General features: G+C 63.3%; 44 protein-coding genes, 1 tRNA gene and 1 rRNA gene. 18 read left to right on the forward strand and 28 right to left on the reverse strand.

The window, feature by feature from the left end; all coding sequences use genetic code 11:
* Nucleotides 1-490: 490 nt before the first annotated feature.
* Nucleotides 491-787 carry a DUF493 family protein gene (locus tag GCN75_RS25055; protein ID WP_152284804.1) on the forward strand — a complete coding sequence of 99 codons (297 nt, stop codon included), beginning with the start codon at nt 491-493 and terminating at the stop codon, nt 785-787.
* Here the strand turns inward: GCN75_RS25055 and GCN75_RS25060 are convergent.
* Complete coding sequence (locus GCN75_RS25060) at nt 780-1,979, reverse strand: multidrug effflux MFS transporter (protein ID WP_152284805.1); 1,200 nt, start codon at nt 1,977-1,979, stop codon at nt 780-782. The two genes, GCN75_RS25055 and GCN75_RS25060, sit on opposite strands and share 8 nt — an antisense overlap.
* A gap of 128 nt (nt 1,980-2,107) precedes the next feature.
* Between GCN75_RS25060 and pdxR the strand changes: the two genes are divergently transcribed.
* The 4 genes from pdxR (at nt 2,108) to ung (ending at nt 6,217) form a co-directional block, all read left to right on the forward strand.
* Complete coding sequence (gene pdxR, locus GCN75_RS25065; protein WP_152284806.1) at nt 2,108-3,577, forward strand: MocR-like pyridoxine biosynthesis transcription factor PdxR; 1,470 nt, start codon at nt 2,108-2,110, stop codon at nt 3,575-3,577.
* Nucleotides 3,578-3,652: 75 nt separating this feature from the next.
* Nucleotides 3,653-4,357 (forward strand): lipoyl(octanoyl) transferase LipB, encoded by a 705-nt coding sequence (lipB, locus tag GCN75_RS25070; protein ID WP_152284807.1) that lies wholly within the window; start codon nt 3,653-3,655, stop codon nt 4,355-4,357.
* 39 nt (nt 4,358-4,396) lie between these two features.
* Entirely contained in the window at nt 4,397-5,404 is a 1,008-nt protein-coding gene (lipA, locus tag GCN75_RS25075; RefSeq protein WP_152284808.1) for a lipoyl synthase, read from the forward strand.
* Nucleotides 5,405-5,548: 144 nt separating this feature from the next.
* Nucleotides 5,549-6,217 (forward strand): uracil-DNA glycosylase, encoded by a 669-nt coding sequence (gene ung / locus GCN75_RS25080; protein WP_152284809.1) that lies wholly within the window; start codon nt 5,549-5,551, stop codon nt 6,215-6,217.
* A gap of 64 nt (nt 6,218-6,281) precedes the next feature.
* Here the strand turns inward: ung and GCN75_RS25085 are convergent, their stop codons facing one another.
* Both GCN75_RS25085 and GCN75_RS25090 read right to left on the reverse strand, forming a co-directional pair.
* On the reverse strand, nt 6,282-8,453 hold the full coding sequence (locus GCN75_RS25085) for a TonB-dependent receptor (RefSeq protein ID WP_152284810.1): 2,172 nt from the start codon (nt 8,451-8,453) through the stop codon (nt 6,282-6,284).
* Between the two features lie 96 nt (nt 8,454-8,549).
* A complete protein-coding gene (locus tag GCN75_RS25090) occupies nt 8,550-8,894 on the reverse strand; it encodes a hypothetical protein (protein WP_152284811.1) in 345 nt (114 codons plus the stop codon).
* 155 nt (nt 8,895-9,049) lie between these two features.
* On the opposite strand from GCN75_RS25090, the gene GCN75_RS25095 reads away from it, so the two are divergent.
* A complete protein-coding gene (locus GCN75_RS25095; RefSeq protein WP_152284812.1) occupies nt 9,050-10,207 on the forward strand; it encodes a PepSY-associated TM helix domain-containing protein in 1,158 nt (385 codons plus the stop codon).
* Between the two features lie 100 nt (nt 10,208-10,307).
* Entirely contained in the window at nt 10,308-10,730 is a 423-nt protein-coding gene (locus tag GCN75_RS25100) for a PaaI family thioesterase (protein WP_034752471.1), read from the forward strand.
* A gap of 65 nt (nt 10,731-10,795) precedes the next feature.
* Here GCN75_RS25100 and GCN75_RS25105 read toward each other — a convergent pair whose 3' ends face one another.
* The 7 genes from GCN75_RS25105 to GCN75_RS25135 all read right to left on the reverse strand — a co-directional run bounded on the left by GCN75_RS25105 (nt 10,796) and on the right by GCN75_RS25135 (nt 15,732).
* On the reverse strand, nt 10,796-11,491 hold the full coding sequence (locus GCN75_RS25105; RefSeq protein WP_152284813.1) for an anti-sigma factor: 696 nt from the start codon (nt 11,489-11,491) through the stop codon (nt 10,796-10,798).
* On the reverse strand, nt 11,488-12,078 hold the full coding sequence (locus GCN75_RS25110) for a sigma-70 family RNA polymerase sigma factor (protein WP_152258938.1): 591 nt from the start codon (nt 12,076-12,078) through the stop codon (nt 11,488-11,490). Before GCN75_RS25110 ends, GCN75_RS25105 begins: the two co-directional genes overlap by 4 nt.
* Nucleotides 12,079-12,188: 110 nt before the next feature.
* A complete protein-coding gene (locus GCN75_RS25115) occupies nt 12,189-12,710 on the reverse strand; it encodes a peroxiredoxin family protein (protein WP_152258939.1) in 522 nt (173 codons plus the stop codon).
* 105 nt (nt 12,711-12,815) lie between these two features.
* Entirely contained in the window at nt 12,816-13,502 is a 687-nt protein-coding gene (locus tag GCN75_RS25120; protein ID WP_152284814.1) for a BON domain-containing protein, read from the reverse strand.
* Nucleotides 13,495-14,091, reverse strand: coding sequence for a phosphoheptose isomerase (locus tag GCN75_RS25125; protein ID WP_034752465.1), 597 nt, complete (start codon nt 14,089-14,091; stop codon nt 13,495-13,497). Before GCN75_RS25125 ends, GCN75_RS25120 begins: the two co-directional genes overlap by 8 nt.
* A 57-nt stretch (nt 14,092-14,148) precedes the next feature.
* Entirely contained in the window at nt 14,149-14,508 is a 360-nt protein-coding gene (locus tag GCN75_RS25130) for a YraN family protein (protein WP_152258941.1), read from the reverse strand.
* Between the two features lie 9 nt (nt 14,509-14,517).
* Complete coding sequence (locus GCN75_RS25135; RefSeq protein WP_152284815.1) at nt 14,518-15,732, reverse strand: penicillin-binding protein activator; 1,215 nt, start codon at nt 15,730-15,732, stop codon at nt 14,518-14,520.
* A 165-nt stretch (nt 15,733-15,897) separates the two neighbouring features.
* Between GCN75_RS25135 and rsmI the strand changes: the two genes are divergently transcribed.
* Nucleotides 15,898-16,806 carry a 16S rRNA (cytidine(1402)-2'-O)-methyltransferase gene (gene rsmI / locus GCN75_RS25140; RefSeq protein ID WP_152284816.1) on the forward strand — a complete coding sequence of 303 codons (909 nt, stop codon included), beginning with the start codon at nt 15,898-15,900 and terminating at the stop codon, nt 16,804-16,806.
* Between the two features lie 5 nt (nt 16,807-16,811).
* On the opposite strand, the gene GCN75_RS25145 is transcribed toward rsmI, so the two are convergent.
* From GCN75_RS25145 to GCN75_RS25155, 3 genes are all read right to left on the reverse strand, one after another.
* Entirely contained in the window at nt 16,812-17,249 is a 438-nt protein-coding gene (locus GCN75_RS25145) for a hypothetical protein (protein ID WP_152284817.1), read from the reverse strand.
* Nucleotides 17,188-17,799: a nucleotidyltransferase domain-containing protein gene (locus GCN75_RS25150; RefSeq protein ID WP_226941561.1), complete on the reverse strand. Its 612-nt coding sequence runs from the start codon at nt 17,797-17,799 to the stop codon at nt 17,188-17,190. The genes GCN75_RS25145 and GCN75_RS25150 overlap by 62 nt, the downstream gene beginning before the upstream one ends.
* 65 nt (nt 17,800-17,864) lie before the next feature.
* Nucleotides 17,865-18,515: a hypothetical protein gene (locus tag GCN75_RS25155; RefSeq protein ID WP_152284818.1), complete on the reverse strand. Its 651-nt coding sequence runs from the start codon at nt 18,513-18,515 to the stop codon at nt 17,865-17,867.
* Between the two features lie 166 nt (nt 18,516-18,681).
* On the opposite strand from GCN75_RS25155, the gene GCN75_RS25160 reads away from it, so the two are divergent.
* Nucleotides 18,682-18,758 (forward strand) — tRNA-Pro (locus GCN75_RS25160).
* A gap of 104 nt (nt 18,759-18,862) precedes the next feature.
* Here the strand turns inward: GCN75_RS25160 and GCN75_RS25165 are convergent.
* The 12 genes from GCN75_RS25165 to GCN75_RS25220 form a co-directional block, all read right to left on the reverse strand.
* Nucleotides 18,863-19,783: a hydroxymethylglutaryl-CoA lyase gene (locus GCN75_RS25165; RefSeq protein WP_152284819.1), complete on the reverse strand. Its 921-nt coding sequence runs from the start codon at nt 19,781-19,783 to the stop codon at nt 18,863-18,865.
* A gap of 1 nt (nt 19,784) precedes the next feature.
* A complete protein-coding gene (locus GCN75_RS25170; RefSeq protein ID WP_152284820.1) occupies nt 19,785-20,717 on the reverse strand; it encodes a 2-hydroxyacid dehydrogenase in 933 nt (310 codons plus the stop codon).
* Between the two features lie 21 nt (nt 20,718-20,738).
* A complete protein-coding gene (locus GCN75_RS30005; RefSeq protein WP_152284821.1) occupies nt 20,739-22,766 on the reverse strand; it encodes an acetyl/propionyl/methylcrotonyl-CoA carboxylase subunit alpha in 2,028 nt (675 codons plus the stop codon).
* 150 nt (nt 22,767-22,916) lie between these two features.
* Nucleotides 22,917-23,963, reverse strand: coding sequence for a biotin synthase BioB (gene bioB / locus GCN75_RS25180; RefSeq protein ID WP_152258947.1), 1,047 nt, complete (start codon nt 23,961-23,963; stop codon nt 22,917-22,919).
* 32 nt (nt 23,964-23,995) lie between these two features.
* Nucleotides 23,996-24,787, reverse strand: a complete 792-nt coding sequence (gene bioD, locus GCN75_RS25185) for a dethiobiotin synthase (RefSeq protein WP_152284822.1) — start codon at nt 24,785-24,787, stop codon at nt 23,996-23,998.
* Nucleotides 24,777-25,973 (reverse strand): 8-amino-7-oxononanoate synthase, encoded by a 1,197-nt coding sequence (bioF, locus tag GCN75_RS25190; RefSeq protein ID WP_152284823.1) that lies wholly within the window; start codon nt 25,971-25,973, stop codon nt 24,777-24,779. The genes bioD and bioF overlap by 11 nt, the downstream gene beginning before the upstream one ends.
* A gap of 1 nt (nt 25,974) precedes the next feature.
* Nucleotides 25,975-27,303, reverse strand: a complete 1,329-nt coding sequence (gene bioA, locus GCN75_RS25195) for an adenosylmethionine--8-amino-7-oxononanoate transaminase (RefSeq protein ID WP_152284824.1) — start codon at nt 27,301-27,303, stop codon at nt 25,975-25,977.
* Nucleotides 27,304-27,349: 46 nt separating this feature from the next.
* Nucleotides 27,350-28,138, reverse strand: a complete 789-nt coding sequence (locus GCN75_RS25200; protein WP_152284825.1) for an enoyl-CoA hydratase/isomerase family protein — start codon at nt 28,136-28,138, stop codon at nt 27,350-27,352.
* Between the two features lie 22 nt (nt 28,139-28,160).
* Nucleotides 28,161-29,783: a carboxyl transferase domain-containing protein gene (locus GCN75_RS25205; RefSeq protein WP_099403917.1), complete on the reverse strand. Its 1,623-nt coding sequence runs from the start codon at nt 29,781-29,783 to the stop codon at nt 28,161-28,163.
* 40 nt (nt 29,784-29,823) lie between these two features.
* Nucleotides 29,824-30,276, reverse strand: a complete 453-nt coding sequence (locus GCN75_RS25210) for a YchJ family protein (RefSeq protein ID WP_152284826.1) — start codon at nt 30,274-30,276, stop codon at nt 29,824-29,826.
* A 92-nt stretch (nt 30,277-30,368) separates the two neighbouring features.
* Nucleotides 30,369-31,655: a D-amino acid dehydrogenase gene (locus GCN75_RS25215; RefSeq protein WP_152284827.1), complete on the reverse strand. Its 1,287-nt coding sequence runs from the start codon at nt 31,653-31,655 to the stop codon at nt 30,369-30,371.
* 81 nt (nt 31,656-31,736) lie between these two features.
* Nucleotides 31,737-33,092: a serine hydrolase domain-containing protein gene (locus GCN75_RS25220; RefSeq protein WP_226941562.1), complete on the reverse strand. Its 1,356-nt coding sequence runs from the start codon at nt 33,090-33,092 to the stop codon at nt 31,737-31,739.
* A gap of 227 nt (nt 33,093-33,319) precedes the next feature.
* Here GCN75_RS25220 and GCN75_RS25225 point away from each other — a divergent pair, with 227 nt between their 5' ends.
* Nucleotides 33,320-34,060 carry a GntR family transcriptional regulator gene (locus GCN75_RS25225; RefSeq protein ID WP_152258956.1) on the forward strand — a complete coding sequence of 247 codons (741 nt, stop codon included), beginning with the start codon at nt 33,320-33,322 and terminating at the stop codon, nt 34,058-34,060.
* Between the two features lie 2 nt (nt 34,061-34,062).
* Here GCN75_RS25225 and GCN75_RS25230 read toward each other — a convergent pair whose 3' ends face one another.
* Both GCN75_RS25230 and GCN75_RS25235 read right to left on the reverse strand, forming a co-directional pair.
* Entirely contained in the window at nt 34,063-35,196 is a 1,134-nt protein-coding gene (locus tag GCN75_RS25230; RefSeq protein WP_152284828.1) for a nuclear transport factor 2 family protein, read from the reverse strand.
* A gap of 143 nt (nt 35,197-35,339) precedes the next feature.
* Complete coding sequence (locus tag GCN75_RS25235; protein ID WP_152284829.1) at nt 35,340-36,527, reverse strand: helix-turn-helix transcriptional regulator; 1,188 nt, start codon at nt 36,525-36,527, stop codon at nt 35,340-35,342.
* A gap of 57 nt (nt 36,528-36,584) precedes the next feature.
* Here GCN75_RS25235 and GCN75_RS25240 point away from each other — a divergent pair, with 57 nt between their 5' ends.
* From GCN75_RS25240 to GCN75_RS25270, 7 genes are all read left to right on the forward strand, one after another.
* Complete coding sequence (locus tag GCN75_RS25240; RefSeq protein WP_152284830.1) at nt 36,585-37,466, forward strand: N-acetylmuramic acid 6-phosphate etherase; 882 nt, start codon at nt 36,585-36,587, stop codon at nt 37,464-37,466.
* 45 nt (nt 37,467-37,511) lie between these two features.
* Complete coding sequence (locus GCN75_RS25245; protein WP_152284831.1) at nt 37,512-38,822, forward strand: MFS transporter; 1,311 nt, start codon at nt 37,512-37,514, stop codon at nt 38,820-38,822.
* Nucleotides 38,823-38,912: 90 nt separating this feature from the next.
* Nucleotides 38,913-40,574, forward strand: coding sequence for a glycoside hydrolase family 10 protein (locus GCN75_RS25250; protein ID WP_152284832.1), 1,662 nt, complete (start codon nt 38,913-38,915; stop codon nt 40,572-40,574).
* A gap of 93 nt (nt 40,575-40,667) precedes the next feature.
* Nucleotides 40,668-41,615 carry a BadF/BadG/BcrA/BcrD ATPase family protein gene (locus tag GCN75_RS25255; RefSeq protein WP_226941563.1) on the forward strand — a complete coding sequence of 316 codons (948 nt, stop codon included), beginning with the start codon at nt 40,668-40,670 and terminating at the stop codon, nt 41,613-41,615.
* Between the two features lie 30 nt (nt 41,616-41,645).
* Nucleotides 41,646-42,446 carry an N-acetylmuramoyl-L-alanine amidase gene (locus GCN75_RS25260; protein ID WP_152284834.1) on the forward strand — a complete coding sequence of 267 codons (801 nt, stop codon included), beginning with the start codon at nt 41,646-41,648 and terminating at the stop codon, nt 42,444-42,446.
* Nucleotides 42,447-42,529: 83 nt separating this feature from the next.
* The gene (locus GCN75_RS25265; RefSeq protein WP_034782805.1) at nt 42,530-43,432 is read left to right on the forward strand and encodes a LysR family transcriptional regulator; all 903 of its coding nucleotides are present in this window, start codon (nt 42,530-42,532) and stop codon (nt 43,430-43,432) included.
* A complete protein-coding gene (locus GCN75_RS25270) occupies nt 43,432-44,046 on the forward strand; it encodes a M15 family metallopeptidase (RefSeq protein WP_152284835.1) in 615 nt (204 codons plus the stop codon). Before GCN75_RS25265 ends, GCN75_RS25270 begins: the two co-directional genes overlap by 1 nt.
* Here GCN75_RS25270 and GCN75_RS25275 read toward each other — a convergent pair whose 3' ends face one another.
* A complete protein-coding gene (locus GCN75_RS25275; protein WP_152284836.1) occupies nt 44,047-45,426 on the reverse strand; it encodes a sodium-dependent transporter in 1,380 nt (459 codons plus the stop codon).
* Between the two features lie 486 nt (nt 45,427-45,912).
* On the opposite strand from GCN75_RS25275, the gene GCN75_RS25280 reads away from it, so the two are divergent.
* A 16S ribosomal RNA gene (locus GCN75_RS25280) occupies nt 45,913-46,021 on the forward strand; the annotation flags it as partial.

Below are 46,021 nucleotides of genomic sequence, written 5' to 3' on the forward strand. Positions count from 1 at the left end.
GCCCGCGCCGCCGCCGATGCCGGCGCCAGCGGCGCGTCCGGCACAGGAAGCGCGCGGGGGCGAACGCAGCGGGCCGCCACGCGAACGGAGCAATGACCGGAGCAATGACCGGGGCAATGAGCGCGGCGGCCCCGGCCGCAATGGCCGGATGCAGGAAGCGGAGCGCTGACGGCCGTGCCGTCTGTCGCGCCGTATCGACGTTCACGCCGCAAAATGCGCAGTTCGTCACATACGGGAGGTAAAGCTGCCGTGGTTTGTCTACAGTACGACCACTGCTTATCCTCCAAGTGACAGCATCGACTTTTCCGGCTATTTTGTCTCAACGAAATAGTTTTTCGCCAGCTTACCCAGCTGGCTTTTTTTTTCCGCCACGCCGGCGCCATGGCAACGGGCGCATCCGCCCCCAAAGTTGGCTACAATACGCTTTTATGCAGCCGCCGCGCGCCATACGCCGCGCCGCCTGTCCTGACCGGCACTGATTGGAATTCCCATGCAAACCATCCCACCCAGCGAACACATTATTCCTCCCAGCGAATCGCTGATCGAATACCCGAGCGATTTTCCCATCAAGATCATGGGTCCCACGCATGTGGACTTCGCGCCGACCATGCTGGAACTGGTGATCAGCCACGATCCGACCTTCCACGCGGGCCGCATGGAAGAGCGTCCATCGGGCAAGGGCAATTACACGGGCCTGACCGTCACCGTGCGCGCCATCAGCCGCGAGCAGCTCGACGCCCTGTACACGGCGCTGTCGGGCCACCCGATGGTCAAGATCGTCATGTAAGACATGCCGCCGCCCTGGCGGGCTGGCGTTTCGTCAGCCGCCACACCAGGGAAAACGCCGCGCTGGCCGCCGCCGTCACCCACAGCAGCGGCTGTGCGCTGCCATCGGTGATGGCGGCGATCACGGCGCCGCAGGCGGCCGTGATGAGCATCTGGATGAAGAAGAACAGGCCCGAGGCGCTGCCCGCCTGGGCGCCGTACGGCTGCAGCACGGCCAGCTGGCAGGCCGGAATGGCCATGCCCACCGACACCATCACCAGCAGCATGGGCGCCACCAGCGACGCCACGTGCTGCGGCGCCCAAGTCCCCGCCAGCAACAGGCTGGCCGCGCCCGCCACATTGATCAGCACTGCCACGCCCAGCATGTAGTCGGCGCCCAGGCGCGGTCCCAGGGCGCGAAACAGGCTCGATCCCGCCACATAGCCGCTGACCGTCAGCGCGAACACGAGCGCATACGCGTGCGGCGACAGATGCATGCCCCTCTGCAACAGCACGGACGATTCCGCGATGAATGGAAAATACGTGCAATATACACAAGCGATGGCCAACGCATAGCGCAGGAAATACGCGTCGCCCAGCAGGCGGCGGTACAGCGCCAGGGTATTTCCCTGGGGCACGACGTCGGCCGGCCTGGTTTCCGGCACCCAGGCGGCGATCAGCCACAGCGACAGCGCGCCCAGCAGGCACAGCACGCCAAACACGGCGCGCCAGCCGAAGGCCGCATCGAGCACGCTGCCGGCCAGCGGCGCCACGATGGGCGACAGGCCCATCGCCATCGATATTTTCCCCAGCATGCGCGCCTGCGTGGCCGGATCGAAGCGGTCGCGCACCATGACGCGGCCGATGATGGTGCCGCTGCAGCCGCCGAACGCTTGCAGCACGCGCGCGGCGATCAGCACGTGCACATCGGAAGTCACGGTGCAGACGATGCTGGCGAGCACAAAAATGCCCGTGCCCGCCAGCAGCACGGGACGGCGTCCGTAGCGGTCGGCCAGCGGCCCGCAAGCGAGCATCGAGGCGGCCGAGCCGGCCATGAACAGGCTCAGGGTCAGTTGCAACTGGGCATCGCTCGCATGCAGGGCGTCGGCCATGGCCGGCAGCGAAGGCAGGTAGATGTCGATGCTGATGCGCGACAGGCAGACCAGCAGCAGCACGATGCCGCCCCAGGCCCATAAAGCGAGTTGTTTCTGCATTGTTTTACACGGTCCATGCAAGCGTGCGCCCCACTGGCGCACGGGAACGGTGAGAGTAGAATGGTTGTGGTGTAATGCGAAGTGCCAGTCATCAGAAAACTCATTGGACCACTTGGACGATCATCATCATGCCGCGAGGAAAATCACCGCACGCCCTGGACTTGCCTCGTCCCACCAGCTGGCTCGACAAGGCGGGCGTCAACAAGCAGGATGGCGCGTATGAAGCGCTGCGCTCGGCCATCCTGACGAAGATGCTGCCGGCGGGCAGCCGTCTGCCGTCCAGCCGCACCCTGGCCGAGCGGTGGGAGTTGTCGCGCGGCACTATCGAAACCGTGTTCGACCGCCTGCACGCGGAAGCCTACGTGACGCGCGTGCCCGGTTCCGGCACGCGCGTGTGCGCCGTCGTGCCGGAACGCTTCCTGATGGCCGGCTTTGGCGATGCCGCCCCGGCGGCACCGGCGGCCATGCCTGCGCCCGCGTCGGACACGGGCGTGCGCGACGGCTTGCCCTTCGTGGCGCGGCGCGCCGACGCCAGCCTGTTTCCCATGGCCGCCTGGTCCCGGTGCGCCACGCGGGCGCTGGCGGCCGCCACGCCGGAACAGCTGTGCAGCGCCGATCCGGCCGGCCTGCCCCAGCTGCGCCAGCAGATCGCCGATTTCCTCGGCAAGTACCGCGGCATCCGCTGCGACCCGCACGATATCATCGTCACCACGGGCATCCGCCACGCGATCGACTTGCTGGCGCGCAGCATCGTGCGCGACGGCGACAAGGTCTGCCTGGAAGAGCCGGGCTACCCGGCCGCGCGCGCCCTGTTCGCCCTCGCCGGCGCCGTGCCCGTGGACATAGCCGTCGACGCCGAGGGCATCGATTGCGCCGCCCTGGCCGCGCATGCGGACGCCTGCCTCGCGTATGTGACGCCGGCGCACCAGTCGCCGCTGGGCGTGACCATGTCCGTCACGCGCCGCCTGGCCTTGCTGGAATGGGCAAACGACCACGGCGCCTGGGTGGTGGAAGACGATTACGACAGCGAATTCAATTACCAGAGCGCTCCGCTGGCGGCCCTGAAGGCGCTGGACCAGTACCAGCGCGTGATTTACTGTGGCAGTTTCAACAAGACCCTGTTTGCGGGCCTGCGCGTGGGCTTCATGGTGCTGCCGCCGGGCCTGCGTCCGCAGCTGCTGCGCATGGTGCAGTTGACGGGCCGTTCCGTAGGCGTGACGGAACAGCTGGCGCTGGCTGCCTGGATGGAGGAAGGCGCTTTCGTGCGCCATTTGCGCCAGGCGCGGCTGGCCTACAAGGAGCGGCGCGACCTGCTGCTCGCCTGCCTCGAGCAGACGGCGCCGGGCCGCTACGCGGTCACGGGCCAGCAGGCGGGCTTTCATTGCGTGCTGTGGCTGCCGCCGGACAGCGACGAGCGGGCGTTTTGCGCGCGCGCCGCGCAAGAGGGGCTGGCGCTGCAGCCGCTCGGTGATTTTTGCCACGGCGCCAGGTTGGCGCCGGCCGTGCTGCTGGGCTACACGGCCCTGAGCGCCGCGCAGATACGCCATGCTGCACAAAAATTGGGCAGGCTGCTGTTGCCAGCGCCCACGGCTGAATGAAACGGCCGCCTGGCTTATAATCACGGCTTCGCCGCAGCGTCCGCAGGGCGCCGGCAGCTGACCACAGACTTTGTCATGACCACCACCCGAACCGAAACGGCACTGATCCGCGAGCTGGGCCGCGTCGATTACGAGCCGACCTTTGCCGCCATGCGCGCGTTTACGGACGCGCGCACGACGGATACGCGCGACGAACTGTGGATCGTCGAGCATCCGCCCGTGTTCACCCTGGGCCTGGCGGCCGACCGCGGCCATCTGCTGGCCGGCGCGGAGAATGTGCCCGTGGTGCAGACGGACCGGGGCGGCGAAGTCACGTTCCACGGCCCCGGCCAGGTGGTGATTTACCTGCTGATGGACTTGCGCCGCAACAAGCCGGGCGGCAAGCTGTATGCGCGCCAGTTCGTGCATAAAATCGAGCAAGCCATCATCAACGTGCTGGCGGCGTATAATCTCGCTGGCGAGCGCATCGATGGCGCGCCCGGCATTTATATTGCCGGCGGGCCAGACAAGGGTGCGAAGATCGCCGCGCTGGGATTGAAAGTGCGCGGCAACGGCTGCACTTACCATGGCGTATCGCTCAATGTGGCGATGGACCTGGCGCCGTTTTCCTGGATTAACCCCTGCGGCTATTCCGGCCTGAAGACGGTGGACATGCGCAGCATGGGCGTCGTGGCGCCGCTGGCCGAGGTGCAGCGGGCCCTGGCCCATGAATTGACCGTATTACTCGATGTAAGCGAAGCAAACAGCGCCGCAGGCGCGCCTCAGGCAGCGGATGCTTGAGCAAACAAACCAAACTTTGCCCCTCAAGGGCTTGCAGCCATGACTTCTGAGACCATTTCCAGCACCGCCCCCGCCGCTCCCGCCTACAACCCGAGCGAAAAGCAAAAAGGCGCCAGCAAGACTTCGCGCATCCCGATCAAGATCATTCCGATCGAGCAAGTCGAGCGCCTGAAAAAGCCGGACTGGATCCGCGTCAAGGCCGCGTCGGCATCGACCCGTTTCTATGAAATCAAGGACATCCTGCGCGAAAACAAACTCGTCACCGTGTGCGAGGAAGCCAGCTGCCCGAATATCGGCGAATGCTTCGGCAAGGGCACGGCCACCTTCATGATCATGGGCGACAAGTGCACGCGCCGCTGCCCGTTCTGCGACGTGGGCCATGGCCGCCCGGACCCGCTGGACAAGGACGAGCCGTCGAATCTGTCGAAAACCATCGCCAAGCTGCGCCTGAACTACGTCGTCATCACGTCCGTCGACCGCGATGACTTGCGCGACGGCGGCGCCGGCCATTTCGTCGAGTGCATCCAGCAAACGCGCTCCCTGTCGCCGAATACCCGCATCGAAGTGCTGGTGCCCGACTTCCGCGGCCGCCTGGAAAAAGCCCTGAACCTGTTCAAGGATGGCTTGCCTGACGTCATGAATCACAACCTGGAAACGGCGCCGCGCCTGTACAAGGAAGCCCGTCCCGGTTCCGACTACCTGCACTCGCTGAAACTGCTGAAAGACTTCAAGGCCATGTACCCGGACGTGAAGACCAAGTCCGGCATCATGGTGGGCCTGGGCGAGACGGATGAGGAAATCCTGCAAGTGATGCGCGACATGCGCGAGCACGACATCGATATGCTGACCATCGGCCAGTACCTGGCGCCGTCGAACAGCCACTTGCCCGTGCGCCGCTACGTGCACCCGGACGTCTTCAAAATGTTCGAAGAAGAAGCGTATAAAATGGGCTTCACCCACGCCGCCGTGGGCGCCATGGTGCGCAGCTCGTACCACGCGGATGAACAGGCGCACAGCGCCGGCGTGGAATCGGCGCTGAATTTCTAAGCACCCTGCGCTACATCAAGGCCGCCCGCTGCAAAGCCGGGCGGCTTTTTTTTGCCTGTTCGTATCGTATGCGCTTCATCGGCTGAGCGTCCTATACTGGCATGCTGAAAAAGCATGGTTGACGAATCGGCTATGAGGTGAGGCATGGACATACGCATCGACGCATCGTGGAAGGCGCGGCTGGAGGGGGAATTCGCCCAGCCGTACTGGGAACGCCTGGCCGCCTTCGTGAAGGCGGAATATGCGGCGGGACCGTGTTGTCCTCCGGGCAAAACCATCTTCCGGGCATTCGACCTGACGCCGTTCGAGCAAGTGAAAGTCGTGATCCTGGGGCAAGACCCGTATCACACGCCCGGCGCGGCCATGGGCTTGTGCTTTTCCGTGCCGGACGGCCATCCGCCGCAGCCGAGCCTGCAGAACATCTTCAAGGAATTGTCCACGGACGTGGGCATCGAGCGCACGCATACGGATTTGTCGGACTGGGCCGGACAAGGGGTGTTCTTGCTCAACAGCGTGCTGACCGTGCGGGCCGGGGCGGCCGGTTCGCATGCGGCCAAGGGCTGGGAGAAATTGACGGACAGCGCGATCCGCCACCTGTCCGCCGAGCGTAGCAACCTGGTTTTCATCTTGTGGGGCGGCTACGCGCAAGCCAAGCGCACCTTGATCGACCCCGGCAAGCACCTGGTGCTGGCTGCGCCCCACCCGTCCCCCTTGTCGGCCAGCAAAGGTTTCTTTGGCAGCAAGCCGTTCAGCCAGGCGAATGCCTACCTGCAGGCGCATGGCCAGGCGGCCATCGCCTGGGGTGAAAGCTGATTCTTGACGGCAACCGACAGCGGCAGGCGTTGCTCCCTGCCGCTGTCCTCGCGCGTTCGGGGAACTAGAAGCTCGTCGACAATCCCGCATACAGGCTGCGGCGGGCGCCGTACTGCGGCGCGCCCACGCCCACGCCGGAACCGTCGCGCAGCAGATACGATTTGTCGAACAGGTTGATCAGGGCCAAACGGCCTTCGACCTTGCCCACGGGCGTGTTTTTCCACGTGTGCGTGAGCGCCGTGTTGACGGTGAAATAGCTGGGCAAATGGCCGGAATTCGGTGCGCCGCCATCCGGCGTCATGCGCAGGCCGCTGCCGTACAGGAAGTCAGCGCTCACTTGCGAATCGCCGAAGTGATAATGGCCGCCGCCGGACAGCGTGTATTTCTGGTCATGGTCAAGGTAGACATAATTCTTGCTGATGTAGTTCAACTCATCGGCGCCAAACAGGGCCTGGCCCGAATTGATGTTGCGCCCTTGCGCCTTTTGCGTGCTGGCATTGAGGAACAGGCCCCAGTTTTTCTCGCTGTAGATGGCCGACAATTCCAGGCCCTTGGCGTAGCCGTCCGCATAGTTGAACGGCGTGAGGATCAGCGCCTGGCCGAACTGGCCTTCGTCCAGCAGGTTGTTGATCTTTTTATAGTACACATCGGCCGTCACGGTCAGTTTCGGGGTGAGCTGGTGGCTGATGCCCACGTCGTAGTAATGCGTGCGTTCGGACTTGACGTTGTCCGACTGGCCGATTTCCGGCGCATTCGTCGTGTTCGCATACAGGTCGATGCTGCCTTGCGCCGCCAGTTCCTGCGGCGGCGGCGTGAAGTAGCGCGAATAACCGGCGTGCAGGGCCGTGCCCGGCGCCAGCTGATACGCGAGGTTGACCCTCGGACTCCATTGCTGCTCGCTCGTGTAGGCCGACACCTTGTCGAAGCGGGCGCCATAGTTCAGGGTCAACGGTTTGCTGATATGCCATTCATCCTGCAGGTAAAAGCTGGCCAGGGTGCCCGTCTTGCCGCTGTTGTCGACGATGGAAACCGGCGTGGTGGCGCTTTGTGCCCCGTCCATGGCGGGGAAGACGGCCACCGTGTTGTCGCTGGTGGTTTTCTGGCGCGTGTAGGCCAGGCCTGCGCGCACGGTGTGGTCCTGGTGCCATTTGTAGCTGGCGTCGAACTGGGCGCCGGACGCGCTGTTCGAGCGGCGCGAGTCCGAGGCCACGCCGTTGTAGATCAGGTCGCCGATGGAATCGGGCGTGAAGTGCAGCTCCGAGTACTGGTGGAAGGCGGACACCTGGTAATTGATGTCGCCCAGACTCTTTTGCAGCGACAGCACGAGGAAGCGGTTCACTTCGCGCTGGTTTTCATTCAGCTGCGACGACGGCAGGCTGGACGTGCCCGCCTGCGCATCGCTGTGGCCATCGAGGCTGAACGCAGGCGCCTGGTTCGGGTTGTTCGGGATCTGGAAGCGGCCGTTGTAGGTCCCGAACATGGCGGCCAGGCGCGTATTGTCATCAAGGAAATACGACAGGCTGCCGAACGTTTTGTTCTGGCGCGTCTTGTCGTGCAGGGCGCTGCGCGTGTCTTGCGGGTTTTCCACGCCCAGCGAATTGCCCAGGTAGCTTCCGGACAGGTAGTAATTGAACTTGCCCACGCTGCCGAAAAATTCGGCACTCGGCTCCACATGGTCGTGGCTGCCCACGAGGATGCCGATGCGCCCGCCTGGCGTCATGCCGCCCTCCTTCGTTTCAATGTCGACGATGCCGGCCGTGCGCAGGCCGAACTGGGCCGGCAAGGCGCCCGTCATGAAATCCGTCTTGTCGATCAATCGCGTGTCGATCGACTGGCCGAAGCCGCTGATGCTTTCCGGTAACTGCACGCCATTGATGCGGTATTGCACGTTGGCATGGTCGTCGCGCACGTGCAGGGCGCCCGAGCCCTTGGAATCCTGCGATACGCCCGGCAGGCGCAGCAGCACTTCATTGAATGGCGTGTTGTCGCCCTGGCCCAGCATGTCGACCATGTGGCTGTCGATGCTGTAGATGGTGGTGCCGACTTTCGGCGACAGCTCGATGCGCGCGCTTTTCAGGTGGGCGGACGTGACTTCCACTTTTTGCATCTCTTGTGGTGCAGCATCGGCGCCGGAAGCGGCTGGGCTGGCATCCGCAGGCTCGGCGGCATGGGCGGAAAAGCTGAACAGGCTGGCAAGGGCGAGCGACAGGGCGCTCAAGCGTGGTGTGTGTTGCATGGTGAACCTCGAAAATAGTCTACGCCAGGCGGCACGGCGCGCATGAAGACGCGCGCGGCAGTGCAGCCTGAAAAAAGGATAAAAACAGCGTGGGAACTACAACGAGGCGGCAGGCGGGCCGCGCACGGGCGGCAGGATGAGGGCAGCGGCAGGCGCCAGGGCGGCGGGCGCGACGGCCAGCAGGCGGTACGGCAATAACTGGGCGGGCGGCTCGGCGATGGCCGGCGGCACGGCGATATCGGCCACCTTGTCGATGGCCGTGGCGCACAGCGCGCACTCTTCCGCGTCCAGGCTGGTCTTGTGCAGGTGCGAAGCGGCCGTCGACAGCAGGAACACGAGGGCCAGCGCACTGAACAGGGCCACGCACAGGCGCCACGGCGTGCGCGCGAGGGCGGCGGCACCGTGATGGGCAAGCTTGCGGGGGGGCTGGCGGGAAGACATGGGCGCATAGTAGCAAGAAAATCGCCGCCTTGTCAGCGCTTGTTGCAATTCATTTGCGCTATGTCGACCAGGCAGGATGCCAGCTGATAATGATTTTCACTCCCCTTCATTCATGCTATCGTTTCGCAGCCCAAAATTCCCAGAGTCCCTCATTCATGTCCAAGCGCCCGATCAAATGGCTGTTAGCCAAGCTGCACCTGTATGCGGGCCTGTGGTTCGGCGCCCTGTTCGTCCTGCTGGGATTGACGGGTTCTGCCATCGCCTGGATGCCGGAACTGGACGCGTATCTGAATCCCACCCTGTTGCAGGCGAGCACGCCCGCGGCGGGCCAGGTGTTTCGCGTGACGCCAGGCACGGTGCAAGCGGTGGTCGACCAGCTGACTGCCGATCCCGCCTACGGCAAGCCGGCCCAGCTCAATCCGCCCGCCGATGCGCGCGACGTGTATGTGGCCTCGTACCGGCAGGCGGGCAAACCTTCGCCGTTCAGCCAGGCCATCGTGCGCCAGGTGATGGTCGACCCCTACACCTTGCAAGTCAAAGGCGAACGCGACTGGGGCCGCTTCGGCCTCACGCGCCCGCTGCTGATGTCGGGCATGTTTCATTTGCACCGCTATCTGCTGACGGGCGACACGGGCAAGACGGTCACGGGGATTTCCGGCGTGCTGTTGCTGCTGATGGCCTTGAGCGGCATCTACCTGTGGTGGCCGCGTATGCAGTGGATGGCGGTCAAGCGGGCCCTGACCGTGTCGCATGGCGGTTCCTGGCCCCGTTTCAATTACACCTTGCACAAGGCGGCCGGCTTCTTTGCCGCGCCCGTGCTGGCCGTGATCGCCTTTTCCGGTATCTATTTCAATTTGCCGCAGCTGGTCGTGCCGCTGGTGGACCTGGTGTCGACGGTGCCGGACACGGCCAAGCTGAACAATGTGCAGCAGGATGGCGCCCTGCTCGATGCGGGCGCCGCGATGGCCGCCGCGCAGCGGCTGTATCCGCAGGCGCGCGTGTCGCGCATCGTGCTGCCGGCGAAAAAGGACCAGCCGTATGACATCCGCGTGCGCCAGCCCGACGAAATCGCCCATGGCGACGGCGCCACGCGCATCACGCTGGACGCGCGCAGCGGCTTGCCACTGCGCATACGCGACCCCTTGACGGCGTCGTATGGCGAGCGCTTCCTGGGCTGGCAATTCCCCCTGCATTCGGGCCAGGCGTTTGGCGTGGTCGGGCGCAGTTTCATCACGCTCTTCGGCTTGATGCCCTTGCTGTTCATGCTGACGGGGACCTTGGTGTGGTGGAAACGGCGGCGTGGCCGGAAATAGGCGGCCGCCAAACCAAAACGGGGAAAATTGCTATGATCGCAGTGTTTTCCGGACCATCGCATGGTCCGGCTTCACTCAATAACAAGGAAAAGCAGAGACCATGAGCAATCCCGACATCACCGTAGCAATGTTGAATGAACGCGGCACGGGCCGCCTGCCCGGCCACCTGGGCATCGTCATCACGGAAGTGGGCGACGGCCAGCTGACGGCGGAATTGCCCGTGCTGCCGCATCTGCTGGCGCCGAACGGTTATCTGCACGCGGGCAGCGTGGTGACCCTGGCCGACACGGCTTCCGGTTATGGCTGCATCGTCAATCTGCCCGAAGGCGCGAGCAATTTCACGACCATCGAACTGAAATCGAACCACCTGGGCACGGCCCGCGAAGGCACGCTCACCTGCACGGCCAAGGTCGAACACAAGGGCCGCAACACGCAAGTGTGGGATGCCGTGGTGAAAAGCAAGGAAACGGGCAAGACGATTGCCCTGTTCCGCTGCACGCAGATGATTTTGTATCCTAAATAAGCCCAAGGGCAAGATCCGGGGGCGTACCTTCCAGGCTACGATTCCGGCCCTCGCTTGTGGGTTGGTTAAATTTTCACCCAGTTACCCTTGTACAAGATTGGTCCCGTCGGTCCGTTCGGATCGGGCGAACCGCCTTTCGGCTCCAGGGTGACGGCCAGCAGGGCCACGTCGCTGCCGATGGCGCGCTGCGACAGGGCCAGTTTCACGTTGCCCTTGTCGGCCAGCAAGCCGAGCGAGCGGGGATTGCCGCTCTTCGGCACGGCCCACAGTTCCAGATCCTTATCACTCGGCACGGGCGCATTGCCCACCATGCGCACTTCGAGCGCGCCGTGGCGGCTGTCGGCCGTCAGCAGCAGGGCCGTCTGCGCTTTTTCATCCGTCAGGCTGGCCACATAGCTGATCTGCGGCGCATCCATCACGCGCGTGGCCACGACGATGACCAGCAGCGCGGCGATGGCGCTCGAAGCCATGCCCAGCGAACGCCAGAACGACAGCGAATCGCGCCACAGTGCCCAGCCGCCCTGCGGCGCCAGGTGCAGGCGCCGCTCGATCTGCTGCCACACGCGCTTGGGCGGTGCCACGGGCGTGGCAAATTCCGCCATCGGTTCCAGGCGCTGCCGCCATTCGGCCGTGATATTGCGCAAATCGGCGTCGTTGTGCAGCCAGCCTTCGAAACGCCGCCGCGCGCCCCCTTTCAAGGTGCCCAGCACGTATTCGGACGCCAGCTTCTGACGCAGCACGTCATTGCCGCGGATATTCATGATGCCTCCCGTTTTGCCAGGCACGTGCGCAGCCGTTCCAGGCTGCGCCGTATCCAGGTCTTCACGGTGCCGATCGGCAGCGACATCTGCTGCGCCACTTCGCTGTGCGACAGGTCATGATAGAACGCCAGGGCGACCACCTGCCGGTGCAGCCCTTCCAGGGCGGACATGCAAAACGCCAGCGCCTTGGCGTCACCGCTCAGTTGCAGTGACTCGATGGGCGTGGCCTGGGGGTCTCGGAGTGCATTCATGACTTCGCTATCAAACTGTTCGGCATCGATTTCCACGGTATCGTCGCTGCGCCGCAACACATCGAACGCCTTGTTGCGCACGATGGTGGCCATCCAGGTCATCGGCGCCGCCAGATGGCTCTGGTAAGCGGCGGCGTTGTTCCAGATGGCAACGAAACCCTCTTGCAAGGCTTCTTCAGCGAGCTCTTGCTTATGCAATATACGCAGCGCGAAGCCAAACAGTTTCGATGATGTGCAGTTATATAGCTGGCGGAACGCCGTGGCGTCCTTGTTGCCGGCGGCAAGCAGCCAGGTTTTCAGTTGCTGCGGGTCGGGCGATTGAGCGGCTAGGGACACGGCAGGCCTTCACAAGGTGAATGGAAATCACACTTGGGAAGGTTATAACAGTTTGGCAACTGTTGGCAACAGAGTTTTGTGCGGTGTAGGTGGGGTATTTTTGTGCTGGATCAACCGGCGATGGCGGTTTCCAGCAGCTTGTGCAGTTCCGCGAATTCCGGCTTGCCCACATAGCGCTTGAGGATCTTGCCCTGCTTGTCGAGCACGAAGGTGGTGGGCGTGAGCGCCACGTCGCCGTAGGCCTTGGCCGCCTCGCCCGTCACGTCGAGCGCCACCTTGAACGGCAGCTGGCGTGTTTCGGCAAAGTTCAGCACGTAGTTGGCCGGATCGTATTTCATGGCCACGGCCACGAATTCCAGGCCCTGCCCCTTGTACTTGTTGTAGGTGTCGACCATGTCCGGCATTTCCGCCACGCAAGTGGTGCACGAGGTGGCCCAGAAATTGACCATCACCACCTTGCCGCGCAGGCTGGCCGAGGTGATTTTCTCGCCATGGATGCCGTGGAAGGTCACGTCCGGCGCGCTTTGCTTGTCATTGAGCGACAGATAGCCGGCTGCCGCCACGCCCGCCACGAAGACGGCGATGAGGGCTGGCTTGATCCAGGACTTGCTTGCGGATGGCGAAGTTGACATGGCGAAGTTGAAATGAGTCACTTGAAAAGCGGGGCGATGCGGCCACGATGTCCCTATTATAGCCGCCGCATCGTCGGCGTGCCCTAGGCCGGATGGCGTAGGCGCTTACTGCTGTACCGTATCGCTGACCGTGTTCGTCGTGCGCTGCTGCGGCGGGTCCGGCTGCAATTGCTTCAGTTCCGCTTCCGAAATGTAGTCGAACAGCTTGACCACTTTCTGCACGCCGCCCACGCCGCGCGCCACGTCGGCCGCGACCGTGCCTTCGCGCTGGGTCACTCTGCCCATCAGGAAGACGGTGGCGTTCTCGGTGACGACCTTGAACGAGGCCGCCGAGATGGTTTTCATGTCCACCAGGCTGGCCTTGACCTTGGTCGTGATCAGCGCGTCGTTCGAGCGCGAGGTGTAGCTGGCCGGGCCGGCGATGATCAGTTCATTGGCCACCGATTCCACGCCCTCGATATTGCGCACTTCGCGCTCGACGGCATTTTTCATCGCGTCATCGCGCACTTCGCCCGTCAGCAGGACGCGGCGGTTGAAGCTGGTGACATTCACGTGGCCCACGTCGCCGACGATGGAGGGGATGCGTGCTTCGCCTTTCAGGGCGATCGACTTGTCTTCGGTCTGGGCGCCCAGGGTGCGGCGGTCTGCCGCGGCAACGCCACCCATCACGGCGCCGCCGACCATCAGTTCGATGCAGCCGGTGAGCGAGGTGAGCATGGCGCCGCACAGCAGTGCGGTGGCCAATGGGCGTTGTGCGCGTTTCCAGCCTGGGCCAGTACCGAATTTAGTCATTCACGTCTCCTCCGAATAGGGCGACATCGATGCCGTCGCAGATGCAATGTATGGTGGTCAGATGGACTTCCTGGATGCGCGCCGTGCGCTCGGCCGGCACGCAGATATGCACGTCGGCATCCGTCAGCATCTTGCCGATGGCGCCGCCGTCCTTGCCCGTCAGCGCCACGACGCGCATTTCGCGCTCGAGCGCCGCTTCCACGGCCGCCATCACGTTGGCCGAATTGCCCGACGTGGAGATGGCCAGCAGAATGTCGCCGGCCTGGCCGAACGCCTGCACCTGCTTCGAGAAAATCTCGCGGTAGCTGTAGTCGTTCGCCACGGCCGTCAGGATCGAGGTATCCGTCGTCAGCGCCAGGGCCGGCAGCGGAAAGCGCTCGCGTTCGAAACGTCCGACCAGCTCGGCGGCGAAATGCTGGCAATCGGCGGCGGAACCGCCATTGCCGCATGCCAGGATTTTGTTGCCGTTGGATAATGCATAAAACATCAGGTCGATCGCCTGCGCAATGGGTTGCGCCAGTACGGTAGCGGCCTGGATCTTGAGTTCGGCACTTTCGTGGAAGTGCGAGAGGATGCGTTGATTATTCATAGTCTGCCGATTATAGTGCAGGCGCGCGGCATGGCGGACAAGCACTGTTAAAAATGCTTACATATCGAGGATGTTCTTCAGCCAGCTGATGCGCCCGTCATCGATGGCCACGGCGTCGAAACGGCATGGCGGCACGCTTTTTTGCCCCAGCAGCCAGGTTTGCGCGGCCACCACCATGCGCCGCTGCTTGGCTGGCGTGATGCTGGCCAGGGCGCCGCCGAACGCTGCGCTGCTGCGTAGCCGCACTTCCACGAAGACGACGGAGGGGCCATCGCGCATGATCAGGTCCAGCTCGCCGCCCTTGCACAGATAGTTGCGTGCAAGCAGCACCAAGCCTTGCAGCAACAGATACGCGAGCGCATCGTCTTCACCCTGCCGTCCCCGTGCCTGCTTGTTCTGGAACGGCAGGGGCGGCATGGCCTGTCCTTACTGTGCCTGCGGCAAGGCGGCCGGTGTTGCTGCCGTGGCCGGCGGCCAGGTGCTCAGTGCGCCCTGCTGGTAGGTGGCGGCCTGCTCCGTGCGTTCGAACACGCTTTGATCATTCTCAAAGCGCACGGCCAGGCGGCCCGTCACGCCATCGAGCGTGAACGGCGTGTTCGGGCGCAGCGCCACTTCGCGCGCCACGCGGAAGGCATCGATGCCCAGCGCGTACAGGCGTTCCATGTCGGCCGTCAGGCGGGCGTCGCCCGGCTGCGGCGGCTGCGGATACACCATCACTTGCGGATGGTCGCGCTGCACTTGCCACGGCAGGTCGAGCAGGCGCGCGCCGTCCAGTTCGGGGCCGCTGGCGCCGCGTCCTGCGCCGGGATTCAATGACGAGGTGCCATACAGGGGCAAGTCGCTGCCGATGGCCACGCGCAGCTGGCGCGCCTGGTCGGCGTCGAGCGCGGCAAACAGCAGGCCCGGCGGCGTGGCGGCCAGGCGCGCGCGCAGCTGCACCAGTTCCGCATCGCTCAGGTAGCCATTCGTGGCCGTCAAGTCCATCGTCTCGATCTTGCCGCCCTGGCGCAGCCATTCCTGCTTGAAGGCGGCGCTGGTGCGGCGCTGCGAGGGCGAGCCAGCCGACAGGATCAGCGCGCTTGCGCCCGGCTGCTCGCTGGCGGCCCAGGCGGCGACCTGGCGTGCTTCCGCCTCGATCGACAAGCCCATCACCAGCAGCTTGGCCGGCAGGCGCGCTTCGCCGCGGTTGTCCGGGTGGTTCAGGGCAATCGTCGGCTTGCGTACCAGGTCGCTATTTGCCACGGCCGTCACGGCCGAGCGCGACAAAGGTCCCACGACGATGTCCTGTTCCTCTTGCGCTTGCGCAAACTTGTTCAGGATATCCGTGCTGCCATCGCCCGTGTCGACCACCGTCACTTCGAAGCCGCTGCGGTCGCGCTCATATGCGGCCATGAAGCCGGCGCGCAGCAGTTCGGCGGCCGGGCCCAGGGACGCCGAGCGCAGCGGCAGCAGCAGGCCGATGTGGTGGACATTGCCGTCGGACGGCGCCGGCGCCGTGGCGGCCGGCATGTCGAGCGGCGTGCCCGTCGCCGGCTTGCCCGTGATGGGCGCCAGCGGCGCGCCATTGCCGTCATACGCGGTAATATCGGGCACGGCCACGGCAAACGTCACCGGTTCCGGTGCGGGCGGTTTCGGCGGCACGGGGGGCGGCAGTGGCTTCGGAGGTGGTAGCGGCCTTGTGTTAGATTCAATAGGCGCGCACAATTGCCCGGGCGCGTCGCAAGGCGTGCTGCAAGCGCTCAGCATGCCGGTCGCGGCACAAACAAGCAGTAACTTCACACTATTAGCAAGCATTTAACCTCCAAAATGACCGTACAAGAAATCAGTTCCATCGCCAGCCTGCCCATCATGACAGAGGCGGCGCACCAGGTCTATCCTAGCGCAACATTGTATATAGTGGCCACGCCGATCGGCAATGTGACCGATATCAGCCTGCGTGCGCTGCATCTGCTGAGCCTTGCCGACGCCGTCGCCTGTGAAGATACGCGCAACACGGCACACCTGCTGACGCGTTTTGGCCTGAACAAGCCTTTGATTGCGGCGCATCAACATAACGAGCGCGAAGTGGCGCAAACCCTGATTGCCCGCCTGCACGCGGGCGAGCGCATCGCCCTCGTCTCCGATGCGGGCACGCCCGCCGTTTCCGACCCGGGCGCGCGCATCGTCGACGCCGTGCGCGCGGCGGGACTGCGCGTGCTGCCCCTGCCGGGCCCGTCGGCGGCGATTACCGCCATTTCCGCCAGCGGCTTGCTCAATGACCAGTTTTACTTTGTCGGCTTCCTGCCGGCCAAGGCCAAGCAGCGCGAAAACATGCTGCACAGCCTGCGCGGCGTGACCGCCACCATGGTGTTCTATGAAGCGCCGCACCGCATCCTCGATTGCGCCACGGCCCTGGCGGCAGCGTTCGAACCCACGCGCCAGGTGGTGTTTGCGCGCGAGCTGACGAAGCTGTTCGAAGAAATCCACCGCTGCCCCCTGTCCGAAGCGGAAAGCTGGATCCGCGCCGACGCGCACCGCGAAAAGGGAGAGTTCGTCGTTCTGCTGGAAGGCGCCACGGAAGCGCAGGACGCGGAAGACGTGGAAGCGGAACGCATCCTCAATATCCTGCTGGCCGAATGCAGCGTCAAGCAGGCGGCCAACCTGACGGCGCAAATCACGGGCCGCAAGAAAAATGCCCTGTATGAGCGGGCGTTGCAGTTGAAGGGGCAGGAATAAGGGAATCAGGACGGCGGTGGGGCATCGAGCGCTTGCGCTGCCGCCAGCAGCTGCTGCACATGTTCGATCAACTCGTCGACAAAGCCCTGCGTAACATCCAGATCGCCCTCGTATTCGGCCAGGTTGCGTTTCTTGTGCGCCTGGCTTAGCAGCATCCATTGCTGTGGCGTGAAACCCAGCGTGTGTTCCAGGCTTTGAAAGACGAGATAGCGGTTGTCGCTGCGATAACCATGTTGACGCAGCGCAGACAAGGCGGCTGCATGCGCCGCGTTATACGCCAGGTCGAAGCGGCTTTCCAGCGACAGTATCGACTGCCTGGCATCGCGCAGGCGCACAGTGGCCGAGCGCAGCAAGCCCGCCCGTTCGCGTGCGTCCGGTGGCTCAGCCTTGAGCTGGCCGATGCGCGCCAGGTTCGCCAGCGCCTGTGAGCTTGAGGAGGTCACTATTGGCCCCTTTGACAAAAATCTTGGGTTGTTCGAGAACGCGCACGGCGAACGACTTGCCCTCGTCTATTCTTTGCCGCCATTCTTCATGTGTGTACAAGGTGGGGTTGATGCTGCGCCCCAGTTGCTGCTGCGCTGGCTGCAGCGCCGCCAGTAGCTGGGCGTTCGATGCCATGCTGCCGATCACCATCAGGTCGATGTCGCTGTGTGCGTGTTCCGTGCCCTTGGCCATCGAACCGTAGACAAAGGCCAGGTCTATTTCCTGCCAGTACGGCTGTAGCGCCACGCGCAGCACATCGGCGGCACCAAAGGTTTTCAGCACGATGCTGCGCAGTTCGTCGAAGATGGGGGCCGCGTGATTCGCCTGATAATGCTTTTGGTTGCCCACTTTTTTCACCGTGACCAGGGCCGACTTCACCAGCTTGGCCAGCTCGCGCTGCACGGCGCCCGATCCCATGGCTGCGAAGGCGATGATTTCATTCGCATAGAAAGAGCGCTGCGCCTGGCCAAAGAGCAAAGCCAGCACGCGTTGCTGTGTCTTGGAAAACAATGTGTCTGCATATATACCCATATTGGGTATGTTAGTACCCAATATGGGTATAGTCAAGCACGCCCTCACCACTTGCAACCGCTATCCTTCTTGTCGAGCAGCATCAGCACGGGCGCCAGCAAGCCTGCGCCCGAATAGGCGGTGCGGCAATCGCCGCGCTTGCCTTGCGCGATGTCGCGCGCCAGCTGGGTTTCCGTTTGCAGCGGCTTGTCGGGGATTTGTCCCACGGCCGTGCCCACCTTGGACGGGTCGCGCTCGCCCGCCATCTTGCGCGCCGTCTTTCTGGCCGCGTCCATGTCGAATTTCGGCGTTTCCGGTGTTTCTTGTCTGAAGGTGTCGGCACTGGCTGCGGGCGTGGCCGGTGCTGCCGGGACGACCGTGATCGCTTGCGGGCTGGATGCTGGCGCCGTGGCTGTCGCCGGCGTTTCCCGGGGCGTGGCCAGTTTCGGCTTGCTGATGGGCTTGGGTTCGCGTTTCGGCTTGATGACTTCGACGGGCGGTGGCGGCGGCTTGGCGGCCAGCGGGCGTATCCACACGGCGATCGATTCCACGCGCGGCGCCGTATCCGGCTGGATAGCGGGCTGTACATGGCGCCACAGGGAGATCAGGGCGCCATGCAGCAGCAGGGACACGGCGATGCCCAGCGCGATGCCGCGGCGGTCCGGCAAGGGCCGGCCACCGCCGCTTCCGGCGTTTCTTTCGATACTGAACTCCATTGCCGTCATCGCCTTCATGTCTGATCGGGAAAACTTGCCAAGCGAGTGTCGCATACTTCAATCGTTTTGAAAAATACATGCGTCCCAGTGCTGCGCGTAAATAATTTACACAGAGTTTCACCTGGCCCTTGACCGAAGTGGATACGGCCTGTATTATCTTGGTCTTCGGAGTGTGGCGCAGCCCGGTAGCGCACCTGGTTTGGGACCAGGGGGTCCAAGGTTCGAATCCTTGTACTCCGACCAAATTTGTAGAAAAAAACCCAAGAGTTCAGGCTCTTGGGTTTTTTTTCGTCTGTCTTTCGTGCATGCGGCATGCATAAGAAAAGGGGCCATCGGCCCCTTTGCATTTACCCTAGGCGTTTCGCCGCAATGGCGTTGCCCGCGCGGCTGGAACCCTTGCGGCCCAGCTGCTGCGAGATGAACTGGCCCGCATCGACCACCAGGTCCAGGTCGATGCCGGTGGCGATCCCCAGCCCCTGCATCATGTACAGCACGTCCTCGGTGGCCACGTTGCCCGTGGCGCCCTTGGCGTACGGGCAGCCGCCCAGGCCCGATACGGACGAGTGATAGATGGCGATGCCCGTTTCCAGGCTGGCGTAGATATTCGCCAGCGCCTGGCCGTAGGTGTCGTGGAAGTGGCCGGACAGGCCGCCCACATGGAAAGCCTGGATCGCGCGTTCCATCACCGCCTGCGTCTTGCGCGGCGTGGCCACGCCGATGGTGTCGGCGATGTCGATTTCGTCGCAGCCCAGGTCGCGCATGCGGCCCACCACGTCGGCCACGGCGTCCAGCGGCACGTCGCCCTGGTAGGGGCAGCCGAAGGCGCAGCTGATGCTGCCGCGCAGGCGCAGGCCGTGTTCCTTGGCTGCCTTGGCCACGCCTTCGAAGCGGGCGATCGATTCGGCGATCGAGCAGTTGATGTTCTTTTGCGAGAACGCTTCCGACGCCGAGCCGAAGATCACCACTTCATCGGCCCTGGCCGCCAGCGCCGCATCGAAACCCTGCATGTTCGGCGTCAGCGCCGAATAGATCGTGCCGGCGCGGCGCGCGATTTTCTCCATCACTTCCGCGCTTGTGGCCATCTGCGGCACCCATTTCGGCGACACGAACGACGCTGCCTCGATGTTGGCGAAACCGGCCTGCGTGAGGCGATCGACCAGTTCGATCTTGACGGCGGCGCTGATGGTTTCCTTTTCGTTCTGCAGGCCGTCGCGCGGACCCACTTCGACGATCTTGACCTGCTTGGGCAGACTAGGAGTTGGATTCATTTCAATATCCTTGCAAACGGTTGACGATGCCAGCGACAGAATCTCCGGCGTGCAGGCGGCGCATCTTGGCGGCGATCTGCGCCACGCTTTCGCGGCGCAGGGTGGCTGCCGAAATATGCGGCGTGATGGTGATGCGGGGCTCTTGCCAGAACGGGTGCTGCTGCGGCAGCGGCTCGTTGCGGAAGACGTCCAGGGTCGCGCCGGCGATATGCCCGGAGCGGATCAGGGTCAGCAAATCCGGCTCGGCGAGATGCGCGCCGCGCGCCACGTTGATGACGTAGGCGCCGGGCAGCAGCATGGACAGGCGCGCGCGGTCCAGCAGGTTGTGCGTGTCCGGTGTGAGCGGCAGCATGCAGACCAGCACGCGCGTACCGCGCAGGAATTCTTCCAGACCCTCCTCGCCCGCGAAGCATGCCACGCCATCGATGTGTTTCTGGCTGCGGCTCCAGCCCCGCAGGGGAAACTCGAACTGTGCCAGCGCATCGAGCACGCGCGTGCCCAGCACGCCCATGCCCAGCACGCCGACGGGGAAATCCCCCTTGTCGAATGCGGGCAGCGGCTGCCAGATGCCGGCGCGGCCCTGCGCCTCGTAATCGTCGAAACGGCGGAAGTGGCGCAGCACGGCGTGGCTCACATACTCGGCCATCTGCACGCCCATGCCTGCGTCATCGAGGCGCACCAGCGGCACGTGGGCGGGCAGCGCGTCGCCGAATTTCAAGAGCGCGTCGACGCCGGCGCCCGTATTGAAGATGGCTTTGACTTCGCTCAATACGGGCAGCATGGCGGCCGGCGGCTGCCATACGACGGCGTAGTCGCAGGGCGCGGCCGTGTCGCCTTCGCGCCAGAAGTGGATCTGCGCTTCGGGCAGCAAGTCGCGGAAGTCGCTGATCCACGCCGCTTCCTTGCCGTCCGAACGTTGTAGAAGAATGCGCATGGACGTTTCCAAGAGCGCTCCTTATGCGGCAGCCTTGAAGGCCAGCAGCGGCGCGCCGTCGGCGACCTGGTCGCCGACGGCGTACAGCACTTCTTCCACCAGGCCGTCGTGCGGCGCGGCGATCGTGTGCTCCATCTTCATCGCTTCCATGATGACCAGCGGTTCGCCCTTTTTCACGTCCTGGCCTTGGTTGACCAGCACGGCGACGACCTTGCCCGGCATGGGCGCCGTCAGGCGGCCGCCTTCCGCTTCCACTTCGCCCGCATGCGCCATCGGGTCGCTGTAATGCAGGGTGTAGTGCAAGCCGCTGCTAAACACGTGGAACTGCTCGCCGTCGCGCAGTACCGTGCCATGCACGGCACGCTCGCCCAGCTTGATGTGCAGCTCATTGCCTGTGCGCGCCGTCAAGCTGAGGGCCTGGTCGTTGAACAGCCAGCCATCCGTCTGGTAGGCGATGCGCGCGGCATAGGCCTTGCCGTCGCCGGCATGGGTGAATTCATCGGCAAACGCCAGGCTGCGTCCCAGGGTGCTGTTCAAGCGCCAGCCCAGGGCATTGCCCCACGGGTCGGCGCGATTGGCCGATTGCGCTTCGGCGGCCGCTTTTTCTTCCAGCAGCAGGGCGACGGATGCCAGCGCCAGGGCCGTGTCGGGCGCCGCCTGCAAGGCGGGGAACAGCGACTCCTGATTGCGCTCGATCAAACCCGTGTCCAGGTCCGCGCTGGCAAATGCCTGGCCTTCGACCAGGCGTTTCAGGAAGGCGATATTGCTGGCCAGGCCCACGATCTGGTAGTCGGCCAGCGCCTGCGCCATGCGCGCCAGCGCTTCGCGGCGGTCCGCGCCCCAGACGATCAGCTTGGCGATCATCGGGTCGTAGAACGGCGAAATGGCGTCGCCTTCGCGCACGCCCGAATCGATGCGCACGGATGCCGGAGCCACCGTGCCGCCCAGTTCGAACGTGACGGCCGACGGCGACTGCATGTGGCGCAGGGTACCGATCGACGGCAGGAAGCCCTTCTCCGGATTTTCCGCATAGATGCGCGCTTCGATGGCGTGGCCGTGGATGGCCAGTTCATGCTGTTTTTTCGGCAGCGGCTCGCCAAAGGCGACGCGCAACTGCCATTCCACCAGGTCCGTGCCGGTGATCATTTCCGTCACCGGATGTTCGACCTGCAGGCGCGTGTTCATCTCCATGAAGTAGAACGAACCATCCTGGTTGGCGATGAATTCCACCGTGCCCGCGCCCACGTAGCCGACGGCCTTGGCGGCAGCGACGGCCGCTTCGCCCATGGCTGCGCGGCGGTCGGCAGGCATGCCCGGCGCCGGCGCTTCTTCCAGCACCTTCTGGTGGCGGCGCTGCACCGAGCAATCGCGCTCGAACAGGTAGATGCAGTTGCCCAGGGTGTCGGCAAACACCTGGATTTCGATATGCCGCGGGCGCGACAGGTATTTTTCGGCCAGCACCTTGTCGTCGCCGAAAGAGCTGATCGCTTCGCGCTTGCACGAGGCCAGCGCGGCCTTGAAGTCGGCGCTGTTGTCGATGACGCGCATGCCCTTGCCGCCGCCGCCGGCCGAAGCCTTCAGCAGCACGGGGTAGCCGATCTTGTCGGCCTGGCCGTGCAAGAAGTCCGCATCCTGTTCCTCGCCGTGGTAGCCGGGCACCAGCGGTACATTCGCTTTTTCCATCAGCGACTTGGCGGCCGACTTCGAGCCCATGGCGCGCATGGCGGATGCCGGCGGGCCGATGAAGACCAGGCCCGCCGCCTGGCAGGCGTCGGCGAAATCGGCGTTTTCGGACAGGAAGCCATAGCCGGGGTGGATCGCCTGCGCACCTGTCGCCAGCGCCACGGCGATGATCTTGTCGCCGCACAGATAGCTTTCCTTGGCCGGCGCGGGGCCGATCAGGACGGCTTCGTCGCACACGGCAACGTGCTTGGCGTTGGCGTCCGCTTCCGAATACACGGCGACGGTCTGGATGCCCATGCGGCGCGCGGTAGCGGCGACACGGCAGGCGATTTCGCCGCGGTTGGCGATCAGGATTTTAGTGAACATGGTCTCTCTCTTTGCAGCTCGTGGCTGGAAGTTTTTTTGGGGGGCTGACCCGACGGGTCAGACCCCGGCAGGACAGACGTTGGGTTCTTGTTTAACCCAAAAGCAAAAGCTGGGGTCAGACCCGGCGGGTCTGACCCCGGTTGACTTCGATCAGCAGCCGCACTTCTCTTTCTGCACCGAGTCCAGCATGGCGCCGCGCGTTTGCAGACCCAGTTTATTCAACAGGGTGCGGTCGTCTTCCGCTTCCGGGTTGTCGGTGGTGAGCAGCTTGTCGCCGTAGAAGATGGAATTGGCGCCGGCCAGGAAGCACATGGCTTGCACGGCTTCGCCCATCTGGCGGCGGCCCGCCGACAAGCGCACGCGCGCCTTCGGCATGGTGATGCGGGCTACGGCGATCGTGCGCACGAATTCGAACGGATCGAGCGCTTCCAGGCCATACATCGGCGTGCCTTCCACTTGCACCAGGTGGTTGACGGGCACCGATTCCGGATACGGATTCAGGTTCGCCAGCTGGGCGATCAGGCCGGCGCGCTGCAGGCGCGTTTCGCCCATGCCGACGATGCCGCCGCAGCATACCTTCAAGCCCGCTTCGCGCACGCGGCCCAGGGTATCGAGGCGGTCCTGGTATTCGCGCGTGGAGATGACGTTGTCGTAGAACTCGGGTGCCGTATCGAGGTTATGGTTGTAGAAATCGAGGCCCGCGTTTTTCAGGCGGTCGGCTTGTCCCTCTTCCAGCATGCCCAGGGTGGCGCAGGTTTCCAGGCCCAGCGCTTTTACCTTGCTGACCATCTCTTCGACCTTTTCCATGTCGCGCTCTTTCGGGCTGCGCCAGGCGGCGCCCATGCAGAAGCGCGTGGCGCCGTTGGCCTTGGCCTGGCGGGCTGCGTCGAGCACCGTGTCGATGTCGAGGATTTTTTTCGCTTCCACGCCCGTGTCGTAGCGGGCCGCCTGCGGGCAGTAGCCGCAGTCTTCCTCGCAGCCGCCCGTCTTGATCGACAGCAGGGTTGCCAGTTCCACGTCGCCGTCCGGGAAGTTGGCGCGGTGGGTTTGCTGGGCCTGGAACATCAGGTCATTGAATGGCAGGTCGAACAGTGCCAGTACGTCGGCGACGGGCCAGGTGGCCGCTTCCGGCACGGTGATGCGCGCCGCAGGGCGGTGCAGTTCGACGGTTTTTGCTGCTTCTTGGACGTGAGACATGGTGATTCCTTCGTTTCTATTTTTGGATACGTTCAGTTGTTTGGATGCTGCGCCGGCCAGTTGGGCAAGCCGGTGAAATCGAGATAGGCGGCGGCCGCTTCCGCGCTGGGCTGCGCCAGGCGCGGCACCCTGCCCAGCAGCGGCGCCGGAATGCGCTCGATCAGCGCATCGATATTTTCGTCGAGGAAGCGCATTTCCATTTCCAGGGTGTTGGCGACCCAGCCGACGACGCGCAAGCCGCGCGCTTCGATGGCCTCCACCGTCAGCAAGGCCTGGCTGATGCAGCCCAAGCGCATGCCGACCACGAGGATCACGGGCAGGTCGAGCTGCTGTGCCAGGTCGGCCGAATCGAAACCGGGCGACAGCGGCACGCGGAAGCCCCCCACGCCTTCGACCACCACGGCGTCCGAGGCGGCGGCGATTTCCAGGTAGGCGGCCAGGATGGGCACGGACTCGATGCTCACGCCTTCGAGCGCGGCGGCGATGTGCGGCGCCGCCGGCTCCTTCAGCATGTAGGGCGTGGTCAGGCTGCGCAGCATGGTGACGTTGCCGGCGGCGATCAGGCTGTCGGCGTCCTCATTATGCAGCTCGCCGTCGCGCATTTCTGCGCCGGCGGCGACCGGTTTCATGCCGCAGGCGCGCACGCCGCGCGCGACCAGCGCATGCAGCAGGGCCGACGACGTCAGTGTCTTGCCGATTTCCGTGTCGGTGCCGGTGACGAAACAGGCAAAGTGCGATGGCAGGCCGGTGGCGGCGGGCGCGGGCTGCACGGCCGGCGCCAGGTCCGCCAGCACCTCGGCCACGATGGGGTCATCAAGGCTCATGGCGAGTCCTTTCGAGGGTGTTGACTGCGTTGATCAATTGCGCCACTTCCTGCGCCGTGTGGCCGGCTGACAGGGTCACGCGCAGGCGCGCCGTACCGGCTGGCACGGTGGGCGGGCGGATGGCGCCGACCCACAGGCCCTGTTCGTACAGGGTGGCGGCGATGGTCATCATTTCCGCATTGTCGCCGATGATGACGGGCTGGATGGCGGAGAGCGACGGCAAGGCTTGCCAGCGCTGCAGCTGCAAGCCTTCGTTCCATTGGGCCACCAGCGCCGCCAGGTGGGCACGGCGCTGCCGGCCTTCTTCGCCGGCTATGATGTCCAGGCTGGCCAGCAGCGCATGCGCGAGCGCGGGCGCCGCTGCCGTGGTGAAGATGTATGGGCGCGCCTTTTGTATCAGGGTGTCGATCACGGCTGCGTGGGCGCACACAAAGGCGCCGCCCACGCCGGCCGACTTGCCCAGCGTTCCCACGTACACGAGGTACGGTGAATGCAGGCCGAAGTGTTCCAGTGCGCCCCGGCCGTTCTCGCCCAGCGCGCCGAAGCCGTGCGCGTCGTCGACCACCAGCCAGGCGCCGTGCCGCTCGCACAGGGCCAGCAGTGCGGGCAGCGGCGCCAGGTCGCCATCCATGCTGAAGACGCTGTCGGTGACGACGATTTTCGTCTGCGCCGTGCTGGCCGCCAGCAGGGCCGCCAGGGCATCGAGGTCTGCATGCGGATACACGCGCGTTTTCACGCGGGCCAGGCGCGTGCCGTCGATCAGCGAAGCGTGGTTCAGCGCTTCCGAGAAAATTTCGGTCTCCGCGTCGCCCGCCGACAGGGCCGTCAACACGGCCAGGTTGGCCATGTAGCCGGTGCAGAAGTACAGGGCGCGCGCGTGTTCCAGGTTGGCGCCCACGAACGCGGCCAGGCGTTCTTCCAGCTGCGCGTGGGCGCGGCTATGGCCGCTGATCAGGTGCGACGCGCCGCTGCCGGCGCCATACAGGTCGGCGCCCTCTTTCAGCGCCGCCACGATGCGCGGATGCGATGCCAGGCCCAGGTAGTCATTGCTGCAAAAGGCCAGCATGTCGCGGCCGTCCACCGTCAGGCGCGGCGCGCATGGCGTGTCGACGGTGCGGCGGCGGCGGATCAGGCTGCGCTCTTCCAGCCCTTGCAGCTGCTGTTGTAATCGGGCGATCAGTTCCATCTCAGGCCCCGATCACATGATTGAAGACGGCCAGGGTCTGCTGGCCCAGGCCCGCGATTTCTGCGTCGTCGAGGATGTACGGCGGCATCAGGTAGACGGTGGAGCCGATGGGACGCATCAACAGTTCGTGTTCCAGCGCCGTGCTGAAGAAGCGGCGCGAGAAATCGGGCGCCGCATCGACGGCGTCAAACGCCCAGATCATGCCCTGCTGGCGGAAATTGTGTACTTTTTCATGCTGCGCCAGCGGCGCCAGCGCTTGCGTGATTTTGGCGGCGCGCACCCGGTTGGCCGCCAGCACATCGTCTTCCTCGAAGATGGAGAGCGTCGCCAGCGCCGCGCGGCAGGCCAGCGGGTTGCCCGTGTACGAGTGCGAATGCAGGAAGCCGCGGCGCACGTCGGTGCTGTAGAACGCCTGGTAGATGTCTTCGCGCGTCATCACCAGCGACAGGGGCAGGTAGCCGCCGCTGATGCCTTTCGACAGGCAGACGAAGTCGGGCCAGATGCCGGCCTGTTCGCAGGCAAAGAAAGTGCCCGTGCGGCCGCAGCCGACGGCGATTTCATCGAGGATCAGGTGCACTTGGTAGCGGTCGCACAGGGCGCGCACCAGCGACAGGTACAGCGGGTCGTGCATGGCCATGCCGGTGGCGCATTGGACCAATGGTTCGATGATGATGGCGGCGATTTTTTCGGATTTTTGCTGGAACAGGCGTTCTACGTCGGCGGCCGCGCGGCGCGCCACGTCCTGCGCCGTTTCGCCTTCGGCCGCCTGGCGGAAGTCGGGCGACATCACCGTCTGCGTTGCCCGCAGCAAGGGGCCATAGGCATCCTTGAACAGCGCCACGTCCGTGACGGCCAGGGCGCCGATGGTTTCGCCGTGGTAGCTGCCTTTCAAGCAGACGAATTCCTGCTTGTCGCCCTTGCCGCTGTTGCGCCACGCGTGAAAGCTCATTTTCAGGGCGATTTCCACGGCCGAGGCGCCGTCGGACGCATAAAAACTGTGACCGAGCACGCCGCCGGTCAATGCGGAGAGTTTTTCCGACAGCTCGATCACGGGTTCATGCGTGAAACCGGCCAGCATCGCGTGTTCCAGCCGGTCCAGCTGGTCCTTCAGTTCCGCATTGATGCGGGGATTCGCGTGGCCGAACAGGTTCACCCACCAGGAGCTGATGGCGTCCAGGTAGCGTCGGCCTTCGTGGTCGTACAGCCAGGCGCCGCGGCCATGGCTGACGGGGATGAGGGGAACCGTCTCGTGATGCTGCATTTGCGTGCACGGATGCCACACGCTGCGCAGACTGCGTTCGACCCAGCCCGATTGTTTTTCTGCTTTCAAAACTGCTCCAATGAATATTCTTGGTCCATGAGCTCTGGACTATTAACTAGCCCATGAGCCAACTCGGCTTGCGCTTGTCGAGGAACGATTGCACGCCTTCGCGTCCCTGCTCCGAGGCGCGGATCTGCGCGATGCGCTCGGCGGTGTCCGCCAGCAGCGCATCGTCGACGGGTTGGCCGACGATTTCGCGCACCAGCGTTTTCGCTTGCGCCACGGCGTGCGGGCTGTTGCCCGTCAGCGCTTTCAGCACTTCGGCGGTTTTCGCGTCCAGTGCGTCGCCAGCGACTACCTCGTGGGCAAAGCCGATGCGCAGCGCCTCTTGCGCGGAGAATCGCTCCGCGGTCAGGAAATAGCGGCGTGCCGCGTTTTCGCCCATGGCCTTGATGACATACGGTGAAATAGTGGCGGGAATCAGTCCCAGCCGCACTTCGCTCAGGCAGAAATGCACGTCTTCCGCAGCCAGAATGATATCGCATGCGGCGACGAGGCCCATGCCGCCCGCATAACAGTCGCCTTGGATCTTCGCCACGACGGGTTTCGGACACAGGTAAATCGTGCGCAGCATCTGCGCCAGCTGCAGCGCGTCGGCCTGGTTTTCGGCATGCGTGTAGCCTGCCATCTTCTTCATCCAGTTCAGGTCCGCGCCGGCGCAGAAAGCGGCGCCGTTCGCCGCCAGCACGATGGCGCGCACCATGTCGCTGCGTCCCAGGCCCTCGAAGGCGCGCGCCAGTTCGGCGATGGTCGTCTCGTTGAAGGCGTTGCGCACGTCGGGGCGGTTCAGGGTCACGGTGGCGACATTGCCCTCGATGACCAGTTTTAAGGTTTCAAATTCCATGGTTTTCTCCCTTGCCTGCCGATTACATGCGGAATACGCCGAACTTCGTGTCCGGGATTTCCGCGTTGAGCGCGGCCGACAGGCCCAGGCCCAGCACCATGCGGGTGTCGGCCGGGTCGATCACGCCGTCGTCCCACAGGCGCGCGGTGGCATAGTACGGGTGGCCCTGGTGTTCATATTGATCCTTGATCGGCTGCTTGAAGGCCGCTTCCTCGTCCGCGCTCCATGCGCCGCCCTTGCCTTCGATGCCGTCGCGCTTGACGGTGGCCAGCACGGACGCGGCCTGGTCGCCGCCCATGACGGAAATGCGCGCATTGGGCCACATCCACATGAAGCGGGGCGAAAACGCGCGGCCGCACATGCCGTAGTTGCCGGCGCCGAAGCTGCCGCCGATGATGACCGTGAACTTCGGCACGGCGGCCGTCGCCACGGCCGTGACCATCTTGGCGCCATTGCGTGCGATGCCCTCGTTTTCGTATTTGCGGCCCACCATGAAGCCCGTGATGTTTTGCAGGAAGACGAGCGGGATCTTGCGCTGGCAGCACAATTCGATGAAATGCGTGCCTTTCAGGGCCGACTCGGAGAACAAAATGCCGTTGTTGGCGATGATGCCGACTTTGACGCCATAGATGTGCGCGAAGCCGCAGATCAGGGTGGTGCCGTAGCGGGCCTTGAATTCGTCGAAATCGCTGCCGTCGACGATGCGCGCGATCACTTCCCTCACGTCGAACGGCTTGCGCGTATCGACGGGAATCACGCCATACAGTTCCTGCGTCGGGTATTTGGGCTCGACGGATGCGCGCAAGTCCATCTGCTGCGGTTTTTTGCGGTTCAGGTTTGAGACGATGGTGCGCGCCAGCGACAGTGCATGCAGGTCGTTCTGCGCCAGGTGGTCGACCACGCCGGACAAACGCGTGTGCACGTCGCCGCCGCCCAGGTCTTCGGCCGTCACCACTTCACCGGTGGCCGCTTTCACCAGCGGCGGGCCGCCGAGGAAAATCGTGCCCTGTTCCTTGACGATGATCGATTCGTCGCTCATGGCCGGCACATAGGCGCCGCCGGCCGTGCAAGAACCCATCACCACGGCGATTTGCGGGATGCCCTTGGCCGACAGGTTCGCCTGGTTGTAGAAGATGCGGCCGAAATGGTCGCGGTCGGGGAAGACGTCGTCCTGGTTCGGCAGGTTGGCGCCGCCCGAGTCGACCAGGTAGATGCACGGCAGGTTGTTCTGGTCGGCGATTTCCTGGGCGCGCAAATGCTTTTTCACCGTCATCGGGTAGTAGGTGCCGCCCTTGACGGTGGCGTCGTTGCAGACGATGACGCATTCCTGGCCCGAGACCCTGCCGATGCCCGTAATGATGCCGGCGGATGGCGCCGCATCGACGCCTTTGGCGTCCTGGTACATGGCGTAGGCCGCCATCTGGGAAAACTCGAGGAAGGGCGTGCCGGGATCGAGCAGCATCTGCACGCGGTCGCGCGGCAGCAGCTTGCCGCGCGCCAAGTGCTTGGCAGCGGCTGCCTCGCCGCCGCCGGCCGCGATTTTCTCGACCTTGTCGCGCAGATCGTCGACGATGGCTTGCATGGCCGCGGCATTGGCCTTGAAATCTTCACTGCGCGGATTGAGTTTGCTTTCGATATGCGGCATTGCGGTTCCTTTTTATTATCGCCCGGTCTCTCGGGTCGCGCTATTCGGGAAAACTGCCGTCGAGATAAAACCAGCGCAGGGCGCCATCGCCGCGCTGGTCCGCCTCGCGCACGAAGCGGCTCACTTCATGCAGACGGTGCGCGCGGCCGTTGACCTTGTAGCGGGCCACGAATTCCACGCTGTCGCGGTATATCTCTTCGGCTTGATCTGCTGATTCTGCTTTACGTTGACGTAAACGTAAAGCAGATTTTACCTCAAGTCCCAGCCAGTGGACTTTTTCTTCGTCGGCAAACAAGGCGTCGGCGGGACAGGTGCTGGCGTGCCAGGTGGCGCGCAGATACGCTTCATCGCGCAAGGTAAACGCCGTGTAGCGCGAGCGCATCAGGGTTTCGGCCGTGGGCGGCACGGCATCGCCCGCAATATACGGGCCGCAGCAGCTGGCGTAGGAGGCGCCGCCACAGGGGCAGGCGGCAGATTTCGGGGGTGTGGGCATGCGCTGGCTATCAGGAACGGAAAAAGGGAACAGGAAAGTTCCGCAATTATCCGCCATAACGGCGGCGCCGGTCGCCGCCGCTGCCCGTCCGCCTATTTGCGCGGGCTGAGGAAGTCCAGCGCGAACGGCGGCGCCTTGCTGGCCATGAGATCGGCCAGGATGCGCGCCGTGCCGGCGGCAAAGGTAAAGCCCAGCGGGCCATGGCCCACGTTCAGCCACAGGTTCGCGTATTTGCTGGCGCCCACCAGCGGCGCGCTGTTCGGCGTGGCGGGGCGCAGGCCGGCCCAGGCCGTGGCCTGGTCGTAATCGGCGCCGTGCGGCATGGCTTCGCGCGCCAGTCGCGTCAGGCCGGCGATGCGGCCCCAGTCGATGCTGTTGTCGGCACCCACCATGTCGACCATGGCGGCCACGCGCAGGTCGCCCTTGATGCGCGCATACAGCACCTTGCGTTCGAAATCCGTGATGCTGATCTCGGGCGCCTGGTCTTGCGCGCGGATGGGCGCCGTCAGGCTGTAGCCTTTCAGCGGATACAGGGGCAGGTAGATCCCTGCCGTGGCGGCCAGGTCGCGGCTCTGGATGCCGGCCGCCAGCACATAGTGATCTGCCTGCAGCAGGCCCAGGCTGGTGTCGACGCCCGTGATCCTGCCCTTGTGCGTGACGAGGCGACGCGCCTCGCCTTTCAGCAGGAGCGAACAGTTCGGATGCTGGAGCAGGCGCGCTTCCAGCGCCAGGCAAAAGGCGTGGCAATCGGCCACTGCCTCGCCCTGCGTGAAAATGCCGCCGGCCAGGGCGCCCTGCAGGGCCGCCAGTGCCGGTTCGCGCTGCACGGCTTCAGACGGCGACAGGACGAGGCGCGCCTCTTCCGATTCCGGCCGCGCCACGGCCCGCTGAAAGATGGCGGGCGTGCGATAGACGATGAGCTTGCCCGCATCGCGCCAGGCATATGCTTCCGGCGGCACCGTCAATTCCAGCTGGGCCATGCCGGCGCGGCTCAGTTCGCCCAATTGCAGCAGCTTGGCCGTCGTGCGCGCATTGCTGGCGCTGTTGCAATTGCGTAAGAAACTGGCCATCCAGCGCCATTGGCGCCAGTCCGCTTCGGGACGGAAGCGCAGCGGGCCGTCTTTCTGCAGCAGCCATTGCAGGGCCTTGAAGGGGACGCCCGCATCGGCCAGCGGCGCCACATAGCGGTAGCTGAGCTGGCCGCCATTGCGGTAGCTGGCGGCAATCGCCACTTGTTCGTTGCGTTCCAGTACAGTGACCTTGTAGCCGGCCTCGGCCAGCCACCAGGCCGATGTCAGACCGACGATGCCGCCGCCGATGATGATGACTTGTTGCTGCATGTTGCCTCGCTGCGTTGCGCTCCCATGGTGCGGGAGCATTCGGGAAGAGCTTAGAGGCTGGCCGCCAACGCAGCCAATGAAACATCATGGTGCAGCCATAACTTTCAGGAATGCACCATTTCAATGCAAGGACTGCTTGTTGGCAATCGCACCACGGTAGAGCGCGGTGAGTATCCGTTCCTCGCTGCGCCCCATGGCGGAGTACGTGCCCGCATGCTGCGCGGGATCGCTGCCCGTGCCGCCCACCAGCATCACCATGCCATTCCGGTTCTTGAAATCGAGCACGAAGGCGGACACCAGGCCATACGCATCGCCCAGGTGGCCCACGGCCGTGAAGCTGGCGCCCTCGGCCAGGCCATTGCCCTGCCCCGCCACCGCATCGAACTGCTGGTTGCCCAGGCCCCAGGCGCGGTACAGGCCCCGCTCGCTGTCGCCGTTGCCGCCATCGGGCGCCAGTTGCCATTGCCGGCCAAACATCAGGGCGATGCTGGCTGGCTGCAATAGTTGCTTGCCCTGATGGCGGCCGCCATCGAGCAGCATCTGCATGACCTTGCCCAGCCCCGCGGCGGAGATGCGCAAGCCGCCCGTGGGACTGAAGACGGTGGCGTTGCTGCCGATCGCATAGTGCGCCAGGCCGGCCGGCGCGTCGGGCGCGCGGGCGTGAAAATCGTCGGCCTGGGCGATCCAGGGACCTGCCGGCTGCCACACTTCCGTGTCCAGCGTGCGCTTGCGGTACAGGGTGGCCGTATTGGCCACCTCGTCCGCGGAGAAGGCGGCCGGGTTGTAGCCGCCGCGCACATCGAGGGGATCGAGCAGCAGGCGCCGCATCAGCAAGTCGAAGCGCTCGCCCGTGACCTTTTCCATCACGGTGCCGATCACGCCCCAGTTCAGGTTGGCATACGTGAAATAGCGGCCCGGCGCCGCGGCTGCATCCCACATGAGGTCGCCGCCAGCCGTAAACACGTCGCGCAGGCTGCGCTCGGGACCCCAGGCATAGCCGCCCGCGTCGCGCAAGGAAGAAGTGTGGCTGAGCAGGCTGCGCAGGGTCAGCGGCTGCTGGGGAAAGTGCGGGTTGCGCAGGGAAAAGCCCAGGTAGACGCCCACGTCCTGGTCCAGGCTCAGCTTGCCCTGCTCGACCAGGCGCATCAGGCCCAGCGTGGTCATCATCTTCGAGACGGAAGCGATGCGGAACAGGGTGGCCGGCGTCACGGGCAAGCTGTCCGCCGGCGTGGCGCCCATGTGCCGGTAGCCGAATTGCTGCTGATACGACACCTTGCCCTGGCGGATGGCCAGCACGGACAGGCTGGCCAGCGGGTGGGCCGGGTCGTCGACGATGGCGGCCAGCGTGGCGTCGAGCGTGCGCGGCTGGCCGTCCGGCCCCGTCGTGTCGGCGCCGCTGCCGGGCGGTGCGGCCAGCGCGGTCCAGGTTGTGCCCAGTAGCAGCAAGCCCAGCAAGCCCGTCATTTTATTGTGCATGTTTCCCTGTGTCGCAGTGTGGTGGAGGCGCCACCAGCATAGGCCGGGATGGTTTGCGACGCTAATGAAAATTGCTTATTTATCTATAATGCAAAGCTATACGTACGGTAAAACATTGTTTTTTTAAGTGTATAACCGTTATTTATGGTCATTTTCCATTTATTCATGGGTGGACGGGCTACGCGCAGGCGCCATCGCTATTACACTAGGAGGACAAGGAGAACTGTATGAGCCAGACCAGCGTAGAACTCAAGGTCGATTTAAATGACAATTCGCCTTTATATATGCAGATCGCCCGCAAGCTGAGCGATGACGTACGCAACGGCCGCTACCAGGTAGACCAGGCCCTGCCATCCGAACGTACCCTGTCCGAACTGCTCGACGTATCGCGCGTGACTGCCCGCAAGGCCATCGATCAATTGGTCGAGCAAGGCCTCGTCGTGCGCCGCCGTGGGTCGGGCAACTATATTGCCCCGCGCATCGAGCAGCCGCTGTCGAACCTGTCGAGCTTTTCCGAGCAGCTGCAGCAGCGCGGCTACCGCCCCGGTTCGCGCTGGCTCAAGCGCGATGTGGTCATCGCCAGCAGCGATGAACAGCTGAGCCTGGGCCTAGCGCAGAACACGAAAGTGGCGCGCCTGGAGCGCTTGCGCCTGGCCGACGACGTGGTGATGGCGTATGAAGTGAGCGTGCTGCCGTTCAGCGTGGTGTCGGACCCGGGCGCCGTGGGCGATTCCCTGTACGAATACTTGAGCAGTATCAAGAAGGCGCCCGTGCGCGCCTTGCAGCACATCCGCGCCATGAATGCGACGGACGTGCTGGCCAAGCAGCTGGGCATCCCCGATGGGCAGGCCGTGCTGTTTATCACGCGCATCGCCTACCTGGAATCGGGCGAAGCGGTGGAACTCACGCATTCGTATTGCCGCAGCGATCATTACGACTTCGTGGCCGAAATGCGCCGCGCGCCGTAAATTTATTGCTCGATCAGGCGGATCATGGATTCCGCCACGCCAACGGACGATTCCCAGCTCATGCCCGTCACCAGCCGGCCATCGACCTCGACGTGAATCTTGCCGTTGGCGCCGTGCCTGAAGATGCCGCCATGGCCCTTGATGCTGGCTTCTGCCGAAAAGGGATAGGCCTTGTATACCGGCGATTCCTTGTTGAGAAACGCATCGGGGAACGAGGTGAGCACCTTGCCCTGGATCAGGAAGGTACCGTCACGTAGCTTCAGATTCTTGATGCCCTCGGTGCCATGGCAGATGGCCGCGATCACCCCACCCTGTTGTTCGTAGATACGCAAGGCGATGTCCTGCAGCGCCTTGTTTTCCGGGATGCCGACGATGGCCGCGCCGCCGCCGACGAAGGCCATGCCCGCATAGTCGTTTGCCTTGATCTCGGAGACGGGCTTGGTATGGGCCAGTGCCCACATGAAATCACTGTCGTACAGATGCTTCTTGAGCAACTCGTCCGACGTGACGATCATTTCCAGGGGAATGGCGCCGCCCTCGGGACTGACGAAGTCGACGGTATACCCTGCTTTGCGAAATGCATCATAGGTATAGGCCAGTTCGGGAAAATTATTGCCTGCGTTAACCTTTGTACCGGGATATTGATGCACATTCGACACCACCAGCAGCACCTTGCGTGCCTGGCGCGGGGCTGCGGGCTCGCGATCTGCCGACTTGCTGACGATCTTCCAGTTGCCGGCGATCTTTTTCAACAGAAACACATCCACATAGCGGACCCCTTGTTGGGGTATGTGGATCTCGGCCTTGGCGGTGGCCACCTTGCCGCTCACATCGATCTTGATCAAGCGTCCGTGGCGCCCATTGAATTGCATTGCTTTCTCTTTGGAAAAGAGTTTGGCGTATTCGGGACCGCTCAACTCCCATTCCGCATCGTTTTTACCGTCCAGGTAAAGGCGGGAGCTTGCATAAAAGGCCTGGTTGATCTCCTCCTGTACGTTGAAGCTGGTGCCATGCAGATACAGGCGCACGGTCTCCCGGATGGCATTTTCGTCCTGGTCTACGGTTGCGGCGGTGCCGGCAGCGGTGATGCTTAACAAGCAACAGGCGAGTACCGTTCGCAATAAAAACTGAATCATGGCTATACCTTCGAATGAAGAATGACGTTTATCGGAGCAACGACCGATGCTGGTCGCTGGTGCTCGATAATTTATCGAAGTGCCGGGGAATTGATGTCGCCAAACATGATTTCAGACTCCGGAATGGCGATTCCGGAGTGGTTTTACGCGGAAATGGCCCTGGCCGCCTGGCCAGATTGGGCGCGGAAGCTGGCGGGAGTCTGGCCAGTCACTTTCTTGAAGGTCGAGTAGAAGGTGGAACTGGAATTGAACCCGCAGCGCTCGGCGACGGTATCCATGTTCAATTGCGGCTCGTCGCTCAATACCTGTTTCGCTTCGGCGATGCGGTATTCGTTGATGTAGGTAGTGAAGCTCTTGCCCAGCTTGTCGTTCAGTACCTGCGACACCTGCGCCTGCGTGCATCCCGCCCGCTTGGCAAGTTGGGCCAGGGTCAGATTCGGATTCAGATAGGATTGCTGCCCGCTCATCTGTTGTTCCAGCGCAGCGAGCACGGCAAGCGTATCTTCGTGCGCCAGGCGGTTATTCTGGTACTTCTGCCTGGGCTCGGATGGCGTCAGGCTTTCCTTTCTCAGCAGAAAGACCATGACCGCCACATGCAGCGAGAAGGTGAATGACAAGGCGCCGACAATATAAGACGTGAACGGCGTGCTCGCGTACGCCGCCAGCATGATACAGCTGCCTGCAAAGACGCTCAGCAGGAGCACGCTGCTGGTCGCCATCCGCTGTCCCTCGTTCCACCATGCGCGGCGGCTTTGCCAGAGCAGCCTGGCGGTTGCCAGCAGGTAGCCTAGCCAGAACACATGAATGGCATGGCTCGACAGGTCCCACACCGAACGGTACGCGGAATACGGAAAGGCAACGCCTATCCCGATCAGCAGGAAGGACAAGCCCAGATGCCAGCGCCATTGTTGTCCAGCAGGCCGTTGCGCGAGCCCGGCGATGAAAGCGCGCGCATAGAGATAGGTCAAGGGACCGATCAGCAGACAGGCCGACAGGCCCAGCTGGCGGAATTCGATGGCGATCGCCGGGTTGAAGTAGAGGAAGGCGGATTTGGCGGTGCGCACCCCGACGGCAAGCAGCAAGGCGCCCAGCATGCAGTCGGCCAGGCAGCGGGGCCGGCGGCTGAAAAAATAGACGGCCAGGAAAATGCCGTTGATGGCGCCAAGGGCGCTAAACAGGAACAGCAATTGGCGAGCGATCATGGGCGTGTCGTGGATGTTGGCGTCGAGCTGAAGTATAGACACAAACGGCACCGTATCGAAGTACAAGTAATACACCACGTTCCTGCACCAGCCATAAACTCCCGTTATGCCCGCCTGCCATCCTTTCATGGTTGATCCCGCTCGTTGGTATTAAACTGGTTTCACCTTCAACCATGTTCGAAAATCATGTTGAAAACTGAAACCCCGAGCCGGCGGCATCCGGATCTGGATCTGTATCCGGTGGAGCAACTGGTGGCGGCGCTGGTCGACGACCAGTTCTGGGCCGTCGAAGCCGTGCGGCTGGCGTCGCCGCAGATCGGGGCGGCCATCACGGCTGCCCTGCCCCGCATCGCTGCCGGCGGACGCCTGCTGTACGTGGGCGCTGGCACGTCGGGACGCCTGGGCGTGCTCGACAGCGTTGAATTGAATCCCACGTTTTCCTGGCCGCCCGAGCGGGCCGTCGCCATCCTGGCTGGCGGCGCGGGCGCCATGTTCACTGCCGTCGAAGGGGCGGAAGATGATTTAGCGCAAGGCGAAAAGGATTTGCTGGCCCTGCAGCCGCAAGTCAATGACGTGGCGATCCTGCTGGCCGCGTCCGGCGCCACGCCGTATGTGCTGGGTGCGCTGCTGGCCGCGCGCAAGGCCGGCGCCCTGACCATCGGCATCGCCAACAATGTGGACGCTCCCGTGGCGCACGAGGCGCACTGCGGTATCGTGCTCGATACGGGCACGGAAGTCATTTCCGGCAGCACCCGCCTGAAAGCGGGCACGGCGCAAAAAATCACCCTGAACACGATTTCCAGTGCCTTGATGGTGGGTTTGCATAAAACTTACGGAAACTTGATGGTAGACTTGAAGCCGACCAACGCCAAGCTGATCTGGCGGGCGGTGCGTCTGACCATGCATGCCACCGGCGCCAGCGAAGTGCAGGCCAGGACCGTGCTGGAGCAATGCCAATTTCACGTCAAGGTGGCAATTGTTGCCTTGATCAAAAAAATCAACACAAACCAGGCACAGGCATTGTTGGCCGGCGCGGACGGCAGTGTGCGGGCGGCACTGGCGGCGTGATCCGATGGCGCGGCATTCTTCTGTCTGGGAGACCAAGAAGGATGTATGGAGCTTGTGAAACAAACCGCCCCGGCGCGCGCGAATAAGCCGTCAAATAAGCCGTGGCTGTGGATCCCCTCCCTGTATTTCGGCCAGGGTATCCCCTATGTCGTGGTCATGACCTTGTCCGTGATCATGTACAAGAACTACGGCTTTTCCAATACGGATATCGCGCTGTATACGAGCTGGTTGTACTTGCCCTGGGTCATCAAGCCCCTGTGGTCGCCCTTCATCGACATGTACCGCACCAAGCGTTTCTGGATCGTCGGCTTGCAGCTGGTGATCGGCGCCGCGCTGGCGCTGGTGGCCCTGACGACGTCCCTGCCCCATTTTTTCCAGATCAGCCTGGCCATCTTCTGGCTGATGGCGTTCAGTTCTGCCACGCATGATATTGCCGCCGACGGCTTTTATATGCTGGGCCTGGAAGAGCACCAGCAGGCCGCCTTCGTGGGCGTGCGCAGCACGTTTTATCGCCTGGCCATGATCGCGGGCCAGGGCGGCCTCGTGTATCTGGCCGGCTATCTGACGCATGCGACGGGCAATGTGCAGCTGGCCTGGTCCGTCGTGTTCGCCATTCTGGCGGGCCTGTTCATCGCCCTCTTCCTGTACCACTATTTCATTTTGCCCAAGCCCAAGGATGACCGGCCCAGCATCCAGGATGCCGGCGTGTCTCCGCTGCAAGAGTTCGTCGCCACGTTTGCCGCCTTCTTCAAGAAGAAGGATATCCTGGTCATCCTGGGCTTTTTGCTGCTGTTCCGCCTTGGTGAGGCGCAATTGCTGAAACTGGCCGCGCCCTTCCTGCTCGACCCCGTCGCCAAGGGCGGCCTGGGCCTCAGTACCGAGGATGTGGGTCTCGTCTACGGCACCATCGGCGTGATCGCCCTGACCCTGGGCGGCTTGCTGGGCGGATTCATCATCTCTCGCTTCGGCTTGAAACGCTGCCTGTGGATCATGGTGCTGTCCGTCCACTTGCCCGACCTGGTCTTCGTCTACCTGGCCACGGCCTTGCCTAGCAGCATCTACGTGATCGCCGGTGGCATTGCGTTGGAGCAATTCGGCTATGGCTTCGGCTTCGCCTCGTACATGCTGTACATGATCATGGTGTCCGATGGCGCGCATAAAACGGCCCACTACGCCATCTGCACGGGCTTCATGGCCCTGGGCATGATGTTGCCGGGCATGGCCAGCGGCTGGATCCAGCAAATGCTCGGCTACCAAAACTTCTTCATCTGGGTGTGCATCGCCACCATTCCCGCTTTCATCATGGCCGCGCTGGTCAAGATCGATCCCGAATTCGGCAAGAAGGCCAAGGCCTGATTCTTTTGAACTGTGCGCCCGCAAGGATGGCGGGCGCACAGTAAAATGCCCCACCGATAGACCTGCGCTCCACCACTGCAAGGAATTGTTTTGTTGTCTACTTTTAAAAAACGCCTGGGCGCCAGCGCCGGCGTGCTGGCCGCGCTGGCCACCGCCACATTGCTCAGCAGCTGTACCAGCACCAAGATGCCTTCCGCCGTGACGCCAGGAGAAGCGGGCTTGCCGGCCGTGCCGCCCGTGCAGCACATCACGGGCGAAGTGCCGCCGCCGGCGCCGCGCGAGTTCCGCGCCGCCTGGGTGTCGACGGTGGCCAATATCGACTGGCCCAGCCGCAGCAATTTGCCGGTCGCCAAGCAGCAAGCGGAAGCGCTGGCTATCCTCGACCGCGCCAAGTCCTTGAATCTGAACGCGATTGTGCTGCAGGTGCGGCCCAGCGCCGACACGATTTATCCTTCGCAGCTGGAGCCGTGGTCGGAGTATCTGACCGGCAAGCAAGGCCAGCCGCCATTGCCCCTGTATGATCCGCTGGCCTTTTGGGTGGCCCAGGCGCATGCGCGCGGCCTGGAACTGCACGCCTGGTTCAATCCCTACCGGGCCCGCCACGCGACGGCCAAGTCGCCGCTGGCACGCGACAGTTTTGCGTCCACCAACCCGGCGTCCGTCAAGCAATACGGCCGCTACCTGTGGATGGACCCGGGCGATGCCGCCGCCTCCAAGCATACGACAGACGTGGTGCTGGACGTGGTGCGTCGCTACGATATCGATGGCGTGCACATCGACGATTACTTTTATCCATATCCGATCGACGCGCCTGGCGCCGGCGCCGGCGCGGAAACGGCCGCGCTGGACGCGGGCAGTGGCGGCGCCAAGCGCGAACTGCCGTTTCCCGATGAGCCTTCCTGGCAGCAATATCTGCTGGCCGGTGGTCAGCTGGACCGTGCTTCCTGGCGCCGCCAGAACGTCAACCAGCTGATTGAAGCCTTGTATACAGGCATCCACCGCGAGAAGAGCTGGGTGCGTTTCGGCATCAGCCCGTTCGGCATCGGCCGTCCGGACCGCCGGCCTGCCGGCATCGTCGGCTTCAGCCAGTACGACAAATTGTATGCGGATGCGGAACTGTGGCTGGCCAAGGGCTGGCTCGATTACCTGTCGCCGCAGCTGTACTGGCCCGTGGCGCAGGCACCGCAAGCGTTTGGCGTGCTGCTCGACTACTGGCTGGCGCAAAATCCGTATGGCCGCCACGTGTGGCCGGGTCTATATACGAGCCGGATCGACAATTCCGCCAAGTCCTTCACGCCGCAAGAGATCATCAAGCAGATCGAAGTGACGCGCACGCGCCCCGGCGCGAATGGCCAGGTGCATTTCAGCATGGTGCCGCTGATGCAGAACCGCAAGGGTGTCAGCGACCAGCTCAAGGCAACCGTGTATCAAAGCCCGGCCCTGATTCCCGCCACGCCGTGGCTGGGCAAGGAGGCGCCCGCTACGCCCGTGCTGGCCTTGCGCCGCGATTCCACCAGCCTGAACGTCAAATTGGCGGCGGGCGGCGGCAAACCCGTGGCGCAGTACGCCGTCTGGGCCCGCTACGGCGAAGACTGGCGTTTTACGGTGGTCACGGGCGTGCAAGGCGAGCTGACCCTGGTCGATGATGCCACTGGCAAAGTCAATGCGGTAGTCGTCAGCGCCGTGGACCGTCTCGGCAATGAAAGCCCCCGCGTCACCGTGCGCGAACCGTTTACGACGGTTGCCAAGTAACTTTGCCGTATCACCGGTAGTCCATAACCTGCAGGCATGAAACATGCGCAAGCTTTCATGCCTGCAAGCCCAGCTTGGCTTTACACTCATGCCATGATTTCCTTCCCTACAGCCAATAATGCAGCGCCCGTGCTGGGCCTGGGCATCGACGCGGGCGGCACGCAGACGCGCTGGGCCCTGGCCACCGTGGACGGCGCCATCGTGGCCGACGGCGCCGTGGAAGGCTTGTCTGCCTTGCAAATGAGCAGCGATGCGGGCCGCGCAGCCGTGCACGCCACGTTTACCAAGCTGTGCCGTGCCGTGCTGGCCATCGGCCAGCCCCGTGCCGTGGTGGCGGGCTTGACGGGTTTCGGCGGCGACGATGCGGCGCTGGCGCCCATGCTGGCAGAATTGCTGGCGCTGGACGCCAGCAACGTGCGCTTGGGCAACGATATCGACATCGCTTATCGCGACAGTTTTGAACCTGGACAAGGTTATCTGGTCTACGCTGGCACGGGGTCGATTGCTGCCTGGATCGATGCGGATGGCGTGTTTCACCGCGCGGGCGGGCGTGGCGTGCTGCTCGACGACGGCGGTGGCGGCTACTGGATCGCGCGCGAAGCCTTGCGCCACATCTGGCGCGGTGAAGACGAGGCGCCCGGTAGCTGGCAAGGCTCGCCCATGGCCCAGGCCGTGTTTGCGCAACTGGGCGGCAGCGACTGGTCTCTGTCGCGCGCCTTCATGTATGGCCAGGACCGGGGCGCCATCGGCCGGCTGGCCCTGGCCGTGGCCGCCAGTGCGGACGCCGACCCGCTGGCGCTGGACATCTTGCAGCGTGCGGGACAGGAACTGGCGCGCTTGGCGCTGGCCCTGACGGCGCGCTACGGTCCCCGTCCCGTGGTGCTGGCGGGCCGCGCGGCGCAATTGCACCCGGCCATCGCGGCAGCCATGCGCGCCGCTTTGCCTGTATCGTTGACGATGGAGCAAAAAGTTGCTCGTTCGCATGAGGCAGCGGCCAAGCTGGCAGCGAGGACGGCCAGCTTGTATGCTGGCAAAGACTGACTATTTTATTAACCCGAACACGGATCTTTCATGAAAAAAATCGCCCTCGCCCTGCTGGTGGCCCTGCTTTCCGCCTGTACCACGCCCGCGCCGCATCTCGACCATAGCTTGAGCGCGCGCAGCCAGAGCCCGCGCGTGAAATTCATCGTCATCCATTACACGGTCAGCGACCTACCCCGCTCGATCAAGATTCTGACGGAACAAGTGGTCAGCAGCCATTATTTGCTGACCGACACGGACAAGCCGAAGTTTTACGTGCTGGTCGACGAATCGCGCCAGGCCAATCACGCGGGTGTGAGTAATTGGAAGACGTATACACAGTTGAATGTCAGTTCGATCGGCATCGAGATTGTCAACCCAGGCTACAAGGACACGCCGGAAGGCCGCCTCTGGTATCCATTCCCGCAGGCACAGATCGATGAGCTGATTCCCCTGTTGAAAGATATCCAGGCCCGCTACAACATCGCGCCGGAAAATATCCTGGGCCACAACGAGATCGCCCCGCAGCGCAAGCAGGACCCGGGCCCGTTGTTCCCATGGCGCCAGCTGGCCGATGCGGGCCTGATCGTGTGGCCGGACGCCAACCGTGTCGCCACGCAGCGCCTCATTTTTGATCAGCAGGTGCCGGACGCCGTCTGGTTCCAGAAAAAACTGGCCCAGCATGGCTATGCCACGCCGACTACGGGCGTGTTCGACGAAGCGACGCGCAATGTGCTGATCGCTTTCCAGATGAAATACCGCAACAAGCTGTTCGACGGCACGCCCGATGGCGAAACGGCGGCCCTGCTGGAAGTGCTGACGACACCGGCCCCGGCTGTTGCAACAAAGTAGCACGACCGTTCCAGCCCATGACTTTTTCTTATATGCTGAACGTGGACGGCCCTGGTGGCCACGGCAAGGTAAAGGAATAGCTCATGCGGCTGCGTCATATCGAAGTATTTCACGCCATCATGCAAGTTGGCACCATCAGCGGTGCGGCCCAGGTGCTGCATATCTCGCAGCCGGCCGTGACCAAGGTCTTGCAGCACTGCGAGTTGCAACTGGGCATGCCGCTATTCGAGCGCGTGCGGGGCAAGCTGTATCCGAAGCCCGAGGCGCACCGTTTGTTTGTCGAGACGGAAAAACTCAACCGCGATTTATTGGGCATCCGCCGCCTGGCAGCCAGCCTGAAGGGCCATGCGGTGGAAACCATCCGCCTGGTGTCCACGCCGACGATCGCCATCAGCGTCTTGCCGTTCGCCATGACGGAGTGGCGGCGCGACTTTCCCCATACGCGTTGCCAGCTGGCTACCCACCACACGGGCGAGATCGTTAATACCCTGCGTCTGGGTGAAGCGGACCTGGCCGTGTCGCTGCAAGACCCGCGTCATCCGGGCATCGTGGCCGAACCGATTGCGCAAGGCGTCATGACGGTGATCGCGCCTGCCGGCACCTGGCATGCGGCCGATTGCGGCACGCCGTTGACGGCGCATGGCCTCAATGGCGAGCTGATCGGCCATGCGGACAACGATCCGCTGGGCGAACTGGTGGTGGCCGCCTGCGAGGCGCAGGACATTCACCCCGTGTTTTCCACCGTGGTGCAGACCTATCAAATTGCCCGTTCCCTGGTGGAAGCGGGCGCCGGCATGGCCGTGGTCGACCCATTCACGGCTGCGTCCGGTTCACCCGAGCGGTTGCAGCGCCGGCCTTGGGCGCCCACGATACCGATTCAACTGTATTTATTGACGGCGAGCCACTCGCCACTGTCGCATGGCGCGCGGCGCCTGGCCGACAGCATCGGCGTGGCGGCACGCAATTGCCTGGAAAGAGGAGTCTGATGTCTGTTGCAAGTTTGCAATTGGAAGCGGTCGGCAGCGATCCGCAATTTCGCCACCTGAGCAGCATCGCTGGCATTGCCATCGATTTGCGCTACGCCACGCCCGACAATTTCGTGGGCCGCGACTTATACAGCCCCATCGATTGCGCCTGGCTGCACCGCGATGCGGCTGCCGCGCTGGAACAGGCCGTGGCCTGGCTGAGGCAGCATCGCCCCGATCATCATTTATTGGTGCTCGACGCCTTGCGTCCGCAGCGGGTGCAGCAGCAATTGTGGGACGCGCTGCAGGGAACGGAGCTGCTTGGCTATATCGCGGAACCGTCGCGCGGTTCGATTCACTCGTTCGGCATGGCGCTCGACATCACCATCGTGGGCCCCGACGGACAGGAGCTGGATATGGGCACGGGTTTTGACGACCTGAGTGAGCGCTCGCACCCGGCACTGGAGCTGGCTTTGCTGGAAAAGGGGGAAATTACGGAGGAGCAAGTAGCGCATCGCCGATTGCTGCGCGACGCCATGTTTCAGGCGGGCTTCTTTGGCATCAACAGCGAATGGTGGCATTTCGATTGCGGCGACCGGGTGCTGGTGCGCCAGACCTACACCCGGGTACTCTGATCAGAAGACCTGTAAACCTTTCAGCATCACGATCAGGATCAGCACGGGCGAGACAAAGCGCAGCAGGAACAGCAGCACATGCGCCAAGGTTTTATTTTGCAACTGGCCGTGATTGCTGATCGCTTCGATGAAATGCTGCTTGCCCCAGGCCCAGCCTGTAAACAAGGCAATCGCAATGCCGCCCACGGGAAGGAAGATATTCGACGAGACAAAGTCGAACAGATCAAACATATTCAAATTGAACAGCTTGAAATCGGCCAGGCTGCTGTTACTGAGGGCGCACACGGAACCGAGCACGGCCAGCAGCAGCATGGTCACGATGGTGGACTTGGTGCGCGTCCAACCGAAGCGTTCATGGAAAATTACCACGGGCACTTCCATCAGCGACAGCATCGCGCCCGTGGCGGCCACGGCGGCCAGGATGAAGAACACCACCATCAAAGCTTGTCCCATGGGAATTTGCGAAAACACGGCGGGGATGGTGATGAACACCAGCGACGGCCCCGCACTGGGGGCGAAGCCAAACGTGAACACAGCGGGAAAGATGGCGATGCCGGCCAGCATTGATACACCAAGGTCGGCCGCCATCACGCGCAAGGTGGTCACGGGGATATTCTGGTCATCACGGAAATAGCTGCCGTAGGTCATCATCGTGCCCATGCCGACAGACAATTTGAAGAAGGCCAGGCCCATGGCCGTCAGCACGACGGACGCCGTCAGCTTGGAAAAATCGGGACGGAACAGAAACGCCAGGCCTTCGCCCGCTTTATCGAGCGACAGGCTGACCGCACAGAGCAGCAACAGCAGCAGGAACAGCAGCGGCATCAGTTTCTTGGCGATCGCTTCGATGCCCTTGGTTACGCCCAGCATCAAGATGCCGCCAATAAATAGCAGCACGCCCCATTGCCAGAACAGCGATTGCCAAGGATTGCTGATCAGGGAGGCGAAGGCCGCTTCCGTCACCAGCTTGTCGCTGCTGAGGATGGAGCCGTCGATGGCCTTGGCGATATAGGCAAACACCCAGCCCACCACTTCCGAATAGAACGCGACGATCAGGAAGGCGGCGACCATGCCGATGACGCCGACCAGCCACCAGGGCTTGCCCTTCGGTGCCAGCTGTTCCATGGTGGAAATCGGATTGACCTTGGCGCGGCGCCCCAGGGTGATTTCCGCGATCATCACGGGCAGTCCTACTAATAAGGTAGCGAGCAGATAGATGAGCAGGAAGCCGGCGCCGCCATTGGCACCCGTCAGGTATGGGAATTTCCAGATATTGCCGAGACCGACTGCGGAACCGAGGGTGGCGGCGAGCACGCCGAAGCCAGTGGTAAAGCCAGCTCGTTTCAGGGTCAGGCCTGATCCTTGAGCTTGTTGTTTCATGGTGAATCTTCTATGGATGGACGCGGATTTGCGCTGAGGGGGCGAAATTGTAGCAGCTGGCCGCAAATACCCCGGAAAAGCCTTGCTTCTACAGGGGCGCTTTGCTATAGTTCGCCTCCCCAACGAGACGCACTAGTTTGCGGCACAAAAGGGACAGTCTTCCGGGGCTGGGTAGTAAAAAGAAGGAGTTGACGATTGTGCTGAAATGCTTCATACTCTTCCTTCTTCGCAGCTGACAAACACAACGCTTTGTCGATAGCGCGAAAGCAGTAACCGAATACAGTTCTTTAACAATTAACAGTCGATAAGTGTGGACATTTGATGTCAGTGCAGCAGCGATCTTCGGATTGCTGTAATACTTAAAATATCAAATGTTCACAAGAAATAATGAAATAGGATACTTCTTCGGAAGTAGCCTGTCAGTTTTTTGAGTGAGCGACCCATCAGCAATGATGGTGCCGGTAAAACGGCAAAGTAACAGAGATTAAACTGAAGAGTTTGATCCTGGCTCAGATTGAACGCTGGCGGCATGCCTTACACATGCAAGTCGAACGGCAGCACGGAGCTTGCTCTGGTGGCGAGTGGCGAACGGGTG

Origin of the sequence: Janthinobacterium violaceinigrum (assembly GCF_009208555.1) — a bacterium.
GTDB lineage: Bacteria > Pseudomonadota > Gammaproteobacteria > Burkholderiales > Burkholderiaceae_D > Janthinobacterium > Janthinobacterium violaceinigrum.

What these genes read in the sequence shown, in the direction of transcription:
- GCN75_RS25115 (WP_152258939.1), bottom strand. Translation starts at nt 12,710, where the DNA reads ATGTCAACTTCGCCATCCGCAAGCAAGTCCTGGATCAAGCCAGCCCTC.
- bioD (WP_152284822.1), bottom strand. Translation starts at nt 24,787, where the DNA reads ATGAGCCTTGATGACCCCATCGTGGCCGAGGTGCTGGCGGACCTGGCG.
- GCN75_RS25260 (WP_152284834.1), top strand. Translation starts at nt 41,646, where the DNA reads ATGAAAAAAATCGCCCTCGCCCTGCTGGTGGCCCTGCTTTCCGCCTGT.
- lipA (WP_152284808.1), top strand. Translation starts at nt 4,397, where the DNA reads ATGACTTCTGAGACCATTTCCAGCACCGCCCCCGCCGCTCCCGCCTAC.
- GCN75_RS25155 (WP_152284818.1), bottom strand. Translation starts at nt 18,515, where the DNA reads ATGGAGTTCAGTATCGAAAGAAACGCCGGAAGCGGCGGTGGCCGGCCC.
- rsmI (WP_152284816.1), top strand. Translation starts at nt 15,898, where the DNA reads ATGACCGTACAAGAAATCAGTTCCATCGCCAGCCTGCCCATCATGACA.
- GCN75_RS25220 (WP_226941562.1), bottom strand. Translation starts at nt 33,092, where the DNA reads ATGCACAATAAAATGACGGGCTTGCTGGGCTTGCTGCTACTGGGCACA.
- ung (WP_152284809.1), top strand. Translation starts at nt 5,549, where the DNA reads ATGGACATACGCATCGACGCATCGTGGAAGGCGCGGCTGGAGGGGGAA.
- GCN75_RS25060 (WP_152284805.1), bottom strand. Translation starts at nt 1,979, where the DNA reads ATGCAGAAACAACTCGCTTTATGGGCCTGGGGCGGCATCGTGCTGCTG.
- GCN75_RS25245 (WP_152284831.1), top strand. Translation starts at nt 37,512, where the DNA reads ATGGAGCTTGTGAAACAAACCGCCCCGGCGCGCGCGAATAAGCCGTCA.
- GCN75_RS25215 (WP_152284827.1), bottom strand. Translation starts at nt 31,655, where the DNA reads ATGCTCCCGCACCATGGGAGCGCAACGCAGCGAGGCAACATGCAGCAA.
- GCN75_RS25200 (WP_152284825.1), bottom strand. Translation starts at nt 28,138, where the DNA reads ATGGAATTTGAAACCTTAAAACTGGTCATCGAGGGCAATGTCGCCACC.
- GCN75_RS25100 (WP_034752471.1), top strand. Translation starts at nt 10,308, where the DNA reads ATGAGCAATCCCGACATCACCGTAGCAATGTTGAATGAACGCGGCACG.
- GCN75_RS25105 (WP_152284813.1), bottom strand. Translation starts at nt 11,491, where the DNA reads ATGAATATCCGCGGCAATGACGTGCTGCGTCAGAAGCTGGCGTCCGAA.
- bioF (WP_152284823.1), bottom strand. Translation starts at nt 25,973, where the DNA reads ATGGAACTGATCGCCCGATTACAACAGCAGCTGCAAGGGCTGGAAGAG.
- GCN75_RS25095 (WP_152284812.1), top strand. Translation starts at nt 9,050, where the DNA reads ATGTCCAAGCGCCCGATCAAATGGCTGTTAGCCAAGCTGCACCTGTAT.
- GCN75_RS25270 (WP_152284835.1), top strand. Translation starts at nt 43,432, where the DNA reads ATGTCTGTTGCAAGTTTGCAATTGGAAGCGGTCGGCAGCGATCCGCAA.
- GCN75_RS25125 (WP_034752465.1), bottom strand. Translation starts at nt 14,091, where the DNA reads ATGAATAATCAACGCATCCTCTCGCACTTCCACGAAAGTGCCGAACTC.
- lipB (WP_152284807.1), top strand. Translation starts at nt 3,653, where the DNA reads ATGACCACCACCCGAACCGAAACGGCACTGATCCGCGAGCTGGGCCGC.
- GCN75_RS25235 (WP_152284829.1), bottom strand. Translation starts at nt 36,527, where the DNA reads ATGAAAGGATGGCAGGCGGGCATAACGGGAGTTTATGGCTGGTGCAGG.
- GCN75_RS25170 (WP_152284820.1), bottom strand. Translation starts at nt 20,717, where the DNA reads ATGCGCATTCTTCTACAACGTTCGGACGGCAAGGAAGCGGCGTGGATC.
- GCN75_RS25240 (WP_152284830.1), top strand. Translation starts at nt 36,585, where the DNA reads ATGTTGAAAACTGAAACCCCGAGCCGGCGGCATCCGGATCTGGATCTG.
- GCN75_RS25275 (WP_152284836.1), bottom strand. Translation starts at nt 45,426, where the DNA reads ATGAAACAACAAGCTCAAGGATCAGGCCTGACCCTGAAACGAGCTGGC.
- GCN75_RS25165 (WP_152284819.1), bottom strand. Translation starts at nt 19,783, where the DNA reads ATGAATCCAACTCCTAGTCTGCCCAAGCAGGTCAAGATCGTCGAAGTG.
- GCN75_RS25085 (WP_152284810.1), bottom strand. Translation starts at nt 8,453, where the DNA reads ATGCAACACACACCACGCTTGAGCGCCCTGTCGCTCGCCCTTGCCAGC.
- GCN75_RS25210 (WP_152284826.1), bottom strand. Translation starts at nt 30,276, where the DNA reads ATGCCCACACCCCCGAAATCTGCCGCCTGCCCCTGTGGCGGCGCCTCC.
- GCN75_RS25120 (WP_152284814.1), bottom strand. Translation starts at nt 13,502, where the DNA reads ATGACTAAATTCGGTACTGGCCCAGGCTGGAAACGCGCACAACGCCCA.
- GCN75_RS25225 (WP_152258956.1), top strand. Translation starts at nt 33,320, where the DNA reads ATGAGCCAGACCAGCGTAGAACTCAAGGTCGATTTAAATGACAATTCG.
- GCN75_RS25230 (WP_152284828.1), bottom strand. Translation starts at nt 35,196, where the DNA reads ATGATTCAGTTTTTATTGCGAACGGTACTCGCCTGTTGCTTGTTAAGC.
- GCN75_RS25130 (WP_152258941.1), bottom strand. Translation starts at nt 14,508, where the DNA reads ATGCCGCCCCTGCCGTTCCAGAACAAGCAGGCACGGGGACGGCAGGGT.
- pdxR (WP_152284806.1), top strand. Translation starts at nt 2,108, where the DNA reads ATGCCGCGAGGAAAATCACCGCACGCCCTGGACTTGCCTCGTCCCACC.
- GCN75_RS25255 (WP_226941563.1), top strand. Translation starts at nt 40,668, where the DNA reads ATGATTTCCTTCCCTACAGCCAATAATGCAGCGCCCGTGCTGGGCCTG.
- GCN75_RS25205 (WP_099403917.1), bottom strand. Translation starts at nt 29,783, where the DNA reads ATGCCGCATATCGAAAGCAAACTCAATCCGCGCAGTGAAGATTTCAAG.
- GCN75_RS25265 (WP_034782805.1), top strand. Translation starts at nt 42,530, where the DNA reads ATGCGGCTGCGTCATATCGAAGTATTTCACGCCATCATGCAAGTTGGC.
- GCN75_RS30005 (WP_152284821.1), bottom strand. Translation starts at nt 22,766, where the DNA reads ATGTTCACTAAAATCCTGATCGCCAACCGCGGCGAAATCGCCTGCCGT.
- GCN75_RS25055 (WP_152284804.1), top strand. Translation starts at nt 491, where the DNA reads ATGCAAACCATCCCACCCAGCGAACACATTATTCCTCCCAGCGAATCG.
- bioB (WP_152258947.1), bottom strand. Translation starts at nt 23,963, where the DNA reads ATGTCTCACGTCCAAGAAGCAGCAAAAACCGTCGAACTGCACCGCCCT.
- GCN75_RS25090 (WP_152284811.1), bottom strand. Translation starts at nt 8,894, where the DNA reads ATGTCTTCCCGCCAGCCCCCCCGCAAGCTTGCCCATCACGGTGCCGCC.